At 75.1% G+C, this 57,671-nt stretch carries 42 protein-coding genes and 1 tRNA gene (2 of these 43 cut by a window edge); 26 read left to right on the top strand and 17 right to left on the bottom strand.

The features are described from left to right. The 6 genes from AC2TEW_RS04610 to AC2TEW_RS04585 form a co-directional block, all read right to left on the bottom strand. Positions 1 to 1,057, bottom strand: partial view of a glycoside hydrolase family 15 protein gene (locus AC2TEW_RS04610; protein WP_484622054.1) — the 5' portion only. The gene continues 782 nt to the left of window position 1, outside the view; only the first 1,057 of its 1,839 coding nucleotides appear in the window; its start codon is at positions 1,055 to 1,057; its stop codon lies beyond the left edge, outside the window. A 141-nt stretch (positions 1,058 to 1,198) separates the two neighbouring features. Then, positions 1,199 to 1,639 carry a VOC family protein gene (locus tag AC2TEW_RS04605; protein WP_484621985.1) on the bottom strand — a complete coding sequence of 147 codons (441 nt, stop codon included), beginning with the start codon at positions 1,637 to 1,639 and terminating at the stop codon, positions 1,199 to 1,201. A 75-nt stretch (positions 1,640 to 1,714) separates the two neighbouring features. Then, positions 1,715 to 2,770: a DUF2804 domain-containing protein gene (locus tag AC2TEW_RS04600; RefSeq protein WP_484621984.1), complete on the bottom strand. Its 1,056-nt coding sequence runs from the start codon at positions 2,768 to 2,770 to the stop codon at positions 1,715 to 1,717. A 59-nt stretch (positions 2,771 to 2,829) separates the two neighbouring features. After that, a complete protein-coding gene (locus AC2TEW_RS04595) occupies positions 2,830 to 3,243 on the bottom strand; it encodes a hypothetical protein (RefSeq protein ID WP_484621983.1) in 414 nt (137 codons plus the stop codon). Between the two features lie 259 nt (positions 3,244 to 3,502). Further along, positions 3,503 to 4,663: a carboxylate-amine ligase gene (locus AC2TEW_RS04590; protein WP_484621982.1), complete on the bottom strand. Its 1,161-nt coding sequence runs from the start codon at positions 4,661 to 4,663 to the stop codon at positions 3,503 to 3,505. Positions 4,664 to 4,776: 113 nt separating this feature from the next. Beyond that, a complete protein-coding gene (locus AC2TEW_RS04585; RefSeq protein WP_484621981.1) occupies positions 4,777 to 5,421 on the bottom strand; it encodes a GAP family protein in 645 nt (214 codons plus the stop codon). 372 nt (positions 5,422 to 5,793) lie between these two features. Here AC2TEW_RS04585 and AC2TEW_RS04580 point away from each other — a divergent pair, with 372 nt between their 5' ends. The 3 genes from AC2TEW_RS04580 to AC2TEW_RS04570 all read left to right on the top strand — a co-directional run bounded on the left by AC2TEW_RS04580 (position 5,794) and on the right by AC2TEW_RS04570 (position 6,604). Then, entirely contained in the window at positions 5,794 to 5,964 is a 171-nt protein-coding gene (locus AC2TEW_RS04580; protein WP_484621980.1) for a hypothetical protein, read from the top strand. Positions 5,965 to 6,014: 50 nt separating this feature from the next. Continuing rightward, positions 6,015 to 6,170, top strand: a complete 156-nt coding sequence (locus tag AC2TEW_RS04575) for a DUF6131 family protein (RefSeq protein ID WP_484621979.1) — start codon at positions 6,015 to 6,017, stop codon at positions 6,168 to 6,170. A 245-nt stretch (positions 6,171 to 6,415) separates the two neighbouring features. Beyond that, positions 6,416 to 6,604, top strand: coding sequence for a hypothetical protein (locus tag AC2TEW_RS04570; protein ID WP_484621978.1), 189 nt, complete (start codon positions 6,416 to 6,418; stop codon positions 6,602 to 6,604). Here the strand turns inward: AC2TEW_RS04570 and AC2TEW_RS04565 are convergent. Continuing rightward, positions 6,573 to 6,695 (bottom strand): hypothetical protein, encoded by a 123-nt coding sequence (locus tag AC2TEW_RS04565; RefSeq protein ID WP_484621977.1) that lies wholly within the window; start codon positions 6,693 to 6,695, stop codon positions 6,573 to 6,575. The two genes, AC2TEW_RS04570 and AC2TEW_RS04565, sit on opposite strands and share 32 nt — an antisense overlap. A 274-nt stretch (positions 6,696 to 6,969) precedes the next feature. On the opposite strand from AC2TEW_RS04565, the gene AC2TEW_RS04560 reads away from it, so the two are divergent. After that, entirely contained in the window at positions 6,970 to 7,404 is a 435-nt protein-coding gene (locus AC2TEW_RS04560; RefSeq protein WP_484621976.1) for an ATP-binding protein, read from the top strand. A gap of 20 nt (positions 7,405 to 7,424) precedes the next feature. On the opposite strand, the gene AC2TEW_RS04555 is transcribed toward AC2TEW_RS04560, so the two are convergent. Further along, positions 7,425 to 8,075, bottom strand: coding sequence for a Fic family protein (locus tag AC2TEW_RS04555; RefSeq protein WP_484621975.1), 651 nt, complete (start codon positions 8,073 to 8,075; stop codon positions 7,425 to 7,427). Positions 8,076 to 8,078: 3 nt separating this feature from the next. Further along, positions 8,079 to 8,819, bottom strand: a complete 741-nt coding sequence (locus tag AC2TEW_RS04550) for a hypothetical protein (RefSeq protein WP_484621974.1) — start codon at positions 8,817 to 8,819, stop codon at positions 8,079 to 8,081. 402 nt (positions 8,820 to 9,221) lie between these two features. Between AC2TEW_RS04550 and eccCa the strand changes: the two genes are divergently transcribed. The 18 genes from eccCa to AC2TEW_RS04460 all read left to right on the top strand — a co-directional run bounded on the left by eccCa (position 9,222) and on the right by AC2TEW_RS04460 (position 45,118). Then, positions 9,222 to 13,214 (top strand): type VII secretion protein EccCa, encoded by a 3,993-nt coding sequence (gene eccCa, locus AC2TEW_RS04545; protein WP_484621973.1) that lies wholly within the window; start codon positions 9,222 to 9,224, stop codon positions 13,212 to 13,214. Next, entirely contained in the window at positions 13,211 to 14,605 is a 1,395-nt protein-coding gene (eccD, locus tag AC2TEW_RS04540; RefSeq protein ID WP_484621972.1) for a type VII secretion integral membrane protein EccD, read from the top strand. Before eccCa ends, eccD begins: the two co-directional genes overlap by 4 nt. A gap of 13 nt (positions 14,606 to 14,618) precedes the next feature. Continuing rightward, positions 14,619 to 15,959, top strand: a complete 1,341-nt coding sequence (eccB, locus tag AC2TEW_RS04535) for a type VII secretion protein EccB (protein ID WP_484621971.1) — start codon at positions 14,619 to 14,621, stop codon at positions 15,957 to 15,959. 2 nt (positions 15,960 to 15,961) lie between these two features. Further along, positions 15,962 to 19,201 (top strand): amino acid adenylation domain-containing protein, encoded by a 3,240-nt coding sequence (locus AC2TEW_RS04530; protein WP_484621970.1) that lies wholly within the window; start codon positions 15,962 to 15,964, stop codon positions 19,199 to 19,201. Continuing rightward, complete coding sequence (locus AC2TEW_RS04525; RefSeq protein ID WP_484621969.1) at positions 19,198 to 22,563, top strand: right-handed parallel beta-helix repeat-containing protein; 3,366 nt, start codon at positions 19,198 to 19,200, stop codon at positions 22,561 to 22,563. Before AC2TEW_RS04530 ends, AC2TEW_RS04525 begins: the two co-directional genes overlap by 4 nt. Before the next feature lie 11 nt (positions 22,564 to 22,574). Further along, positions 22,575 to 22,919, top strand: a complete 345-nt coding sequence (locus AC2TEW_RS04520) for a WXG100 family type VII secretion target (RefSeq protein WP_484621968.1) — start codon at positions 22,575 to 22,577, stop codon at positions 22,917 to 22,919. Positions 22,920 to 22,959: 40 nt separating this feature from the next. Beyond that, positions 22,960 to 23,247 carry a WXG100 family type VII secretion target gene (locus tag AC2TEW_RS04515; RefSeq protein WP_484621967.1) on the top strand — a complete coding sequence of 96 codons (288 nt, stop codon included), beginning with the start codon at positions 22,960 to 22,962 and terminating at the stop codon, positions 23,245 to 23,247. 7 nt (positions 23,248 to 23,254) lie between these two features. After that, the gene (locus AC2TEW_RS04510; protein WP_484621966.1) at positions 23,255 to 23,971 is read left to right on the top strand and encodes a hypothetical protein; all 717 of its coding nucleotides are present in this window, start codon (positions 23,255 to 23,257) and stop codon (positions 23,969 to 23,971) included. 78 nt (positions 23,972 to 24,049) lie between these two features. Then, on the top strand, positions 24,050 to 27,043 hold the full coding sequence (locus AC2TEW_RS04505; protein WP_484621965.1) for a WXG100 family type VII secretion target: 2,994 nt from the start codon (positions 24,050 to 24,052) through the stop codon (positions 27,041 to 27,043). A 20-nt stretch (positions 27,044 to 27,063) separates the two neighbouring features. Beyond that, positions 27,064 to 27,498 (top strand): YbaB/EbfC family nucleoid-associated protein, encoded by a 435-nt coding sequence (locus tag AC2TEW_RS04500; RefSeq protein ID WP_484621964.1) that lies wholly within the window; start codon positions 27,064 to 27,066, stop codon positions 27,496 to 27,498. Further along, positions 27,491 to 27,883 carry a WXG100 family type VII secretion target gene (locus AC2TEW_RS04495; RefSeq protein ID WP_484621963.1) on the top strand — a complete coding sequence of 131 codons (393 nt, stop codon included), beginning with the start codon at positions 27,491 to 27,493 and terminating at the stop codon, positions 27,881 to 27,883. The genes AC2TEW_RS04500 and AC2TEW_RS04495 overlap by 8 nt, the downstream gene beginning before the upstream one ends. Then, positions 27,880 to 38,715: a WXG100-like domain-containing protein gene (locus AC2TEW_RS04490; RefSeq protein WP_484621962.1), complete on the top strand. Its 10,836-nt coding sequence runs from the start codon at positions 27,880 to 27,882 to the stop codon at positions 38,713 to 38,715. Before AC2TEW_RS04495 ends, AC2TEW_RS04490 begins: the two co-directional genes overlap by 4 nt. 247 nt (positions 38,716 to 38,962) lie before the next feature. Beyond that, positions 38,963 to 39,724 (top strand): DeoR/GlpR family DNA-binding transcription regulator, encoded by a 762-nt coding sequence (locus AC2TEW_RS04485; RefSeq protein ID WP_484621961.1) that lies wholly within the window; start codon positions 38,963 to 38,965, stop codon positions 39,722 to 39,724. Positions 39,725 to 39,887: 163 nt separating this feature from the next. Continuing rightward, a complete protein-coding gene (locus tag AC2TEW_RS04480; RefSeq protein WP_484621960.1) occupies positions 39,888 to 41,225 on the top strand; it encodes an ABC transporter substrate-binding protein in 1,338 nt (445 codons plus the stop codon). 80 nt (positions 41,226 to 41,305) lie between these two features. Next, on the top strand, positions 41,306 to 42,259 hold the full coding sequence (locus AC2TEW_RS04475; RefSeq protein ID WP_484621959.1) for a carbohydrate ABC transporter permease: 954 nt from the start codon (positions 41,306 to 41,308) through the stop codon (positions 42,257 to 42,259). Beyond that, positions 42,259 to 43,095, top strand: coding sequence for a carbohydrate ABC transporter permease (locus AC2TEW_RS04470; protein WP_484621958.1), 837 nt, complete (start codon positions 42,259 to 42,261; stop codon positions 43,093 to 43,095). Before AC2TEW_RS04475 ends, AC2TEW_RS04470 begins: the two co-directional genes overlap by 1 nt. Next, entirely contained in the window at positions 43,092 to 44,081 is a 990-nt protein-coding gene (locus AC2TEW_RS04465; RefSeq protein ID WP_484621957.1) for a zinc-dependent alcohol dehydrogenase family protein, read from the top strand. The genes AC2TEW_RS04470 and AC2TEW_RS04465 overlap by 4 nt, the downstream gene beginning before the upstream one ends. Continuing rightward, positions 44,078 to 45,118, top strand: a complete 1,041-nt coding sequence (locus tag AC2TEW_RS04460) for a carbohydrate kinase family protein (RefSeq protein WP_484621956.1) — start codon at positions 44,078 to 44,080, stop codon at positions 45,116 to 45,118. Before AC2TEW_RS04465 ends, AC2TEW_RS04460 begins: the two co-directional genes overlap by 4 nt. An 86-nt stretch (positions 45,119 to 45,204) precedes the next feature. Here AC2TEW_RS04460 and AC2TEW_RS04455 read toward each other — a convergent pair whose 3' ends face one another. The 3 genes from AC2TEW_RS04455 to AC2TEW_RS04445 all read right to left on the bottom strand — a co-directional run bounded on the left by AC2TEW_RS04455 (position 45,205) and on the right by AC2TEW_RS04445 (position 48,393). Beyond that, the gene (locus AC2TEW_RS04455; RefSeq protein ID WP_484621955.1) at positions 45,205 to 45,990 is read right to left on the bottom strand and encodes a hypothetical protein; all 786 of its coding nucleotides are present in this window, start codon (positions 45,988 to 45,990) and stop codon (positions 45,205 to 45,207) included. Positions 45,991 to 46,135: 145 nt separating this feature from the next. Next, complete coding sequence (locus tag AC2TEW_RS04450; RefSeq protein ID WP_484621954.1) at positions 46,136 to 47,467, bottom strand: branched-chain amino acid ABC transporter substrate-binding protein; 1,332 nt, start codon at positions 47,465 to 47,467, stop codon at positions 46,136 to 46,138. 377 nt (positions 47,468 to 47,844) lie between these two features. Continuing rightward, positions 47,845 to 48,393, bottom strand: a complete 549-nt coding sequence (locus tag AC2TEW_RS04445) for a hypothetical protein (RefSeq protein ID WP_484621953.1) — start codon at positions 48,391 to 48,393, stop codon at positions 47,845 to 47,847. Positions 48,394 to 48,660: 267 nt separating this feature from the next. On the opposite strand from AC2TEW_RS04445, the gene AC2TEW_RS04440 reads away from it, so the two are divergent. After that, positions 48,661 to 50,154, top strand: a complete 1,494-nt coding sequence (locus AC2TEW_RS04440; RefSeq protein WP_484621952.1) for an MFS transporter — start codon at positions 48,661 to 48,663, stop codon at positions 50,152 to 50,154. 27 nt (positions 50,155 to 50,181) lie between these two features. Here the strand turns inward: AC2TEW_RS04440 and AC2TEW_RS04435 are convergent. Next, positions 50,182 to 50,276 (bottom strand) — tRNA-Cys (locus AC2TEW_RS04435). Positions 50,277 to 50,652: 376 nt separating this feature from the next. Here AC2TEW_RS04435 and AC2TEW_RS04430 point away from each other — a divergent pair. Then, on the top strand, positions 50,653 to 52,842 hold the full coding sequence (locus AC2TEW_RS04430) for a DUF8189 domain-containing protein (protein ID WP_484621951.1): 2,190 nt from the start codon (positions 50,653 to 50,655) through the stop codon (positions 52,840 to 52,842). Positions 52,843 to 52,900: 58 nt separating this feature from the next. Here AC2TEW_RS04430 and AC2TEW_RS04425 read toward each other — a convergent pair whose 3' ends face one another. Next, on the bottom strand, positions 52,901 to 53,929 hold the full coding sequence (locus tag AC2TEW_RS04425; protein ID WP_484621950.1) for an AraC family transcriptional regulator: 1,029 nt from the start codon (positions 53,927 to 53,929) through the stop codon (positions 52,901 to 52,903). 191 nt (positions 53,930 to 54,120) lie between these two features. Here AC2TEW_RS04425 and AC2TEW_RS04420 point away from each other — a divergent pair, with 191 nt between their 5' ends. Further along, a complete protein-coding gene (locus AC2TEW_RS04420; protein WP_484621949.1) occupies positions 54,121 to 54,912 on the top strand; it encodes a type 1 glutamine amidotransferase domain-containing protein in 792 nt (263 codons plus the stop codon). 43 nt (positions 54,913 to 54,955) lie between these two features. Further along, a complete protein-coding gene (locus AC2TEW_RS04415; RefSeq protein ID WP_484621948.1) occupies positions 54,956 to 55,585 on the top strand; it encodes an AF_1327 family membrane protein in 630 nt (209 codons plus the stop codon). Here the strand turns inward: AC2TEW_RS04415 and AC2TEW_RS04410 are convergent. From AC2TEW_RS04410 to AC2TEW_RS04400, 3 genes are all read right to left on the bottom strand, one after another. Then, on the bottom strand, positions 55,515 to 56,606 hold the full coding sequence (locus AC2TEW_RS04410; protein WP_484621947.1) for a DUF6528 family protein: 1,092 nt from the start codon (positions 56,604 to 56,606) through the stop codon (positions 55,515 to 55,517). The two genes, AC2TEW_RS04415 and AC2TEW_RS04410, sit on opposite strands and share 71 nt — an antisense overlap. A 247-nt stretch (positions 56,607 to 56,853) precedes the next feature. Then, a complete protein-coding gene (locus AC2TEW_RS04405) occupies positions 56,854 to 57,396 on the bottom strand; it encodes a HEAT repeat domain-containing protein (RefSeq protein WP_484621946.1) in 543 nt (180 codons plus the stop codon). A 119-nt stretch (positions 57,397 to 57,515) separates the two neighbouring features. Then, a protein-coding gene (locus AC2TEW_RS04400) for a hypothetical protein (RefSeq protein ID WP_484621945.1) crosses the window boundary here: on the bottom strand, positions 57,516 to 57,671 show its end. It continues 477 nt past the right edge of the window; the window shows 156 of its 633 coding nt (coding positions 478–633); its start codon lies beyond the right edge, outside the window; the stop codon is at positions 57,516 to 57,518.

Genomic DNA, 57,671 nt, shown 5'->3' with positions numbered 1-57,671 from the left:
GCGCGGACCCGAGGTAGCCCTCGAAGTGGGGCAGCTCGTACTCGGGCAGGTCGCGGCGCCCGTCGATGCCGTACATGATCTGCAGCGGGCCGCGTTCCCGGGTGCCCCGCAGGATCCCGTGCTCCGAGATGAAACCCATGAACGCCTCGGCCTCCGTGGTGAAGCCCAGCCGGAGCATGGCGTAGACGCAGAAGGCCGCGTCGCGGACCCAGACGTAGCGGTAGTCCCAGTTGCGCTCGCCGCCGATCTGCTCGGGCAGACTCATCGTCGGCGCCGCGACGATCGCGCCGGTGGGCGCGTAGGTGAGCAGCTTCAGGACCAGGGCGGAGCGGTGCACCATCTCCCGCCAGCGGCCGTGGTACTGCGAGCGGGACAGCCAGTGGCGCCAGAACCGGACGGTCGCCTCGGCCTGCTCCTGCGCCTCGGCGCGCGGACACGCCCGGGGTGCGAGGTCGTCGCCGATCCGGTCGAGGGCGAACACGTGGGACTCGCCCTCCAGGAGCTTGAAGTGCGACCACACGTCGACGCCGTCGCTCTCCAGGGGCGCGGTGGTGGTCAGCGCGAGCGTCAGGGACGGGGAGCGGAACACCGCCTCGTGCCCGTCGAGGTGCACGGTGTGCGGCTCGGTGCCGTAGCCGAAGCGCGGCGCGACCTTCGCCCGGAACGGGAGCACCCCGCGGACGCAGAGCACCCGCCGGATCAGCCGGTGGCGGTCGGCCTCGCGGGACTCGTCGACGACGGGCATGAAGTCCTGGATCTCCGCGACCCCGTCGGCGGCGAAGAACCGCGTGATCAGGACGTTGGTGTCGGGGAAGTAGAACTGCCGGGTCCGGGCCGGCACGTCGGCGGCCAGTTCGAAGCTGCCGCCCCGGTCGGCGTCGAGGATGGCCGCGAACACGCTGGGTGCGTCGAAGCGCGGGCAGCAGTACCAGTCGATGGTGCCGTCGGTCGCGACGAGCGCCGCGGTACGGAGGTCGCCGATCAGGCCGTGCTCGGAGATCGGCGGATACCGGGAGCCGTCCGGTTCCCCGGGTCCGCCTCTGCCGTCCAGCGCCATGGCCGCCTCCTCACCGGTGGTGCGGGGCATCGAGCCGAATCTCGTCTCTCATGCTAGAGCGCGGCGTGCCGCGGCGCCGAAGGAGCCGGTCCGCCGCCGGCGGGCGCACCCGGCCCTGTACCGCGCAACACTCAGCTCAGCTCAGCTCAGCTCTTCGGCCAGCGCGAGGATGATGCCGCTCGGCCCGCGGAGGTAGCAGAGCAGGTAGCTGTCCTCGTAGCGCGTCACCTCGCCGACGAGTTCGGCGCCGTGCGGGCGGAGGCGGGCGAGGGTGTCCTCGAGGTCGTCGACGGCGAACATGACGCGGTGCAGGCCCAGCGTGTTCGCCGGGGTGGTCGCCGGTTCCGGGGTGATGGACTTCGGGGCGTGGTAGGTGGCCAGTTCGAGCCGGCCCGGGGCGCCCGGGATCCGCATCATCGCGATCTCGCTCCGCATGCCGTCGAGCCCGACGACCTTTCCCGCCCACCTGCCTTCGATCGGCATCCGGCCTTCCAGCTCCATGCCGAGTTCGGTGAAGAAGGCGACGGCGGCGTCGAGGTCGTCGACGACGATGCCGACGTTGTCCATGCGCTGAATGGTCATGGTCCCCAGGATAGGAAGCGGGTCCGACACCGGCGGGCCCGGCGTGCCGTGCCCCACGCCACGGGATTCCGGCCGCTACCACCGCATCCGGACGTCCTCCGCCCAGCCGAGCAGCCCGTCGACGGCGATGCGCGCGCCGTCGTCGGTGCGGACGGTCCCCGCGTAGTGGCCGAAGCACTGGTCGGTGCGGTTGGCGAGCAGGCCGAGGTCGGTGCGGGTGGCCCGGTTGTGGAAGGGCGTGAAGGTCAGCTCGATCTCGTGGGGTCCTCCGCCGCGGATGGTCCAGGGCCGCAGCGGGTCCCCGGGCGAGTACCGCCACTCCAGCTCCTGGCCGATCTTGGAGATCCGGCCGTCCACGCACAGCGCGTTCTCCGTCGAGCCGGTGCCGCGGGTCCACCGGCCGCCGAACTGCAGGCCCACGGTGTGCCCGTCCGTACGGCCGGACGCGGCGCCCCAGTTCCACGCCACCCGGTGCGGCCACCGTCCGCGCCCGTGGTCGAGGACGGCCCAGGCGTCCTCGCCGAAGCCGAGCACCTCGTCGCCGATGCGCAGCGTCCCCGAGGCCGGCCGGGCCGTGTGCTTGGAGGTGTACTGGAACCGGCGTTCGCCCCAGGGGACGACGACGGACAGCGTCTCGTGCCCGTCCGGGAGTTCGGCGAGCAGGTCGACCTCGACGGGCCGCCGGCCGGGGCCGACGCACCGCGCCCGCAGCCGGGTTCCGCCGTCCGCCTCGCCGATCTCCACCCACACCTGGCCCCGGACGGGCCGCTCGGGTCCGACGCGTACCGGCGGACAGCCCGCGGCGCCCGCGATGCCGTCGGGAAGGCGGACACCGAATCCGCCGGGCACGATCGCGGTGCGCTCGAACTCCCGTACCGGGCCGTCGTCGGCGCCGAACCGCAGGACGTAGAGGGAGTTCAGCGCCAGGTAGTCGAGATCGCTCACGGTGAGCGCGACCAGGTGGGTCGGCGTGGTGACGCACCAGTACTCCCAGCGCTTGGTGCGCCCCCAGCCGCGGATCGCGCTGCGGTGCAGCGGCCGCCGGGACCAGCCGACCGCCACCGGGTCCAGCCGCCCGTCGTCGAGGCAGAGGTCGACGGGACCGGTGATCTCGCGTTCGTGGGTGGCCATGGCGGGACCCTACGGCCTGCGCGGCGTGCCGGCGATACCGCGGCCCGGCGCGGGGGCGGTCAGGTGCCGAGCCGGGTGAGCATGGCGCCGAGCCGGCGTACCGCGGCCTCGGCGTCGCTGTACTGCCGCGGGGTCGGGAGCACGGTGTTGAAGGCGGGTCGGTCACCGGCGGGCAGGGCCCGCCAGTGCAGGACGGGTGAGAGTGCCGCGCTTCCCCCGGCGAGGAACCAGGCCAGCCGTCCGTGGGTGCGGGAGAGGGCGATGGCCAGCACGGCGAGGGCTTCGCGCAGGTGCTCCAGGCGGTCGATGTCCGCCGGACGTCCCGCGCCGCCGGGCCCGCCGACGGCGGCGTGCAGCTCGGCAGCGGCCTGGCGGGCCAGGGACCGGTCGCCCGGTGTCAGGTCCCATACCCCGTCGTTCAGTTGCTGCTCCGCCTCGTCGACCAGCAGTGCGACCTCGGCCCCCATGTCCATGCCCGAACGATAGCGGCAGCGTCCCACTCGCGGGTCACCGCGGACGGCTCCGGTCCGGGACGGGGCGGAGGCGGGGGGTGGAGTCCGGTCCTGTCGGTCCCGAGCCGGCTGCCGGGGACGTACCGCCCACCCCCCGTGGCCGCGAGTCCCTCACGATCTCCGTCCGGCCCGATACCCGGACCCTACGGGGGACCACCGACAACCGGGCACCGTGCGGCGGCCGCCGCCCCTCAGCCTGCCGCCCCTCAGCCTGCCGCGCTCAGGCCGCCGCGCTCTCCGCCGCGATCATCGCGACCAGCCCGGACCGTCCGTGGTCCGCGAGCTCGCGGCGCTGGCGTTCGGCGCCGTTGCCCTCCCGCAGCAGGCGTTCGACCAGCGGGGCCACCGCCCGGGTGTCGCCCAGTTCCTCCAGGACCGGCGCGAGCTGGGCCAGCATGTCGCCGGCCAGTTCGGCGGCCGGGCGGGCCATTCCGGTCGCCGGCTCGTGCAGCGTGCCGTCCATGCCGTACCGGGCGGCGTGCCAGGCGGCGCCCTCCAGGCTCTCCGGCGTCCGCTGCGGCGCGGGGCGGCCCGCGGCCGCGTCCCGCATCACGGTGACGACCAGCGCGCGGACCAGCCCCGCCAGCATCACCGCCTCGTCGGCGCGCAGCTGGACGTCCATCGCGCGCAGCTCGACGGTCGGGAACCGGGCCGAGAGCCGGGCCTGCCAGTACAGCTGTCCCCGGTCGCGGATCAGGCCGGCCGCCAGCAGGTGGTCGATCCGGTGGTCGTAGTCCTGCGCGTCCGCGAAGTGCGGCGGGATCCCGCTGATCGGCCAGCGTCCGAAGACCACGGTGCGCCAGCTCGCGAAGCCGGTGTCGGAGCCGTACCAGAGCGGCGAGTTGGCCGACAGTGCGGTCAGCACCGGCAGCCACGGGCGGAGCCGGTTCAGCACCTCGACGCCGGTGGCGGGGTCGGGTACCGCCACGTGCACGTGCATGCCGTTGATCAGCGCCTCGTCGGCCAGCCGGGAGACGTCGCGCCGGATGGAGTGGTAGCGCGGCGCGTCGGTGATCTCCGGGGGCGTGGTCGGCGCGTAGGGGGCCGTCCCGCTGGCGGCGAGCCGGCAGCCGGTCGCCTCGGCGGCGGCGGCGAGTGTGTGGCGCAGGCGCAGCAGGTGACCGCCGACCTCCGCGAGGTCCCGGCAGACCGGGGTGGCGATCTCGATCTGGGCCTGGAGGAGTTCGTTCTGCAGTTCCTCGTGGTGCACGGCGGGGTGCAGACCGGCCACCTTGCGTACCGGGTCGACCCGTGGCAGCAGCAGACCGCTGTCGGGGTCGATCAGCAGGTACTCCTCCTCGACGCCGATGGTCGGCCCCGCGCCCGTCCCCGGGCCGGTCCGGCCACCGCCCGGCACATCGGCGCCGGTGGCAGTGCTCATACCTCCGGGCTACCCGCCCACCCGGCGGCCACACCTGGCCGGCGGCTCCCGGAGCGGACTTCCGGTCCGGTACCGGCCGGGTCCGGCTCCGGCTCAGGCCACCGTGGCGCGGCTCAGGTCACCAGGTCGTAGATGCTCCTGGCCACCAGCCAGACGCCGACCACCAGCGAGAGCGTGATCACCAGCTGGCTCTGGTGGCCCTCCACCCAGGCCCGCAGTGCGTTGAGCCGCGCGGCGGCGGCCTGCGGTGCGCGGACGGCGTACAGCTGCATCGCGATCAGGCTGAGCGACGCCAGCAGGCAGTAGGCGGCCAGGGCGAGCCAGCCCGCCCAGGAGGACAGGTCCGCGTCGATGACCGTCGCCGCACCCGCGCCGACCAGCGCCCACGGCTGCAGGAGCCAGGCGAGTCCGGCGGCGCTGCCGGGCCTGGCCCGGTCGACCCGGGCGGCCCAGCGCGGCGGCCGGGGCGGACGGGGTGGCCGGCGGCGCAGGTACTCGCCGTAGAGCACCAGGCCGAGGCCGATGGCGAGTTTGGCCGCGACCGCCGCGACGGAGGGCTGGCTGTGGTGGGCGGGGGGTGTGCCGCCGGTCAGCAGCAGCACACAGGTGATCACTGCGGCGAGGTTGGCCAGCCAGGAGAGCAGGAAGGCCAGTCCGTTGCGGGTCCCGCGCCCGGAGGAGAGCAGCAGGATGAACGCGCTGTTGTGCAACGGCCCCAGGGTGATGGCCGTTCCGATCACCACCAGGTCGAGGACCACCGGCGTACCCGTCCGTCCTGCGCTCAGGGCCGCTTCCCGCCCGGGCGGGCGCACCGGCGGGCAGGGCCTCGCTGACTGTTCACGGACTGCGCCGCAGCTCCGACCCTGGGCGTTCGGGCCGGACGGGTCAAGCCAGCCACGCCCGGATCACCCGAAAAGCAGGCCCGCCGCTGGTCGGACCGGCCACGGCGGCCGGGAGCGCACCGCGGCCCTCCGCGGCCCGTTCCACCGCGGCCCCCGACGTCCGCCCCGGCGGCGGCGCGGGTCCGTCGGGTCGACCCGCACCGCCGCCGGAGGGTGTGGGATCCGGCGGCCCGGGCAGACGCGGAGTGTCCCACCCGAAGGGACCGGCCGCGCGGAGAGGACTGTGCCGTGCCCACTCCCGAGGAGAGCACCCCGCAGCCCGACGAGACGTCGCGCGGGCGGTCCGCCGAGGAACGGAACGTCGTGGCGCCCACCCCGGTGGAGGTCCGGGCCGAGGCGCGGGACGGCGACGAGGACGAGGGGCCCGAGGCACGGGCGGCCGGCACCCGCGCCCCGTGAGCACCGAGACCTGGACCAACTTTCGCAGGGGGCGGACAACGGAGGTCAGCATGATCGCCCTGGGAGTCATCCTTCTCGTCATCGGATTCGTCACCAGCATCTCCATCCTGTGGAGCATCGGCGTCGTCCTGGTCGTCGTCGGCCTGATCCTGTGGATCATGGGCGCGGTGGGGCACGAGGTCGGCGGCCGCCGCCACTACTACTGAGCCGACACCACCGATCCGGCACGACCGGGCCGGCCTCACCTATCCGGCACGACCGGGCCGCCCTCACCGGGCCGAATCGCGCCACCAGGCCCCGGCCGACCGCGGTCGGGGCCCCGTCGCGGGTGCTGCGCCACCCGGTGGAACTTGGGTGCGCGGCCGCCGTGGGGTACAGGCTCGGCCGGGGCCATGTCCGATCGGACCTCGCCGCTCGTGCTCGGCGAACAGCTGCTGGAGGAGTGCTCGGCGTGCAGCGCACCCAGGACCCGGCGGACGTGCCCTCGATCGCCCGGACGTACACCGAGGCCCTCGGTATCGGCACCGCCACGGTGTACCTCGCGGACCTCCAGCACCACCGGCTGTTCACCCTGAGCCCGCTTCGGGCCCGCCCGGGGCTACCCTCGGTCAGCGCCGGCGCGGGGGCGGCGACGCGGTGAACCAGCCGCTCAGCCCGACGGCGGCGACCGCCAGGCCGAGCCCGGCGCCGAAGAGCATGACCGCCAGCGCGAGGACACCCAGTATCGCCATCGTCCGCACCTCCCGTGGATCGCCGCCGGGCCCTCCCCGACCGGCCGGCGCTCGCCTGCCCCCGGGTCCGCCCGTCACACCACACCGGGGACTGTCGCGGAGCCCGGAACGTACGGATCGTGGGCACCGACCGCCCGGCGCCGAGGCTCGGTGCGCCATGCGGTCGGACACGGACGGGTGAGCACGAACGGGTGAGCACGGACGGGTGTGCCCGGGCCGGAGGCGGGCAGCCGTAGGGGTGGCGGAGGGGACAGAACCGGAAGGGAACGGGGACGTGAACGCTCAGGAGCCCGCGATGAAGGCCCTCGGCTGGGCCCGGATGCTGCCCGTCGCCAGTGGCGTACGGGCCGGGCGGGTGTGGGCCCGCCGGCATCTCGACGAACTCGGTTGGACCGTGCACGCCCCCGAGACCGCGGACGCGGTCGTCCTCACCGTCTCCGAACTGGTCACCAACGCCCACCTGCACGCGCGCAGCGACGCCGATCTCGTGCTCACCTGGGACGGCACCTGCCTCTACGTCAGCGTGCACGACAGCTCGGCCGTGGCGCCGCGACCGCGCGAGGCCGGGTCCGACGCGACCTCCGGCCGCGGACTGGCGTTGATCGACGCGCTCTCCGACGGCTGGCGCGCCCGGACCGACCGGTCCGGCAAGACCGTCACGGTCTGCTTCCGCCCGCCCGCCCGACCGGGCGGCCCGCGGAGCACGTGATCCGCGCGGCCGGACAGGCCCTACGGGACGAGCGGCAGGGGCGCCGGGGTGCCGCGGTGCCTGCTGGTGTCGGTCAGTACGGCCACCAGGTCCGCGAGGGCGAGGGCGCCCGCGGGGTCGTCGGCGCGGCGGGACAGCCGGCGGATCGGGCCGACCTGGTCGAGCACGACGCCGGCGCGGGCCAGCACGAAGGTGAGGGTCAGGAAGGCCGACCGGGCGTTGCCGTCGTCGAACGGGTGGAAGAAGCAGACGTCGAGGTAGGCGCGGGCGGCCCGGGCGGCGAGCGGGAGCCGGGTGTCGTCGCCCTGGGCCAGGCAGGCCTCGAACCGGCTGCGGGTGTCCGGTGCGATGCCGTACTGCTCGCGGCCCGCCTTGGCGTACGCCGGGCGGGTGCGAAACGCGACGTCCGGTGACCGGAGCAGGTGCCGCTGCCAGCCGGTGAGCAGCTCGCAGGTGAGCGGCGGGCCGCCGGCGGCGTCCGCCCGTACCCGGTGCAGGGCCTCGAGCAGGGCGTCCGCCCGTTCGGGGCTGCGGGCGTGGTCGAAAGAGCGGATGTCGTGGACGGCTCCGTCACGGGCCGGGGTGAACGGGCGGTCGCTCGCGGCGGCGCGGGTCCGGTGCCAGGGGACCGTCTCGCGGACGGTGAGCCAGGTCTGCAGGTGGTCGGGCACGGCTCAGGTGCCGTCGGTGTCGGCGTCGGCGTCGGCCTCGCCGATCGACTGTGCGAGGCGCTGCGCGACGTCGTCCAGCAGGTCGGGTCCGGGTCCGGTCCAGCTCTCGAACCGTCCGCCGATCGCCTCCGCGACCAGGGCCTGCGCCTCGCCCGCCGGCACGCCCCAGCGGGTGAGGAACCAGGTGAGTACCTGCTCGCAGTGCCCGTACCAGGCGTCGCCCGCGCCGGTGCGGTCGACGACCTGGGTGACCAGGTGGACGGCGGCGCGCTCCCACACCTCCTGCCGGTCCCCGGCCGGGACGGTGTCGAGCCGGTGGCGGTCGAACTGCTCCGCCAGCTCCTCCAGCCAGCCGCGCCACTCGCACAGCGCCGTCGCGACCCTGGTGAGGGTTGCGTCCGGGGAGGTGATCGAGTCCCGCGGGCAGCACCAGCTGCCCACCGGTCCGCCGCCGATGTCGCCCTCGTCGTGGGCCCACCGCCAGCCGAGGGCCCAGTCGCCGAAGTGGTCGGCGAGGGCTCCGGTCATGGTGTCCGTCCAGGCCCGGCCCTCGCCGTGGGACCAGCCGATCACGGCCGCGTCGGCGGCGGCTCCGGCGGGCCGGACCGGCACCGTCCGGGCGGGCCCGAGCGCGGCGACCGCGGCGCGGGCCGACGGGCCGTCGAAGGGGTGGGTGCGGGGGTCGACCTCGGCCCAGGTGAGGCCGGAGGGGGACCGGTGGTACGGCAGCGGGTTGGACGGCATCGGGCGAGTCTTCCACAGCGGGCCGCGGCACCCTCAAGGGTTTTCCGGACGGCCCGGGCACCCGTCGCGGGCGGTCCGGACCGGGCCGTCTGCCCGGTTCGCCCGGGCTGCCCGGCCGCCAGGTGCGGTTTCGGGGCCCGAAACCTCCCGATCATGCCCGAGTCCTGCCCGGATCGCTCGCGGCGAGGCCGCCCGGCGGTGCGCCGGACCGGCCTGACCTCAATCGCTTGAGGATTACCTGAGCTTTCACCAATTCGCTTTCCTGGGCCGTTCTGCCCGAACGGTCAAAAGCACTCCCGGGAAAGGGAATTCGCCGCCGGATCGCATTTACAGCGGCGGGTGGGCCGACCTAGAGTCCGTGATGCGAATTGTCGTGCCCACGCACGAAGGAAACGAACTCCCGTGAGCAATCTGCTGGTCAGGCGTGCCCCGCGCGCCGAAAGTCCCGCCATGCCGGACGACGAGGTCGAACTCGCCGAGCCCCCGGTGATGGGCGAGCCCGCCGGAATGGATTTCGGCTCCGCGCTGATGTACCTGCCGATGGGTCTCGGTGCGGGCGCGATGGTGCTGATGTTCTCCGTGCGTTCCGCCGGTGCGACCACCTACATGATGTCCGGAATGATGGGCGTCGCGATGGTGAGTATGACGCTCACCCAGCTCGGGCGCTCCGGCGGTGAGCGCCGGCGCCGCACCCGGGCCGAACGGCGCGACTACCTCCGGTACCTGGCGCAGAAACGGCGGCAGGCCCGGACCGCGGCCGACCGGCAGCGGGCCGCCCTGCTGTGGGACAACCCCGAGCCCGGCGAGCTGTGGGCGCTGGCCCGCGGCCCGCGGCTGTGGGAGCGGCGGCCGAGCCACGAGGACTTCGGGCAGGTCCGGATCGGACTCGGACTGCGCCGCGCGGCCCTGGAGTTCGTCCCGCCGCAGACCAAGCCGGTGGAGGACCTGGAGCCGCTGTCGGCGGTGTCGCTGCGGCGGTTCACCAAGGCGCACCAGACCGTGCGCCGGCTCCCCGTCCCGCTGGCGCTGCGCCGCTTCACCAGCGTGGAGCTGGCCGGGGACGGCGAACCCGCGCTCGACCTGCTGCGCGCCGTGGTGGCCCAACTGGCGGTGCTGCACTCGCCGGACGAGCTGCGGATCGCGCTGCTCGCCGACGAGGCGGGCCGCACGGAGTGGGACTGGCTCAAGTGGCTGCCGCACACCGCGCACCCGGCGCAGCAGGACGCGGCGGGCCCGGTCCGGCTGGCGGCCGGTGACCACGACGAGCTGATGGACCTGCTCGGCCCGGACGTCGCGGACCGGCCGGACCACGATCCGGCGGCGGGCCCCAGCATCGCCGAGCCGTTCGTGGTGGTCGTCGCCCAGGGCGTCCGGCTGCCGGAGTCCTCCCGGCTGCTCCACGGCGGGCTGCGCAACCTGGTGCTGCTGGACGCCACGGGGGCGATGACCGGCGGGCCCAAGGTGCTGCGGCTGAGCGTGCACGGCCGGCAGGTGGAGATCCCCTCCGGCGCCGACACCATCTCCGCGACCGCGGACGCCCTGCTGCCCGCCGAGGCCGAGACCCTGGCCCGCACCCTCGCCCCGCGGCGCACCGGCGGCGCCGTCGACCTGCTCGACCGCCCGCTGGAGCAGGACCTGGAGCTGACCACGCTGCTGGGCATCCGGGACCCGCACCGCTTCGACGTGCCGACGTTCTGGGGTCCGCGGCAGGCGCAGTCCGCCCGGCTGCGGGTGCCGCTCGGGGTGACCGAGGAGGGCGAGGTGGTGGAGCTGGACCTGAAGGAGTCCGCGCAGGGCGGCATGGGGCCGCACGGTCTGCTGATCGGGGCCACCGGGTCCGGGAAGAGCGAGCTGCTGCGCACCCTGGTGCTCGGCCTGGTCGCCACCCACTCCTCCGAGGTGCTCAACCTGGTGCTGGTGGACTTCAAGGGCGGCGCGACCTTCCTCAACCTCGACCGGCTGCCGCACACCTCCGCCGTGATCACCAACCTGGCCGACGAGATCCACCTGGTCGACCGGATGCGCGACTCCATCAACGGCGAGCTGATCCGCCGCCAGGAGCTACTGCGGGAGTCCGGTCACTCCTCGCTGTTCGACTACGAGAAGGCACGTGCCGCGGGGGCCGGGCTGACCCCGCTGCCCTCGCTGCTGATCATCGTCGACGAGTTCTCCGAACTCCTCACCAGCAAGCCCGAGTTCATCGATCTGTTCGTCTCGATCGGACGGCTGGGCCGCAGCCTCGGGGTGCACCTGCTGCTCGCCTCGCAGCGGCTCGACGAGAGCCGCATCCACAAGGTGGAGGGCCACCTGTCCTACCGGCTCGCGCTGCGCACCTTCTCCTCGATGGAGTCCCGCAGCGTGATCGGTGTCGCGGGCGCGTACGAGCTGCCGTCGGCGCCCGGGCACGGCTACCTCAAGGTGGACACCACCAACCTGGTGCGGTTCAAGGCCGCGTACGTGTCCGGACCGGCGCCCGAACCGGCCGGCCCGGACGAGGAGCCGGAGCTCGCCTCCCGGGTCCGCGACGAGGTGACCGCGTTCGGCCTCGACCGGCAGGGCCCGGTGCTGTCCGACCTGCCGGACCCGGCCGGGGAGTCGCTGCGGCCCGGTCCGCGCACCGACCCCGCAGGCGGCGAGCCGGGGGCGGCCGGGGAGTCGTCCGGCCGCGGGAGCCTGCTGGAGGTGCTGGTCGGGCGGCTGGAGGAGAGCGGCCCGCCGGCCCGCCAGGTCTGGCTGCCGCCGCTGACCGAACCGCCCAGCCTGGACCAGCTGCTGCCCGGTATCGTGCCCGACCCGGTGCGCGGGATGAGCGCCGCCGACCACCCGGGTGTGGGGCGCCTCACCGTCCCGCTCGGCACGGTGGACCGGCCGTTCGAGCAGTCCCGCGAACTGCTGGTGGCCGACCTGTCCGGGGCCGACGGCCACCTGGGCCTGGTCGGTGCGCCGCAGACCGGCAAGTCCACCCTGCTGCGCACCCTGGTCCTGTCGCTGGCGCTCACCCACACACCGGAGGAGGTCCAGTTCTACTGCCTGGACTTCGGCGGCGGCGGGCTGGTGTCGATCGCCGGCCTCCCGCACGTCGGGTCGGTCGCCACCCGGCTGGAACGCGACCGGGTGCTGCGCACCGTCGCCGAGCTGACCCAGCTCATGGAGCGCCGGGAGCGGGAGTTCACCGAGCGCGGCCTGGAGTCGATGGCGGCGTACCGGCGGCTGCGCGAGCGGCGCGAGGTGGACGACCCGTACGGCGACGTGTTCCTGGTGGTGGACGGCTGGTTCACGCTGCGTCAGGACTTCGACGACCTGGAGCCGCGGGTGATGGAACTCGCGGTGCGCGGCCTGTCGTTCGGCATCCACCTGGTCGCCTCGGCGGTGCGCTGGTCGGAGATCCGGCCGCGGCTGCGGGACATGCTGGGCACCAAGTTCGAACTGCGGCTCGGTGACGCGCTGGAGTCCGAGGTGGGCAGCCGAATCGCCGCGGCCGTCCCGCACCAGCCGGGCCGCGGCCTGACACCGTCCGGCTACCACTTCCTGGCCGCGCTGCCGCGGCTGGACAGCGACTCGGGAACCGCCGACCTCACCGAGGCGACCAAGGCCGCGGTCGCCGAGATCGGCACCTTCTGGACCGGCCCCAACGCGCCCGGCGTCCGGCTGCTGCCCTCGCGCCTGCCGGTCGAGCAACTCCCGTCCGCCGAGGGCGATCTGCGGATCTGTCTGGGCCTGGACGAACAGCGCCTCGAGCCGGTCTGGCACGACTTCTCGGCCACCGGGCACCTGATGGTGTTCGGCGACGACGAGACCGGCAAGACCAATGCCCTGCGCCTGGCGATCCGGGCCATCACCGACCGGTACACGCCCGAGCAGGCGCGGATCGCGCTGGCCGACCCCGGGCGCGGCCTGCTGGCGATGGTCCCGGAGGAGTACCGGGTCGGCTACGTGGTCGACCGGGAATCGCTCGGGCAGCTCGCCTCCAACACCGTGGTCTCGCTGGGCCGTCGGGTCCCCGGACCCGACATCACGCCCGAACGGCTCGCCCGGCGCGACTGGTGGAGCGGGCCGCTGCTCTTCCTGGTCGTCGACGACTACGACCTGCTGGCCGCGTCCGCGGGCCAGCCCGCGCCGCTGGCCCCGCTGGTGCCGCTGCTGCCGCACGGCCGCGCGATCGGCCTGCACCTGGTCGTCGCCCGCAGTACCTCCGGCGCCGCGCGCGCCATGATGGACCCGGTGCTGCGGCCCCTGTGGGAGCTCGGCAATCCGGCCCTGCTGCTCTCCTACCCCAAGGAGGAGGGCAAGTTCCTCGGCGAGGCGCGGCCGCGCACGCTGCCCGCCGGACGCGCCCAACTCGTCACCCGCCGGTCCGTCCGGCTCGTGCAGACCGGATTGGTGACCGCCCCGTGACCCCCGCACCCCGCACCGCACCCCTGCGCGAACCGTTCGCCGTCCCGGAGGTCTGCCGGATCACCGTGGCGGGCCCGGCCGGCCGCAGCGACCTCGCGATCCCCGTCACCCTCACCGTCTCCGCACTGCAGGCCCTGCTGCTGGACGCCCTGCCCGGCTCCGCCGCCGAACCCGGCTCCGCGTGGGTGCTGCAGCGGCTCGGCGAGGACCCGTTCGACCCGGCCGGTACCGCGCAGAGCCTGGGCCTGCGCGACGGCGACGTGCTGCACCTGCGGCCCGCCGAAGCCGCCCTGCCCGCCCTGCAGTTCGACGACCTCGCCGACGGGGTCGCGCAGGTGGTCACCGACCGGCCCGGCCGCTGGCAGCCGCGCTCCACCCGGCTGCTGGCACTCGCCCTGGCCGCCCTGGCCCTGCTCGCCCTGGCGGCCGCCCTGCTCGGCCGCGGCCCCGGCCCGGCCACCGCCGCGGCCGCGGGAGCCGTCGCGGTGCTCCTGGCCGCCGGCGCCGCGGCCGCCCGGAAGGCGGCCCGCGACCGCGCCGCCGCCCTGGTCACCGGCAGCGGCTCGCTGCTCTTCGGCGCGCTCGCCGGGCTGACGTCGGGCGGCCACCACCCGGACGCGCCGGGCGTGCTGATCGCCGCCGCCGGCGTGGCCGTGCTGTCCGCCCTGCTGCTCGGCCTGCGGGCGCTGCCGGTCGCGGCCGGCGCCGCCGCCCTGGTCGGCGCGGTCTCCGCGGGGGGCGCCGCGGCCCTCGTCCGGCTGACCCACTGGGACACCGGACAGGCGGTCGCGGTCACCGCCGGTGCGGTGTTCGTGCTCGGCCACTTCGGCCCGCGCCTGGCGCTGCGCGCCGCCCGGCTGCGCGCCCCGCAACTGCCCAACAACGCGGAGGAGTTGCAGCAGGACATCGAGCCCGAGCCGCAGGAGCGGGTGGAACGGCGGGTGGCCGTCGCGACCGCCTGCCTCGACGGGCTCGCCGTGGCCGGTGCCCTGGTCCACACCGCGGGCTTCTGGTACCTGGCGCAGCTGCCCGGGTGGACCGGCTGGCTGGTCCCGCTGGTCTTCGGCTCGGCCGTGCTGCTGCGCGCCCGGGGTCTGACCGGCACCGTGCAGCGGGTGGCGGCGGTCCTGTCCGGTACCGCCGGGCTGACCGTCCTGCTCCTGGTCCGGGTCGCCCCGGCCGGGGCGGGGGCGAGGTTCACCGTCCTGGTCCTGCTGCTCGCCGCCACCGCACTGCTGCTGACGGCCGCCCGGCGGCTGCCGGACAGCCGCCCGCTGCCGATCTGGGGCCACACCGGCGACATCCTCGAACTCCTCACCGCGCTGGCCCTGTTCCCACTGCTGCTGCAGACCGTCCACCTCTACGCCGCCGTCCGGGCGCTGTTCAGCTGAGGGGAGGAGACCCGTGCAGACCCGACGCGACCACGTCCAGGCCTACCAGTTCGCCATGGGCAGGCTGGCCACGGCCCTGGTGAGCGGTGACCCCGGGCGCGGCGAGAGCCCGACCAGGCGTGCCGCGCTCGGCACCTTCCTGGGCGCCGGGGTGACCGTCCTGCTGTGCGCCGGCTCCGGCGTGTACGGGCTGATCTCGCCGGTCCCCTCGGCCGGTTGGCGCACCCCCGGCTCCATCGTCCTGGAGCAGCAGACCGGCAACCGCTACCTGTACCTCGACGGCGAGCTGCGCCCGGTGCGCAACCGGGCCTCCGCGCTGCTGCTGGCCGGCAGCGCCACCCCGATGCAGACCGCCGACCGTGCCACGCTGGCCGGCGCCCCGCACGGCGCACCCGTCGGCATCCCCGGCGCGCCGGACGCCGTGCCCGACGCCGCCGGGCTGCTGACCGGCGGCTGGACCCGCTGCCTGCGCCCCGACCTGGCGACCGGCCAGGTCGTGGACTTCGCGCCGCAGGGGCACACCACCCCCGTACCGGCCGACCGGCAGGCCCTGCTGGCCGGGCCCGACGGCAGGCGCTACCTGCTGTTCGGGGGCGTCCGCTACCCGGTGCCCTCCGACAGCGCACTGATCGCCCTCGGCCTCGACGGCGAGCGGGCGGTGCCCGCCGGTCCCGGCTGGCTCGCCGCGCTGCCCGAGGGCGCGCCGCTGGCCGCCCCGGCGGTGCCCGGCGCGGGCGGCCCGGCCGGGCAGGTGGCGGGTGCCGCCGTCACCGTGGGCCAGCTGTTCCGCACCACCACGGGCGGCACCGAGCACCACTACGTGATGCGCTCCGACGGCATCGCCCCGGTCAGCGCCACCGAGGCCGCGCTGCTCGCCGCGGTGCCCGGCGCCCCGGCCGTCCGCCAGGTCGGCGCGGCGGACATGGCGAGCACCCCGCTGTCCACCGCTCCCCCGCCGCCCGACCGCCTGCCCGAGGTCCGCAACGCGCCGCCGGCCGCCGGCGGCGGCCAGGCGCTCTGCCTGGCCCAGACACCCGACGGCGCCGCCCTCGGCACCCAGGTGGTCCTGGAGGACGGCGCCGCGGCCACCGGCGGGCGGACGGTCCTGCTGCCGGCCGACCGCGGGGTCTACGCCGTCGACCAGACCCAGCTCGCGGCCCGGGCCGCGGCCCCGCGCAGCTATCTGATCGACGACCAGGGCACCGCCTACCCGATCGGTGACGGCCCGGCCGCCGCCCAGCTCGGCCTGGCCGGCCGGCCGAGGACCCCGGTACCGGCCGAGCTGCTGGCCGACCTCCCGCAGGGCCCGGCGCTGGACGTCGCGGCCGTCCGGGCCACGCTGGGAGGTCGGTGACCGTGCGGCTGAGGACCCGCCCCCGCCCGGCCCGCCCCGCCGCCTGGGCCCTGCAGTGCCGGGCCGTCGGGCCCGCCCTGCTCGTCCACCCGAAGGGCCGGCCGGACCGGCAGGCCGTGGAGTTCACCGCGGGGCTGGCACCGGACCCGCAGCACACCCCCGTCGTCCTCGACCTGCCGCACGGCGCGCCGCACAGCGTCTGGGACGCGGTGGCCCGGCTGCTGGCCGGGCGGCCCGGCAGCCTGCGGCTGGTCTTCGGGCGCGCCACCCCGGCGGAGGCCCGGTGGGCCGGGCAGCGGATCTCCGACCGGCTGCGGCGGGTCGTGCTGGTCCCCGACGGCCGGCCGGTACCCACCGCGGGCGGCGGCCTGTTCGTCCCGATCGACCACGGCGCCGGCTGGCTCCAGCTGCGCCCGGGCGCGCCCGCCCGGCCGGAGTCGCGCCGCTACCCGCGCCCGATGTGGGAGTTCACCACCCTCGACCGGCCGTGGGCCACCAGCCCGTACGGCGTGGTCGAGTCGGTGCCGTGCGGTGTCTGGCTGCGCGGCGCCCGGCCGACCGCCCTGCTCGACGGGTGGCGCAGGCTGGTGGCGACGCTGCCCACCGACCCGCAGGTGCTGACCGTGGTGCTCGGCAGCCCGGGCGGGCCCGCGGTGCCGCTGGCCGACGCGTTCGGCCTGTGGAACACCGTGCTGCCGTCGGCCCGCCGTCAGGTGCGGTTCGTCCCGTACGGGCCGGTCGCACTGCCCCCCGGGGCCGGTGCGCTCGGCCAGGAGCTGGCGGACGCCTTCGGCGAGCACGTGGTGGTGTGCGCCGGGCTGCCCGTCCTGCCGGCCGGGCACGACGCCCCGCCGGACGTGCGCGGCCTGCTGCCGGACGGCTCCCCGGGCTGGCAGCCGTTCGCCGCGCAGTACCGCTACGCGCCGCGCCGCCACCCGCTCGCCGAGACGGCTCCGCCGGAGCTGCTCGGAGTGCGCAGCCCGCTGCCGGACCTGCCGCAGGTCGGCGGCGGCGTCTTCGAACTGGCCCCCGACACGGTGCTGGAGATCGTGCAGTCCGGGCTGTGGGTGCGTCCGGCGCTGGAGCCGTACGGCGGCAACGACATCCGGCGGCGCCCCGCCCCGTGGGGCCACGCGGCGCTGCTGTACGACCGCAGCGAACCGGCGCGCGCCGAGCGGATGCACGCCTTCGCGCAGGACCTGCTGTGGCGGCTGCCGCCGGAAGCCCGGGACGCCTTCCGGATCGCGCCCGCCGACGCCCCGGGCCTCGCCGCGCCCGCCGACCAGGCCGGTCAGTGGTCGCTCGGCGAGCCGGTGGTGATGGACGACAACGCCCGCCCGGGCACAGCGCCCCGAACGGCTCCGCGGCGGCCCGCGCACCTCGCGTTCTGGGCGACGGCCGACTCCGCGACGGCGAGCGCGACCGACGCCGGACCGGCGGTGCCGGGGACCGCGGTGCCGGGGACTGCGGTGTCCCGGACGGTGGTGTCCGGGACGGCCGGCACCCCGGCGCGGCTCCTCTCGCTCGGTGGTTCGCGGACCCGCCGCCGTGCGGGCGTCCGGCCCGCCGGTGGCACGGTGGAGGACCTCGCGGTGACCGGCTCCCCCGGCACCCGGGCCACGGCACCCGCGGCCGCCGGGGGTACCGCGCCGGTCGTACCGGCCCTGCCCTCGGTCCCCTCCGCGTCGACCGCGCCGGGCCATCCCACGGTGCCCGCGCGGCCCTCCGGGGCCCTGCTCAGCTCCGCCGGGCCGGCGTCCGGCGCAGGCGGCATCCCCGGTACACCCGGCACGCAGGGCACGGCTTTGCCGCAGGTGACGTCGGCAGCGACGTCCGTGGCGGGCGGGCCGCCGGTCGCCCTGGCGGACGGGCGGTCGACCGTCCCCGCGCCGATCGCCCCCGCGGCGGCCGTCGGACCGACCGGGCCGACGCACCCGGAGGTCCAGGGACCGGCCGACCCGTTCGGCACCCGCATGGTGAACTCCGCCGACACCGACACCCAGACCGACGCCGGGTCCACCGGAAAGGCCGGGCCGGACCCGGCCGACCGGCGGGCCGCCCGCGAGGAGCCGACGCCCGCGGCCGCGGGCCCGGACAGCCCGGGGCCGGTCCCCGAGCCCGTCCCCGCACCGCCGGCGCCCCCGGCCGACCCTCCGGCCGACGCCCCGGCCCCCCTCCCCGCGGCCGAAGCGGCACCGCCGCTGCCGCCGACACCGGGACCCTCCGAGCCGTCCGAGCCGGCGGAGCCACCGGCGCCACCGGAGGCACCTGCACCGCCCGCGCCACCGCCCGCGCCACCGGCCGCCCGTCCGGCGCGCCTGCCCGGCATCCGGCTGGAGTCGCTCGCCCTGCCGGAGCCGGCCTCCGCCGCGCCGCGCGCCGTACCGGACCGGTCCCTGTCCCCGGCCGCCGTACCGGTCCCCGCCCCCGCTGCCGCCTCCGCGGTCCGGGTGCAACCGGTGCCCGCGGCGGACGCGAGCGCCGTACCGCACGAGCGCGGGATGGCCCGGGAACGGGAGTGGGTGTGGCGCACCTTCGCCCGGCAGTTCAACGCGGCCTCCGGCACGGTGTCCCGGGTGCTGTCCGAGTCACCGGGGCTGCGCGGCACCACCCGGGCGGAGGAGAGCGACGCCTTCACCGACCTCGCCGCCCTGCGGCTCTACCTCACGGGCGACGGACCGGCCCTCGACGCCGCCGTCCGGACGGCGACCGTCGGGCCGCACGTGCCGCTGGCCCGCTGCGTGGCGTCAGGTCTGCGGCGCCTGCCGTCCCACCGGGGCGCGACGCTGCTGCGCGCCGCCCTGCACCCGTCCGAACGGGCCTGGTACCGCGAGGGCGACGTGCTGACCGAGTGGGCCTTCTGCACCGCGTGGGCCCGCACCGCGGAGCCGGTGACCGGCGCGACCGACTTCCTGATCTGGTCGCTGACGGCCCGCCGGACCGCCCTGCTCGCCCCGGCCGCCCCGGACCGGGTGGTGTTCCCGCCCGGGACGAGGTTCCGGGTGCTGGGCTCCGACGACCAGGACCGACTGCTGCTGCGCGAACTCTCCGCCTCGGAGGGCTCGGAGAACAGGAAGACGAACGTGCCACTCGACGAGATCGCCCTCGACGGCCTGGCCCGGGCCGCCGACGGCCCCGCCTCGCCCGCCCGCACGGGCGGCGACGCCGGACCGACCCCGCTGCCGCCGGGCACCGCGCCCGGTCTGCTCCCCCGCACCGCGCCGAAGGCGGTGGCTGCATGAGCCGGCGGCTGCTGGTCTCCCGGGAACGCCCGGGTGCCTACCCCACCATCGCCGCGGCACTGGCCGACGCGGTCGACGGGGCCCTGATCACGGTGGCCGCGGGCCGGTACGAGGAGGCGCTCACCGTCACCAGGCCGGTGACGCTGGCCGCCGAGGACGGCGACGGCCCGGTGGTGCTGCACGCGGCCACCGGCAGCACCGTGGTGCTGGACGCCGAGGCGGTGCGCCTGTCCGGTCTCGAACTCTCCGGCGCCGACGCCGAGGCACCGGTGCTGGAGGTGCGGCGCGGTCAGGCGGCGCTGGACGGCTGCCGGCTGTCCGGTGAGTCCTGGGCCGCCGTCCTGGCCTGGCAGGACGGCGTCCTGGCGCTGCGGGCCTGCGAGGTGTCCAACGCCCGGGGCGCCGGCATCGTGGTGACCTCGGCCGGCGCGAACCTGGTGGAGCAGTGCGTCCTCACCGACATCGCCTCCTCCGCGTTCGTCATCGCCGAGCACGGCGAACTGACGGTCCGCGACTGCTCGTTGGTCCGGCCGCGGGGCAACGGGATCTGCGTCAACGGCCGTGGCGCCGTGGTGGTCGAGGGCGGCCGGATCGAGGGCAGCGGAAAGCCGGCCGTCGCGGTGGAACAGGATGGCCGGGCCAGCCTCAGCAACCTCACCGTCAGCGGCAGTTCGACGCTGGACGCCTATCTGACCGGCCAGGGCGCCACGGTCCTGACCGACTGCTCGTTCACCGGCTCCCGGGGCACCTCGGTGCACGTCGGCGCCGGGGCCAGGCCCGTGCTCCGCGGCTGTGGGATCGGCCCGGCCGCCGACGGCGGGATCCGGGTCGGCGAGGGGTCCGTGGCCCGGCTGGAGGGCTGCCGGATCGTCGGAACGCCGGTCGGCCTGCTGGTGGAGGGCGGCTCCGAGGCGGTCTGCGACAAGAGCTCCTTCACCGGGACGACCACCGCCGCGGTGTCCGTGACCGACGCCGGCCGGCTGTCGGCCCGCGAGACGGAGGTCGAACTCGAGCGCGGGTCCGGGCTCGTGCTGGCCGAGGGGGCCACCGCCGAACTGGACGGCGTGCGGGTGCTCGCCACCGGCGGGGACGCGGCCCTGTCCCTGGACACCGGTGCCCGCGCCGAGTTGAACTCCTCCCTGCTGCGCGGCAGTTCCGCGCTGGTCGGCGACGGCGCCCGACTGGACTGCCGGGACAGCGAGTTCACCGGATCCGGCGGGGACGGCATCCGGGTCGCCGAGGGCGGCTCGCTCACCGCGGTCGGCTGCCGGATCACCGGGGCCCGCCGCCACGGCGTCCAGCTGCAGCCCTCCGCGCGGGCGGAGCTGGACAACTGCGCGGTGTGCGACAACGGCGCCGACGGGGTGCGCTCCGCGACGGACGGTCCGGTGCGGATCCACGACTGCGAGATCCGCGGCAACGCCGGCGCGGCCGTCGGCCGGGCCCGCGGTGCCGGGGAGCCGGACGTCGCCCGGCTGGACACCGACGGCGGCGGCCCGCCGCCGGACGCGGCCGGCGACGGCCTGCCCGCCGCCCCGGCGGCCCCCGGTGCGGCGGAGGGGTCGGGCCTGGGCACCGGCCCGCTGGCCGACCTGGACGCCCTGGTCGGGCTGGAGAGCGTCAAGCGCGAGGTCACCGGCCTGATCAACGTCAACAAGCTGGCCCAGCGGCGGCAGGAGATGGGCCTGCCGATGCCGCCGATGAGCCGCCACCTGGTCTTCGCGGGCCCGCCGGGGACCGGCAAGACCACCGTGGCCCGGCTGTACGGGGCGGTGCTGGCCGAACTGGGCATCCTCAGCCAGGGCCACATCGTCGAGGTGGCGCGGGCCGACCTGGTGGCGCAGATCATCGGCGGCACCGCGATCAAGACCACCGAGGTCGTGAAGAAGGCCCTCGGCGGTGTGCTCTTCATCGACGAGGCCTACACCCTGACCAACCAGTCCCGCGGCACCGGGCCGGACTTCGGCCAGGAGGCCGTCGAGACGCTGATGAAGCTGATGGAGGACCACCGCGACGAGATCGTGGTCATCGTCGCCGGGTACTCGGCGCAGATGGAGCAGTTCCTCGCCTCCAACCCCGGCATGGCCTCGCGCTTCTCCCGGACCGTCGAGTTCCCCAACTACAGCTCCGACGAGCTGGTCACCATCGTCCAGGGCCTGTGCGGCAAGCACTACTACGAGCCCGACGAGGACGCGGTGGCGGCGCTGCACCGCTACTTCGAGGAGGTGCCGAAGAGCGCCACCTTCGGCAACGGCCGGGTCGCCCGGCAGGTCTTCGAGGAGATGATCAACCGGCAGGCCTCCCGGCTGGCCACGGAACCTCCGGACAGCGACCGGGAGTTGTCCCGCCTGACCGGCTCCGACGTGATCACCGTACCGTCCGCACAGGCCGACCCGGGGGCCCCGATCGAACCGACCGAACCGGTCGAACCGGCCGAACCGGAGGCGTCGGACGCGCCGGGCCGGCCGGTCGCACCGGTCGCACCCGTCTTGCCCGTCACACCCGCCGCACCCGCCTCACCCGCCTCACCCGTCGCACCGGAGCCGTCGACCGGGCCCGCCGCGGGCCGGTCCGCGCTGGACCGCCTCGCCGCCATGACCGGCGCCGACGAGGCCCGGGCCGCGCTGCGCGAACGGCTGCTGCTGATCGCGCAGGCCCGCCGGGCGGGCACCCCGACCGGCCCCACCCCGCACCTGGTGATCCAGGGTGCACCGGGCAGCGGACGCCGGGCCCTGGCCCGGGTGTACGCCCACGCCCTCACCGAACTCGGCCTGCTGGCCACCGGTTCGACCACCCACCTGGCGCTGTCGGCGGTGCCGGCCCGCTGGCCGGAGCAGCCGCTGCTGCGGCTGACGGCGGCGCTGGCCGACGCCGCGGGCGGGGTGCTGGTGGCCGAGGCGGACCCGGCGTTCACCGGGCGCCGGCCCGAGGAGTGCGACGCCGTCCTCGCGGCGCTGGCCACCGCGGCCAGGAGCGCCGAGGGCACCGTGCTGGTGCTGACCGGCAGCGCCCCGTACCTGATCGACACCCTGCGCGGCCGGGCCGAGCTGGCCGGGGCCTTCGCGCAGTACGTCGAGCTCGCCGACTGCACGGCCGGGCACGCGCTGGAGCTGACGCTCCGCCATCTGTCGTCCTACGGGATGCGCCTGGACGAGGAGGCGAGCGCCGCACTGGCCGCCGCCCTCGACGCACAGCCCGCGCAGCGCACCGCGTACGCGGCGCACCGGCTGGCCGAGCGGATCGCCGCCACCGCGCACGGACGCACGGTCACCCTGGCCGACCTCACACGTCCTCCGGCGGGCCCCGGCTCCCGCCCCGAGGCTGAACGACCCCAGCCGGAACCCGTACCCGCACACTCTTGAGAGGAAGCGCCATGGCACAGCAGCTCACCCAGGTCGAACTGGCGGGCATGACCGCCGCCCAGGGCACGTTCCAGCACGCGGTGGACGCCGCGACCAACTCGTACGCCAACGTCGAGGGCCAGGTGGAGGCGCTCGCCGCCAGCTGGACCGGCGAGGCCGCCAACATCTACCACCAGGCCATGCAGCAGTGGCTGGCCGACTTCCGGAACCTCAACCAGGCGCTCACCAGGATGCTGGAGACGCTGGCCGAGAACACCCACGTGTACGCCAACACGCACCAGAACACCGCGGACGTGGCCCACCAGGTCGCGCAGCAGGTCAGCGCGGGCTCGGGCCTCGTCGGCTTCCCGCTCTGACCACGCCACCACCCCACCCCCGAACCGAGGAGACATCAGCATGAGCACGTACCGGGTCCAGATGGAGCAGGTCGAGATCGTCGTCGGCGAGATGACCGCCATCACCCAGCGGATCAACCAGACGCTGGCCGACCTCGACAGCCAGTCCGCGGTGCACCTCGCCGAGTGGACCAGCGCCGCGCAGAGCACCTACGCGCAGGTCAAGGCCCAGTGGGACAGCGCCGCGGCGGACATGACCGAGAAGGCCGCCAACGCCGCCAACATGCTGGGCACCATCAACGAGTACTACTTCTACGGCGAGCGCTCCGGCGTCCAGCTCTGGTCGTGACCCGCGGATGGCCGACAGCAAGCAGGACATCGAGTACCTCAAGAACGGCGGCTCGTCCTCGGGCGGCGGTTCCTCGTCGGGCGGCGGCAGCGGCGGCACCCTGAAGCACCCCAACGCGTTCGGCGGCGACACCTCGGTCGCGGCCGGGCACGGTCACTACGACACCTCGTCGGGGTTCACCGCGCCGACCGTCCCGCCGCCGCCGGGGAAGACGGGCACCGGGACCACGGTGGACACGGCCTCGCTGGACAAGTTCGCCGACAACATCGCCACGCTCATCGCCCCGGTGGATGCGGCGAAGAAGGTGCTCCAGCCGATCGGTGTGCACCCGGGCAACTTCTACCACGCCGCGATGATCCGGCAGAAGGTCAACGGTCTGGACGAGGACGCCGGCCTCAAGGCCGAGTGCCTCACGGCGCTCACCGACCTCGGTCACGCACTCGGTGATCTGCGCGACGGCGTGAGGAAGTTGAGCGGCCAGTACAAGACCATCGAGGACGCCAACAAGATGACCGCCAAGGACCTCCACCAAGCCATGGCGGAGGCGAGCGGGAAGTTCAACACGTTCATCGACGACGCGGGCGGCGATCCCGCCAGCGGCCCGGCCGCCGGCCCCGCCGGTGGTGCTGGCGACGGCGCGGGCGACGGCGGCGGTCACGGGACGGGCGGCACCGGCGGCGGCAGCGCCGGCGGTGACGGCCGCACCACCGGAAAGCACGACTGATCGGCGCGCGGTCCGCCGCCGCCCCCGGGGTGCGGGGGCGGCGGCGGGCGGTGCGCACACAGGGACCAGGAGGGGTCAATGGGAGACAAGAGCACGGACACCGGCAGCAGCGACAACGACTTCACCACGGACGACAAGGGCGTCCTCTTCGGCAATCCCACCGGTGGCAGCTTCCACGTCCAGGACTACGAGACGTGGGACTGGCACCACATCCAGGCCGCGATCATCGGCATGAGCAACGGGGTGTCCGACGAGGCCAACCTCTCGCAGGCCAAGTCGGTGGCCGATCCCCAGTCGCTGCAGCACGCGGCCGACGCCTTCTACCAGGTCCAGCAGGTCTTCGAGGGTATCTCCCAGTCCCTGGCCGACCAGGGCAACGCGCTGGCGGGCAAGGACGGTGTGTGGGCCGGGGACGCCGCCGACAGCTTCCTGGACATGATCACGTTGTTCTCCCGGCAGGTCGGCGCGGTCGCCGAGAAGATCTCGGGCGGGGACTCCGGCGGGAACTCCGTCCCGCAGCAGCTGGCCGACAACGCGGTCAACCTGCGCAACGCCCAGAACAAGATCATCGAGATCGACAACTGGTACGCCAACCAGGCGGACCTGATGGGCTACCACGCGATGTCCAACGGCCTGGTACCGGTCAGCAAGGCACCCGGCGTGGTCGAGCTGATGAACCATGACATGCGGCAGGTCCTGAAGAGTCTCGCCTCCGAGTACCAGGTCACCATCGACAAGATCTCGTCGCCGAACCCCATCACCTCTCCGCTGGGCGGGGGTGGCGGCGGCTCCGGCCAGCCGAACCCCAGCGATCTGGCGAACCTCGCGAAGGCCGACGGCTCCAAGGGCGCCGACAAGGCGGCACTCGGGGCGGAGCCCTCCCCCACCAAGCTCGACGCGCTGAAGCTGCCGAACCCGGGTGCCGCCGGCAGCGGGCTCGGCGGCGGTCCGGGCGGGTCGAAGGCGGCCGTGACCCCCTTCGAAGGCGGCCTGGCCACCAAGGGCGCCGGCTCCCTCGGCGGCGCACCCTCGCTGTCCGGGGCCGGCGGCCCGCTCGATCTCGCCGGCCCCGCGGCGTTCCCCGACGGCACGGGCACCGGCGGGCCGGGCGCGCTCGACGGACTCGGCGGGCTCGACGGACTCGGCGGGCTCGGTGGGCTCGGCACGGGTGCGCTCCGGGCCGCGGACGCCGACCCGTTCGCCGGGGGGACCGGCACCGACGGCACCGGGAAGCTCGGCAGCGTCTCCCCCCTGCCGCCGTTCGGCACCGGCGGTACCGATGGCACCGGGGGCCTCGGCGGCCTCGGCTCCGGGGTGCCGCTGCCGGGCGCGTTCCCCGGCGGCACCGGCCTGGGCGGCACCGGCACCGTGGGCGCCGGGACGGGCGGCATCGGCACGGGCGGCATCGGCGACAGCCTCGGCACGGCCGACCCGGGCACCTGGTCGTCGCCGCCCCCCGTCGGCGCGTTCCCCGGCGGCACCGGCATCGGCGGTACCGGGAGCCTGGGCAGCGGCCTCACCGGCGGAAAGCCCGCCACCTTCCCCGGCGGCCTCGGCACCGGCGGTACCGGAGGGCTGGGCAGCGGGGCGGGCGCCGGAAAGCCCGCCGCGTTCCCCGGCGACCTCAGCACCTCCTCCGGGCTGCCCACCGCTCTCCCGGGCCTGTCCACGGGCTCCGAGTTCCCCGGCCTCGGGCAGGCGGGGGTGCCGTTCCCCGGGAGCCTGACCACCGGTGGCCTGGGCGGCGCGGGCATGCCGTTCCCGCCGGGCCTCGGCGGCGGTGCGCAGCCCGCCGCCGTCAACTCCGAACGCAGCGACGCCTCCGGCCTGCTCGACCACAACGCCGAACCCTGGGCCGGGTCCACCGACGTCGGCGACGACCTCGGCTCCCACCTCGGCACCGCCACCGGCGGCGAAGGCCTCACCCTGCCCACCGGCGCCGAAGGCCTCACCCTCCCGGCCGGTGGCGAAGGCCTCCACGAGCCCACCCTCTCCGGCGCGGGCATGCACTTCCCGCCGGGCCTCGGCGGTGGCGCCCAGCCCGCCGCCGCCAACACCGAACGCAGCGACGCCTCCGGCCTGCTCGACCACAACGCCGAACCCTGGGCCGGGTCCACCGACGTCGGCGACGACCTCGCCACCCACCTCGGCACCGCCACCGGCGGCGAAGGCCTCACCCTGCCCAGCGGCGCCGAAGGCCTCACCCTCCCGGCCGGTGGCGAAGGCCTCCACGAGCCCACCCTCTCCGGCGCGGGCATGCCCTTCCCGCCGGGCCTCGGCAGTGGCGCCCAGCCCGCCGCAACCAACACCGAACGCAGCGACGCCTCCGGCCTGTTGGAGCAGGACGCCGAGCCGTGGACCGCCGGGACCGAAGGTACCGCCGCCGAGGCGGGCACCGCGGCCGGCGGCGAGGGCCTGACCCTGCCCTTCCTCCCCGCCCAGGCCGCCGCGGCGCTCGAACGGGAGCGTGACGGTGACCGGGAGCGCCGCGAGGCGGCTGCCATCGCGCTCACCATCGGCGAGGCCGCCGCGCTCTGGGCCGGGAGCGGCTCCCGACCGGGGGCCGGTCCCGACGACGAGAACTCCGCGGAGTCCGGGCCCGCAGCCACCGCCGAGGACCCGGCGGAGGAAGGCGCCGGTGCCGGGCAGGCGACCGCTGCGGTCGCCCTGCCCGCGGCCGCCGCCGACGGGGAGCCGGACACGGGCTGGGACGTCGCCGGTGCCGCGTTCGCGCCGCTGCTCTGGGCGGCCTCCACCGAGGAGGAGGCGGAGGTCACCGCCGACGGCCCCGCCACCGCCGACGAGGGCACCTGGGGGGTGCCGGCCGCCGAGCCGTCGTTCGCCACCTGGCAGCCCAACCGCACCGGCGAGGCCGCCGCGACCCCCGCGGCAGCCGCCCTCGCCGGAGCCGCGCTGTCCTGCTCCACCGAGGACATCGCACCCGATCCCGAGGAGGAGCCCGCCGAGGCGGCGCAGGAGGAGGCCCCGGTACGCGGCGCCGCCGACCTGCTCGTCCAGGAGCGCGACCTGTGGGGCGCCTCGGACGCCCCGGGCCTCGGCGCCATCATCTGACCAGAGCCGGAAGAGGAACCATGAGCTCGACGTACGACCAGGAGATCGAGGAACTCCTCGCCCTGTACCAGCAGCAGCGCGCGGGCGCGGCCGAGACCCGGCGCCGGATCAACGGCACCACCGGGACGGCGACCGCGCCCCGGCAGACCGTCAAGGTGACGGCCAACGCCCAGGGCGAGGTGACCGCGATCGAGTTCCCCACGGGCGCCTTCCGGCGGCTCACCCCCAAGGAGCTCTCGGAGGCCCTGCTGACCACCATCGCCGAGGCCCGGCGCGACGCGCTGGAGCAGGTCACCCAACTGACCGACCTCCGCCTGCCGTCGGGGGCGAGCGCCGCCGCCCTGCTCCGGGGCACCGCCGACCCCGCCGACCTGCTCGCCGAGGAGCCCGGTATGCCGGACCGGGTGCGCGACTACATCGACAACGGACTCGACGCCGGGAGCAGCCGTGGCTGACCGCACCTTCGCCGTGGACCCCGAGGGCCTGCGCGAACCACTGACCCGGGTACGGGAGATCGCCTCCGAGTTCCACGGCATCGGCGCCGGCCTCACCGAACGGCTCGCCGCCATCGGCCCGTGCTGGGGCGACGACGAGTCCGGCCGCCAGTTCTCCGAGGTCTACCACGGGCCCCGGGACCAACTCCTGCTCGGGTTCTCGGCCATGGCCGACGTCGTCAACCAGACGGCCGACGGCATCGACACCATGGCCAAGAACTTCCGGAAGCTGGAAGACGACAACGCCGCGCACGCGAAGACCCTCAACGGCGGCGGCGACCACGCCCCTGCCATCGGCGGGCACGAGGGCGGCGGCCAGCACCCGACCAGGCCGGGGAAGCGGTGACGATCCAACTGCCCCCCGCACTGAGCTGGGTCGCGTCCCTGGCGGTCGGCTCGCGCTGGCCGAAGGGCGACGAGGACGCCATGGCCGTCCTGGGCCACGCCTGGGAGGACGCCGAACGGCGGCTGATCGGACTCGTGGACCGGCTCGGCACAGCGGGAAGCTCCGTACTCGAGCACGTCGGCGGCCAGGTGGCCGACCAGTTCCAGCACTTCGTCCAGAGCCTGCGCACCAGCATCCCCGAGGTCGCCAACGCCTCGGGGCAGCTGGGCCTCGCCGCGCGCAACACCGGGGTACAGCTCCAGCACGCCAAACTGATGATCCTCGCCCAGCTGGTGTGGCTGGCCAACGAGATCGTCGACCTGTCGTTCTGGGCCCCGGAGGCGATTCCGGCCGCCGTCACCTCGACACGGGTGGCGGTCATGATGATCCTGCGGCGGCTGATGCAGTCCATCGTCAGCGGCGCGGTCCTGATGGCCGGGATGGACCTCGGGATCCAGGCGATCCAGCGGCTCATGCACGACCGCACCTCGTGGGACTGGTCCTCGGTGGGTATGTCGGGTGCGAGCGGCGCGGTCGGCGGAGGGGTCGGCGGAGTGATCGGCGAAGGCGCGCGCGGCGTCTTCAAGGAGGCGGCCAACACGCTGGTCGGCAAGGGCGCCATCGGCGGGGTCAACGGCATCGCCGGCAGCACGGTGCTGTCCGCCACCTTCGGCGGCCCGAACGACCTCGCCATGGCGGGCGCCGGCGGCGCGGCCGGCGGGATGCTGTCCGGCGCCGGCCGGCGCGGCCGCGGCCGCGGCCCGGCCCCCAAGATCGACGGCGTCAACGTCCACGTCCCGCCCGCCGTCCACCTGCCCGACGCCGAGGGCGCCCACGGTCGCGGCCCTTCCGGAACGGAAGCGGCGACGGGGACGGGGACGCGGACGGGTGGCGCCGACCTGTCGTCGGCGGGCGGCCCGGGCGGGCACCGGGGCGTCGGCGACGACGGGCCGGGACTGCCGGCGGTCGCGCCTGCGGACGGTGCCGGCGCGACCGCCGGTGCAGGCTCCGGCCGCGCTCCGGATCCGGTCGCCGACGGCTCGGGCCTCCCTGCGGAGGCGTCGGCGCCACCGGCCGCGACCGGCGGCCTCGAGTCCTCACCTGCCAACGCCGCCGCCCAACTCCCGCCCGGCCAACTCCCCTCCGGCCAAACCGAGTCCGGCCAACTCGAATCCGGCCGGGAGACCGCCGGACCGCCCGAGGCCCCGGCCGCGGCCTCGGGGCTCCCCGGCTTCGAGACCACGCTCACCGCTACCGGACCCGCCGCCGGAGCCACCTCGGGCGGCACCCGACCGGCCGGAACCCGACCGGCCGACAGCCCGAGCTCGGCGACAGCCGGCGGCCCGACCGTACGGCAGCCCGCCCGCTCCGGGGCCGCCGGCCAGGGCTCCGGCGCGGCGCGCCTCGGCGCGGACGGCGTTGCCCCGCACGCCCCGCCGCGCCCGGCCAACGGAGTATCGGCACTCCCGGACATCACCCGCTCGGGGGCGCCGGCTGCCTCCCCGCACGACAACACCGCGCCACCTCGGACCAGTTCGTCCGAGCCCTCCCACCTCGCACCCCCGGCCACCTCACCCGAGTCCGCATCCGCTCCGCACGGCAGCTCGGCCGAACCCGGCCGGACCGCACCACCCGCACCTCACGACAGCGCGGCGGAGCACGCACGAACCGCACCACCAGCCGCCGCCGCGTCCGCCCACCCCCTCACCACCGAACCCCCGGCACCGCCCGCCGCAACACCCCACAACACCACCGCGCCCCGGACCGGTTCGGCCGAACCCGGCCGGACCGCACCACCCGCCACCACCCCTCAGGCACCGCCCCACCACACTTCTGCGCCCCAGAACACTTCGGCGGAGCCACCCCGCACCGCCACCCCCACCGCCACCGCTCCCGGCCAGGCACCCCCCGCCGCAGCACCCCACAACACCACTGCCCCTCACGACACTTCGGCGGAGCAGACCCGTACCGCACCACCCCCCACCACCGCCTCCCTCTCACCTCAGGCACCGTCCGCCCGCCCGGCCGAGGCCTCCGGCCAAGCCGCAGCGCAGGCGCCGCAACAGACACCACAACAGGCGCCGCAGCAGGCACCGCCGCAGACCCGCGAGGCCGGCCAGAGCGCGGATCGCGCCGTCGCGACCGCAACCGGCCGACCCAGCTCGGGCGATGCCGCCGCTGTCCGCACCGCCGCCGGACCGCCCGCACCACCGGTCCGTACGCAGGAGCCCGTCCAATCCGCCCCGGGCGTCTCCGGCCCTGGCCTGTCCACGTCCGGCCCCGCGGACCTGTCCGCCCGCCCACAGACCGGCAGCAGCACGCCCGGCGCATCCGAGGCTGGAACGCCGCCCGCCGCGGCCGCCGCGCAGAGCGCCGAGAGCGGCGCGTCCACCGCGGGGCCGGCGCAGCCGGCCGCTTCCGCGTCCCACCCGGCACCGGCCGGACCTTCCCGCGGCTCCACGGCCGCCGATCAGGTGGCCCCCGACCCCGGCGGGCAGTCCGACCTGCAGGACCCAGAGCACGCCCACCGCCCGCGCTTCATCGTCCGCTCCGGCTTCGACCAGCGCCGGTTCACGTACGAGGGGACCCCCTACACCGATCTGACGGTCCGCATCGCGTTCCGAGGCGGCAGCGCCGACGACACCACCAACACCGTCAACCTCCTCCAGCAGGGCGTCCAGCACCACTTCAACGACGGCGATCACGTGCTGCCCAACCGCGACCATCTGCACGTCACGGTCGAGCACGTCGGCCCGGACGGCGACCCGCACCTCACCGTGGACCTGGTCGGACCCGGCGGGCAGATGGACCAGCACAGGTGGCACATCGGTGCCCATCCGACCGAGTACGCGCACGAGTTCGCGCACCAGTTGGGCCTCCGGGACGAACATGGAGGCCCGTCGAGCCCGCACCGGGTAGTTATCCCGGGCAGTCTGCTCGGCGACATCCACCATCGGCCCACCGAGCCGGGTCTCGATCAGGCCGGTCTGCGGAACCGCTACCTGCACTTGATCGGCGCACTGACCGGTGGCGACGAAGGTATCTACCGCCCGCCCGCCGAAGCCCCGGGCGCCCGATCCGAGGCGGGCCGGGTACCGGTCCGCCCCACGCCGGGAGACACCACGGCCGGGACGCCCCCGCAGGGCCAGGCACCGACCCGCGAGGACGCGACTCGGACCGGCCGCCCCGATGCTCCGGCCGCGGCACCCGACCGGCCCACCACCTCGGTGCCGCCCGCCGCGCGCCCCACGGAGGGCGGCGCCGCCTCCGGCCAGCGGTCGTCCGATGGCAGCACCGTTCGGCGCCCCGCCAGCAGCGACCCCGGCTGGCAGCGCGCCCGAGCCTCCGCGCCTTGGGCGCCGCGCTCGCACACCTGGGTGAACCCGGTGTCCAAGCCCGCCCCCGCCGAGGCCGCGACCGCCACGGAGACCCCTGCCCCGACCGCCCGGCCTGCCAGCACCTCCCACTCCCCGGCCCAGGCCCCGGCCGCCCAGCAGCACCAACAGCCCGCCGCGGCCGAGCCCACCACCCGACCTGCCACCACCCAGGAGCCCGCCGCCAACCGGCCCGCACCCGAGCACCCCGTCACCCAGAATCCCGCGGCTCAGCCCTCGACCCCGCAGGAAGCCACCAGCCGGCCCGCCGCCCAGAATCCCTCGGAGCAGCCTGCCGAGCCCGCAGCCCCCCACCAGCCCGCACCCGAACAACCCACCGCCCAGAGGCCCACGGAACAGCCCGCCGCCCAACCCGCCGCCCCGCAGGAACCCACCCACCAACCCCCCGCCGAACACTCCACCCAGCGGCCCCCCGCCGAGGCCGCCGCCCAACCCCCCGAACCTGCAGCCCCCCACCAGCCCGCACCCGAACAACCCACCGCCCAGAGGCCCACGGAACAGCCCGCCACCCAACCCGCCGCCCCGCAGGAACCCGCCCACCAGCCCTCAGCCGAACAACCCGCCCAGCACCCCGCCCAGCACCCCGCCACCGAGACCGAGACCGCCACCACGCCGCCCACCGACCACCAGTCGTCCGACGCCCCGTCGGCTCCCGAGCAGGCGGCCGCCGCCCACCCCCAGTCCGCGCCGACTCCGCCCTCCCGCCCCGCTCCTGCCCCACCCGCGCCCGCCGTCGATCCACGCCACCGGGCCTCCTTCGCCGGACTCAAGATCACCGCCGATCCCGGGCCGGCAGCCGTCCGGGCCCAGATCGAGGACATCCTCGGCGGTCACCGCACCGACACGACGGTCGTCCAGGGGCTCGACTCCCAGCTCACGCCCGGCAATTTCCGCGACAACCACCCGCAGATGGTCGACGGCGGCTGGCGTTTCCCGGTCAGGGTCGGCGGGCGCTGGCACGAGGTGGTGGTCACCGCCAAGCCCGGCGACTGGCTGCCGGCCGACCACGTGCCCACCAAGGATCAGGCCGAGAAGGAGGGCAAGACCGACATCGAGACGGCCGCCAAGTCCAGCTACCAGCCGGAACCCCGCAAGACCCAGGCCGCGCACTCCGAGGCCGGGATCAATGTCGCGCCGTCCGTGACACGTCCGGTCAACGATCATCTGCTCGTGACCGGTTCGGCCTCCCTGACCTTCGGCGGGGCGAACCACGAGACGGAGACCACCGTCACGTCCACGGCGGAGACGTCCAACAAGCTGACGCTGACCGGACCGACCGCGCCGCACGTCAACGAACTCGACTACCACGTCTCCGTCCTGGACCACCAGGGGCGGCTGCTGGGCGACCGCGGGCCGATCGTGGACTCGGTGACCGCCGAGATCCCCCTCCGCGGGACGCCCGAGGGGAGCGAGCCGCAGGCCTGGAACGGCTGGGACCGGCCACCGCCGGGCGACGCGGAACACGCCGCCCCCGCACCGGGCCTGCATCCCGAAGGCCAGCCGCTCACCGTCACCGGGCTCGGCGACGCCCGGGACGCGGTGTTCGCCGCCTTCCCGGCGGAGCGACGCCCGGACGCCCCCGCGCACCAGGCGATCAACGACTTCTTCACCCTCGACAATGTCGTCAACGAGTTCGAGCACGCGGCGAGTTGGGGCATGACCTCGCCCCCGGTGCGGTTCTCCGACGGCAGTACGGGCCACCTGCACCTCACGCTGGAACCGCGTGGCTCCACCGTGCTGGACACCGTCGACCACAAGAGCGAACTGGGCTCGAACACCTCGACCGAGCACAAGGGGAGCCAGGTGACCAAGGCTTCCCGGAGCGCCGGGCTCAGCGCTGGTCCCACCGGGCAGGTCTGGAAGTCCAGCCGGCCGGGTGACCGCGAGTCGAAGTGGCTGGGCGGCTCGGCGGGCTACTCCTACACCTCGAACCACGACCACGAGGACAAGAGCAGCCACACCGTGAAGGTGGCGGACAGCCAGGAGCACAAGGGCAAGGCCGACCTCGTCTCCACGGACGTGCGCTTCAACGTCAGCGTGACCAAGCAGCACCTGTCCCCGCACGGTGACGGCCTGTACGTGACGGAGCGCCGCGTGGTCGACGTCCCGGCCGGACCGGGCCCGGCGCCCGCCGAGCACCACAGCGGCGACGTCGTGATCGACGTCGACGCCCCCGTCAAGCACCAGGCCTTCCGCGTGGTGCCGCACCCCATCACCAAGGACACCACGGCCGACACCCCCCACGACTCTGCCGCCACCTCCCACACCCCCACCGACGGCCCCTCCCGCACCCCGGCCGGCGCCCCCGGCCACGCCGGTGCGGACAGCGGCCCGTCCGGATCCGGCACCGCCGACGCCGTCACCCCGGTGGACCCGTCCGCCGCGCCCGCCGGGGCGGCGCCCCCTGCTCCCCCGGACGCCGCCGGGCTGCGCGACCCGTTGGGCGGCGGGCGGACCACGTACGTGAAGGTGCCCGGTTCGGCGGAGTTGGAGCGGCACATCGTCGGCCGGCTGCACGAGACGGCGCCGGGGCTGCTCCCGCCGCCGGCCGGCGCCGCGGGCACCGGTGCGGGTGCGGGCGGCGGGGGCGGCCACGCCCGGGTCACCCCGAAGGCGGTCGAGAACCTTGCCGATCTGCACCGGCAGATCACCCCGTCCGCACTCGCCCGCGGCGGTCCCGACCTCCTGGACGGCAGGTTCCGGATCACCCTGGACAGCTCGCACCTGCCGGGCCTCGGCGGGCACACGCACGAGATCCTGATCAAGGCCGACCCGGGTCCGGGTGAGCACCAGGGCTCGCAGAGCGTCACCACGAAGAACAGCGTCAGCCGTACCGCCGGCGGCGACCAGGTGGTCAGCGGCGGCGGCAAGCACACGGTCTCCGGCAACCTCAGCCTCCGGACCTCGCTGAACGATCCGGACACCACCCGGGCCTTCGTCAACGGGAACCTCGAAGGTTCCTCCAGCACCAGCCACCAGACCACCACGGCCGCGTCCACCGAGACCAAGCACGAGTTCAGCATCGAGTCGACGGCCGACCGCTTCGGCTATCCGGTCACCTACCACGTGATGACCGGACGCGAGGAAGCCGGCCACCCGACCACGGTGCTGGACACCGGTGCCGGGTCCGCGCACGCCGCGCAGACCCGGCAGGTCGCCGCCGGCGGGCAGTTGGTCGTGGAACAGCACCCGGCCGCGCCGCCGTCCGACAACCCGCCGCCGGCGCACCCCGTGATCGACCATCTGCCGCATGCGTCCTTCGTCCGGGACGTCGACAACGAACAGGCGTTCCGCGCGAGCGCCGAAAGGGCGCTGCGCAGCGCGTTCGACCAGGGGACGCTGCGGCACGGACCGTCCGACCTGTCCGAGGTGGTGGATGCGCTGGGCGGGCCGGGGCAGCTGCGCGGCTCCGTCACCGCGTCGCACAACGGCTGGGCGAACTCCGGCCACGAGCACGTGGGTGGTGGACTCAACCAGGGGACCGCCGGGCTGTCCACCCGCACCCGGCTGGGCAACTTCGAGTACCAGGAGACCCTGTCCGGTGAGGGCAAGCTCACCATCGAGAGCACCTCGAAGACCTCGACGGGCGTGGAGGACAAGTGGAGCCGGGCCGGAAAGGGCGGGGTCGGGCCGGACTTCGGCCGGTTCCCCGAGGCACCGACGGGCGTCCACGAATCCACCTACCAGGTCCGTGGCGGCTTCAAGGTGAAGGGCGGTTCCACCGTCAGTGGCGGTGACGCGGTCAAGCACGAGATGTCGACCGTCCGCAGCATCGCCACCCCCAAGGGCACCTGGCACGTCTACCGGGCCGACGCCGAGGTCACGACCGTCGGGCGGGTCACCGACAACAAGGGGGTCACCCGTTTCGGTGACCCGGAACGCAGCAATCACACCGTACACGTCCTGTTCTCCGACGCCGACGTCCGCGCGCTGGGCGGCGACGCCGCGGCACCGGGTCCCGCCGACCCGCGGACCGCGCCGCTGCTCGACCGGGGCATCAGCGGCGGCGCGTTCGCGCACGTGAAGGGCAGCGACGAGATCCTCGGGGAGATCGACCGGCAGGTGAACGGCCCACGCCCGGCGGGCGCCCCGCCGACGGCGGCGCTTCCGTTCGCCGACGTCTACTCCCCGCACAACCTCGACGCGAACTTCGACGAGCTGATGACCAAGGGCATCCGCTCCCAGCACGTCGACGAGAACCGCTTCGGCCAGGTGACCACCACCGTCCTGGTCCGCGGGATGCCGGGAGCCGGTTGGCACGACGAGCACCAGCAGTCGGAGAACGAGATCAGCCGGAAGGTGACGGTCTCGCAGACCGTCACCGGCAGCGCGGGCGGTGCGGGAGCGCTGGGTGCGGAGGGCAACGTGCGTGCCTCGGTCCGGCCGCCGGCTGCCGTCCGGCACCTCAGCAATGCGAGCTACAACCCGGGCGCGGGCGCCGAGGGCTCCCTCACCACCAGCGCGAAGTCGGGGATCACCACCGAGGTCGGCCACAAGACCTCCGGCTTCGGCAGCAACCACAAGTTCTCCAACGACATCGGTTTCGACGTGTCGGTCAGCCAGCAGAACCACCAGGGGCGGTTCATCAACCTGCACGCCCCCGCGCCGGTCAACCCGCCCTGGCGGACCGAGGCCTGGGTGCCCGAGCCGTTCACGGAGCGGCCCGCGGCGCCGCACGGCCCGGCGGCCGTCCAGCCGCCGCCCGGCCACCCCGCGGGCGCGGCAGCGCCGCAGGCCGGATCCGCGGGCGCAGCGGCGCCACCCGCCCAACCCCCGCACGTGGCACCGCCGCAGGCGCCGCACCCGGCCGGCAGCGCGTCCGCACCCCCGGCGGCCGCAGCCCCGGTGGCCGCGGGCCCGGGAGCGGGCCCGGCCGGCGGTGGGATCGCCCTCGGGCCGATCGGTCCGCACGGGGCCGATCGCAACGCCTGGCGCCAGCAGTTGGCCGCCGGACACGACATGGCCGGCTTCGACAACTCCGGCCAGCTGATGGACAACGCCTCCCGCACCCTCGCCACGCCCCGCCCGTGGGGCGACGGCATCGTCGGCCGGACCGGCTCGGCACTCGCCACGGGTGCCGGGGCGGTCGGGTCGGCGATGAGCACGGCGGCGCACGCGGTGACCCCGCAGGGCGTCCTCGACATGGGCAAGCGGGTCGTCGAGTCCTTCATCAGCGACCCGCGGCTGCCCGACGGCAACGCGCTGAAGCACGAACAGCAGCAGCACCTGCCGCCCGACGTGCAGCAGGGGTTGCGCCAGGTGTTCTCCCCGCAGTCCACACCGGCGATCTTCCATGAGCTCAACAGCCCCGGTTCCTCGTACCGGACCGTCCCGCTCGGCGAGGACGGTCGGACCAGCCTGGTGGTCAGGATGGAACCGACCGGCCCGGCCGAGGAGTTCAACACCCGCGAGAATGGCAAGGACGAGCTGACCAGCAGTGCGAAGGACGCCTCCAGCACAGCAGCGACCAAGGGGTACACCTGGAGTGCCAACCCGGCGGACTTCTCCGTGCTGACGGCCGACCCGCTGGTGAACATTCCCATCAGCCTCGTCAACCTGGCCGGGCAGGGCACCGGGGACCGCACCGTCCCGGTGACGCACGCGCCCGGCGTGCCCAGCCGCGCCCTGCCGCTACCCGACATTCCGCACGGCAAGGACCCGACCGAGGCGGGCAAGGCGGAGCTCAAGGGCCCGCAGGCACTGATGCGCCAACCGGTCAGGATCACCACGCAGAAGGCGGACCACAACGGCCCGTACGGTGAGGCCGTCCCGACCGACGGCAACCTGTACTACTGGTCGCAGAAGCCCCCGGCCGCCGACAACGCCCCGGCCGCGGCCGCACCCGCACCTGCCGCGCCCGCCCCTGCCGAACCACCAGCGGGCGCTCCCACGAACACCGCCTCCAACGGCAGCAGTTCCAACCGCCCCGCCACCCCGCCCAGCGCACCCGCGCCCGGTTCCAACACCCCGGCCGAAGCACCGGCAAGCAATCCCACGAACACCGCCGCCAACGGCAGCAGTTCCAACCGCCCCGCCACCCCGCCGAGCGCACCCGCGTCCGATTCCAGGCCCGCGAACGCGCCCACGACCACGCCCAGTCCCTCGTCCACGTCCGCATCGCTGAAGCCCCCGGCCGGAGCACCGGCGGGCGCTCCCACGAACACCGCCTCCAACGGCAGCGGCGCCGACCGACCCGCCACCCCGGCCAGCGCACCCGCGTCCGGTTCCACCTCCACGTCCACATCCACGTCCCCGTCGCAGGACCCGCCGGCACCCGCCGAGGGCACCGGCGGTCCCGTGACCGTCCCGCCCTCCACCGGGAGCTCGAGCGGCAGCCCGGGCGTCCAGGGGCCGCCTGCCGCCGCGGCCCCACCGGCCGGCACCGGTTCACGGCCCGTCATCTCCCTCGACACCGCGGTCGACTCCTCCGCGCATCCCGGCCCGGCGCCCATCGCTCCCGTCGCCCCGCGTCCCGCGTCCGATGCCGCCTCCGAGGTGTCCAGCCTGCACGGATCCGTGTTGTCCGACCTCGCCGGGCTGTCGCCGGTGTCACCGGTGGCCCCGGGGTCCCCGGCCGCTTCCCACCACTCCGCCCCCGGCGGCTCCGTGCTGGACGACCTCGCAGCGCGGCCGGCCCCTCCTGCGTCCCCAGTCGCCGCCGAGCCTCCCGTGCCCGCCGCCGCCCAACCCGGGGCCCAGCCCGCATCCCGGCCCGCAACTCCCGTCCCCAGACCGGCAGCCCACCCTGTCGTCCCTCAACCCGCATCCCCTTCCCCCTCGCAGCCCGCAACCCCGTCGGCGGCCCAGCCCGCAGCCCAGCCCGTCCCCGAACTCACACCCTCGCCCGCAGCCCAGCCCACAACCCCGCCCGCGTCGCAGCCGGTCGCCCAGTCCACGACCGCCCCCGCCCCTCAACCCACGTCCCAGCCTCCGGCCGCGCCGAACCCCCCATCCCCAACGACGAGTTCCGCCGCCTCCAGGCCGGGCCCGCCCACCCCGGCCACCAGCTCCCCGGCCACCGGTTCCCCGGCCGCCGGGCGGCCTCCGCAGCAGCCCGGCTCCGCCCGGCCGCAGGCGGACACGGGCACACCGATCACCACCACGGCGGATGTCGGCCCGGCGGATCCGTCGGCGGGTGAGCCGATCCTGTCGGCTGGCGGCGGCCTGACCCTCGCGCCGGTCCCGCTCACGGGTGGTCCCTCCGGCGCCGTGCCGGACGACGGCGCGCCCCTGATCGCCCCGGCAGCCCTCCCGTCCCCGCCCCCGGCCACCCTGCCGTCCCCGTCCGCCCTGCCGTCCCCGTCCCCGGCCCCCGCGGCCCTCCCCTCCCCCGTCCCGGCGGCTCCCCCGTCCCCCGTACCGGAGCTCCCCGACCCCTCTGCCCCGAAGGGGAGTTAGCGGGCGACGCCCGGCCCGCCACCAGGCCGCCCGGACACCACCCGGGCGGCCGCCGGGCCCGTTCGGGCATCACCTGACCCGTCCAGTGGGCCGATCGTTCCACTGGCAGTCAAATACCGGTAAGGATCTCGAAAGATTCGGGCACTCCATACACACCGCCTGGCCGGTATAAATCTCAAAAAGACCGCAAACGGACCGTCAGCTGCCCGAACGGTCCACTTCGGAAAACGAATTGAGGTGGTACTTGATGCGCGGGGAAGAGCGGAAGCACCGGATCCTCGCCCTGGCACGCCATCAGGGCCGGATCGAGGTCACCCGCGTCGCCGAGGACCTCGGGGTCGCTCAGGAGACCGTCCGCCGCGACCTGCGCGTCCTGGAGGACCGGGGCCTGCTCCACCGTACTCACGGTGGCGCATACCCGGTCGAGAGCGCGGGGTTCGAGACCGACCTGGCCCGCCGCACCACGCTCAACGTCGACCGCAAGCGCCGGATCGCCGCCACCGCGGCCACCATGCTGGGCGAGGCGGAGACGGTGTTCATCGACGAGGGCTACACCCCGCAGTTGCTGGCGTCGCTGTTGCCGACCGACCGGCCGCTGACCGTGGTGACGGCCTCGCTGACCACCGCCGCCGCGGTGGCGGACTCCGGCAATCTGACGGTCCTGCTGCTCGGGGGCCGGGTCCGCTCCCGCACGCTCGCCACGGTCGGCTCGTGGACCTGCACCATGCTGAGCGGCTTCGTCATCGATCTGGCGTTCATCGGCGCGAACGGCATCTCCCGCGAGATGGGGCTGACCACGCCCGATCCGGTGGTGGCGGACGTCAAGGCAAAGGCTCTCCAGGTCTCCCGCAGAAGGGTGTTCATGGGCGTGCACACCAAGTTCGGCGCGAGCAGCTTCTGCCGGTTCGCCGAGGTCGGCGACTTCGAGGCGATCATCACCGACACCGGCCTGTCCGCCGTCGAGGCCAACCGCTACGCCCTGCTCGGCCCGAAGGTCATCCGGGTCTGACAACCCCTTCGAAGCCTTCCGCCCACCCGCAGTCCCTCCCCCGGTCCCCCACCTCCCGCCGGTCCCTCTCCTCCCCCAGTCCCCCACCTCCCGCACTCTCCCACCGCCGCGCGCACCCGCCGCCGGCCGGTCGATCCCGCACGCACTCGAACAGGAGCACCCCATGATCCCCAAACGCGCCCTCGCCCTCGGCGCCGCCCTGCTCACCACCCTCGGCCTCACCTCCTGCAGCGGGGCCGGCGGCGGCGCCACCGCGCACTCGATCAACGTGCTGATGGTGAACAACCCGCAGATGGCGGACCTGCAGAAGCTGACGGCGGAGAACTTCACCAAGTCCACCGGTATCACCGTCAACTTCACGGTGCTGCCCGAGAACGACGTCCGCAGCAAGATCACCCAGGACTTCTCCGCCCAGTCCGCCCAGTACGACGTGGCGACCATCAGCAATTACGAGACCCCGATCTTCGCCAAGAACGGCTGGCTCGCGCCGCTGACCCCGCGCGCGGACGCCGACCCGGCGTTCGACCAGAACGACGTCCTGCCCGCCATCCGCACCTCGCTCACGGTCGACGGCCAGCTGTACGCCGAACCCTTCTACGGCGAGTCCTCGTTCCTCATGTACCGCAAGGACGTGTTCGCCGCCAAGCAGCTCGCCATGCCCGACCGGCCGACCTGGCAGCAGGTCGCCGCGCTGGCCGCGCAGGTGGACGGCGCCGAGCCGGGGATGAAGGGCATCTGTCTGCGGGGCCAGCCGGGCTGGGGCGAGCTCACCGCCCCGCTGACCACGGTGGTGAACACCATGGGCGGCACCTGGTTCGACCAGGACTGGCACGCCCAGCTGACCAGCCCCGCCTTCAAGCAGGCCACCTCCTTCTACGTCGGCCTGGTCCGCGACCACGGCGAGGCCGGCGCACCCCAGGCCGGCTTCACCGAGTGCCTGACCAACATGGAGCAGGGCAAGACCGCCATGTGGTACGACGCCACCTCGGCCGCCGGGGCGCTGGAGTCCGCCGGCTCGCCCGTCGCCGGGAGGATCGGCTACGTACCGGCGCCGGTCGAGCAGACCACCGGTTCGGGCTGGCTGTTCACCTGGGCCTGGGGTCTGCAGAAGGCGAGCCACCACCAGGACGACGCCTGGAAGTTCATCTCCTGGGCCTCCGGCAAGGGGTACGAGCAGCTGGTCGGCTCCCAGCTGGGGTGGTCCCGGGTGCCGGCCGGCAAGCGGACCTCCACCTACGCCACCCCGCAGTACCTGGCGTCGGCCTCGGCCTTCGCCGAGCCGACCCTGAAGGCCCTGCAGGCCGCCGACCCGGCCAACCCCGGGGTCCAGCCCCGTCCCGCTCCCGGCATCCAGTTCGTCGGCATCCCCGAGTTCGAGGACCTGGGCACCCAGGTGTCGCAGCAGATCAGCTCCGCCATCGCGGGTCGGATCACGGTCGACCAGGCGCTGAGCGCCGGACAGGCCCTCGCCGAGAAGACCGCAGCCGCCCACGCCAAGTAGCGGACCCCAGCCCACCGTCCGGCGGTCCCGGCCGGCGCAGAGCCGCCCGGCCGGGGACCGCCCGCACCTCAGGAACCCACATGAGCACAGCCTCCCTGCCCGATTCCCTCGAGGCCCGCGCGTTACGCCGCGGCCGTACGGCACCCGCCGAGCCCCGCCCCCGCGGCGCCTGGGCGCGCCGCGCGCCGCTGCTCCCCGCCCTGGTCTTCATGATCGTGGTCACCCAGCTGCCGTTCCTCGGCACCCTGGCGTTCTCCTTCATGCACTGGAACGCCCTCGACCCGGCCGGCCGCGGCTTCGGCGGCCTCACCAACTACGGCCACGCGCTGGGCGACCCCGCCCTGCGCACGTCCATCCTGACGACCGTCGAACTGACCGCCGCGGTCGTCGCCGTCAGCCTCCTGCTGGGCCTCGGCACGGCGCTGCTGCTGGACCGCCGCTTCCTCGGCCGCGGCCTGGTGCGGACGATGATGATCACCCCGTTCCTGGTGGTGCCGGTGGCCTCGGCGCTGCTGTGGAAGCACGCGCTGTACAACGCCTCGTACGGGCTCTTCGACGGCCTGCTCACCGCGGTCGGCGGCACCGGCGCCCCGCAGCCGGACTGGCTCTCCGCCGTGCCGCTGCTGGCCGTGGAGGCCTCGCTGGTGTGGCAGTGGACCCCGTTCATGATGCTGATCCTGCTCGCCGGGCTGCAGAGCCGGCCGGCGGACGCCGTCGAGGCGGCCCGCGTCGACGGCGCGAACTCCTGGCAGATCTTCCGCCACCTCACCCTGCCCCATCTGCGCCCCTACCTGGAGCTGGCCGCGCTGCTCGGCAGCATCTACGTGGTCCAGAACTTCGACGCCGTCTTCACCCTGACCTCCGGCGGCCTCGGCACCGCCAACCTCCCCTACACCGTCTACCGGACCTTCTACGAGGGGCACGACTACGGTCTGGCGTCGGCGGAGGGCGTGATCGTGGTCGCCCTGACCACCGTCATCGCGACGCTCGCGCTGCGCACCGTGCTCTCCCTGTTCCGAGCGGAGACCCGCTGATGACCGGTACCCGCGTGCGCCGTACCGGCGCCCTGCTCGGCCTGGCCGCCTGGCTGGTCGGCCTGCTCTTCCTGCTCCCGTTCGCCTGGATGGTGCTCACCTCGCTGCACAGTGAGGCCGACGCCGCGACCAACCCGCCGAGCGTGGCGGCCCCGCTGACCCTCCAGGGGTACCGCGAGTTCTTCGGCGCCGGCACCGGGGTGAGCCCGTGGCCGCCCCTGGTCAACTCGCTGACCGCCAGCGTGCTGTCCACCCTGCTGGTGCTGGCCCTGGCCACGCCGGCCGCGTACGCGCTGTCGGTGCGGCCGGTCCGCAGGTGGACCGACACGCTGTTCTTCTTCCTGAGCACCAAGATGCTGCCGGCGGTGGCCGGCCTGCTGCCGCTCTACCTGATCGCGCAGAACACCGGTCTGCTGGACAACATCTGGCTGCTCGTCATCCTCTACACCTCGATGAACCTGCCGATCGCGGTCTGGATGATGCGGTCGTTCCTGGCCGAGGTGCCGAAGGAGATCCTGGAGGCGGCGGCCATCGACGGCGCCGGCCTCCCGACGGTCCTGCTGCGCGTCCTGGCACCGGTGGCCGCGCCCGGCCTCGCCGCGACCGCGCTCATCTCGTTCATCTTCAGCTGGAACGAGCTGCTGTTCGCCCGGGTGCTGACCGGCGTGGTCGCCGGCACCGCACCCGTCTTCCTCACCGGTTTCGTGACCAGCCAGGGGCTCTTCCTGGCGAAGGTCTGCGCGGCCGCGGTCTGTGTCTCCCTGCCGGTGCTCGTCGCCGGTTTCGCCGCCCAGGACAAGCTGGTCCAGGGCCTCTCCCTCGGAGCCGTCAAGTGAAGGCAGTCGTCATCAGCTCCCCCGGCGTGCTCGGCATCGAGAGCGTCGACGACCCGACGCCGGGCCCCGGCGAGGTGGTGGTCGAGGTCGCGGCATGCGGCCTGTGCGGTACCGATCTGCACATCCTGGAGGGCGAGTTCGCGCCCAGCCTGCCGCTGGTCCCTGGCCACGAGTTCGCCGGCACGGTCGCCGCGCTCGGCGCGGGGGTGAGCGGTCTCGCGGTCGGCGACCGGGTCGCCGTCGACCCCTCGCTGTACTGCCACGAGTGCCACTACTGCCGCCTCGGCCGGGACAACCTGTGCGAGCGGTACGCCGCCATCGGCGTCACCACCGCGGGCGCCGCGGCCGAGTACGCGCTCGCACCCGCCGCCAACTGCGTCCGGCTGCCCGAGCACATCGACGTCCGGGACGCGGCGCTGATCGAGCCGCTCTCCTGCGCGGTGCGCGGCTACGACGTGCTGCGTGCCCGGGTCGGGAGCAGCGTGCTGGTCTACGGTTCCGGCACGATGGGCCTGATGATGCTGGAGCTGGCCAAGCGCACGGGGGCGGCTTCGGTCGACGTCGTGGACCTCAACGCCGAACGGCTGGCCACGGCCGGCCTGCTCGGGTGCAGCCGGACGGCCGCCACCGCCGAGGAGTTCGACCAGCCGCGGGGCTGGGACGTGGTCATCGACGCGACCGGCAACGAGCACGCGATCCAGGACGCGCTGGGCCGGGTCGGGCGCGGCGGGACCTTCCTGCAGTTCGGTGTCGCCGCGTACGCGGCCCGGGCGGTGATCGAGCCGTACAAGATCTACAACCAGGAGATCACCATCACCGGGTCGATGGCCGTGCTGCACAGCTTCGAGCGGGCGGCCGCGCTCTTCGCCGCCGGGGTGCTGGACCCGGGGGTCTTCATCAGCGACCGTTTCCCGCTCACCGAGTACGCCACCGCGCTCGGGCGCTTCCAGGCCGGCCTGGGCCGGAAGATCCTGGTCACCCCGTGACCGCGGGCACCATGACCGGGGACACCGTGACCGCGGGCACCATGGCTGAGGACACCATGGCCGGGGACACCGGGACCGGGGACACTCTGCCCGGACCGGCCGAGGTCCTGGTGGTGGGCGAGGCGCTCGCCGACGTGGTCGACGCCCGGGACCACCGGCGCGTCCACCCGGGCGGCAGCCCCGCCAACACCGCCCTGGGCCTGGCCCGGCTCGGCCACCGGGTCCGGCTCGCCACCCGTCTGGGCGAGGACGAGTACGGCGTGGTGATCCGTGACCACCTGGCGGCCGGCGGGGTGGCGCTCGCCCCGGGCTCGGTCGGCGCCTGGCGGACCTCCTCCGCCACGGCGGTCCTCGATCGCGAGGGCCGGGCGACCTACACCTTCGACGTCCACTGGGACCTCTGTCCGCGGAGCGCCGGGCTCCCCGCCGGGCGGGACTTCGGCCATCTGCACGCCGGGTCGGTCGCCGCGCTGCTCGACCCCGGCGCCGAGCGGGTGCTGGCGATGGTCCGCGGCGCCCCGGCGGACGTCACCGTCTCCTACGATCCCAACCTGCGGCCGGCCCTGCTGGGCAGCCCGGAGCAGGAACGGCCGCGGGTCGAGGGGCTGGTGGCGCTCAGCGACGTGGTGAAGGTCAGCGACGAGGACCTGGGGTGGCTGTACCCGGGGAAGGACCCGGCCCGGGTCGCCGCGGACTGGGTCCGCCAGGGGCCGTCCCTGGTGGTGCTGACGCGCGGCGCGCTGGGGGCACGGGCCTACTGGCGGCACGGCCGGCTCGACGTGGACGCGGTCCCGGTCGAGGTCGCCGACACCATCGGCGCGGGCGACGCCTTCATGGCCGGGCTGGTCAGCGGGCTGCTGGCGGGCGGGCTGCTGGGCGCCGGGCAGTTGCGGCTGGTGCGGGCGACGTTCGGGGCGCAGCCGGCCCCGGCGCTGGTGACCGCGCTGGAGCGGGCCGCCCGCGCGGCCGCCCTCACCTGTGCCCGGTTCGGCGCGGACCCGCCGACCCTGGCCGAACTGGCGGCGTTCGCGCCCTGACGGCGGCCGCGCCGGGGTGACCGCGGCGGGGCCGGCCGCGCCGGGGTGACCGCGGCGGGGCCGGCCGCGCCGGGGTGGCCGCCCTGCTAGCGCCCCGGGACCCGGACGACGTCGACCTCGTACTGGTCGACGGCGCCCTCCCAGCGGACCACCAGGCCGGCGTCCTCCTCGTCCCAGGCGTCCGGGTCGTGGTCGCAGAAGGCCAGGTCGTGCGATTCGGGATCGGCGTACCCGGCGAGGTGGGCGCGCAGGCCGGGGTCCTCGATGCCGGCGACCCGCTCCCAGGCCTCCGGCGCCACCTCGTCACCGGCCTCACCCGGCTGCGTCGCCCGGCCGCGGGCGTCGGTGCGGGTGAGGCCGGTGGCGGCCCGCAGTGCGTCCAGCAGGGTGCCGTCCGAGGCGACCTTGCCCTGCCGCAGCCGCCAGGAGGTCCCGGGCAGGTCCGCGGGAGCCAGCCCGTGGGCCTCCATCAGCCGGGCGAGGTCGGCGCCGCGGACCAGCCCGCGGTCCGGATCGGCGGCCGCCGCGACCCCGCTCGCGAACGCGGCGGGCAGGCCGTCGGGGTCCACCTCGAACAGCGAGCCGCGCGCGTCGAAGACCAGCGCGGGGTGGTCCAGGTCGCCGGGCGGGGTGAGCGCCAGGTGCTCCAGGACCACCGGCCGCCCGTCCACCAGGGCCTCCCGCGCGATCCAGACCGGCTCCCGGTCCAGTCCGCTCTCGTACAGGTAGTTGCCGCCGAACAGCACCTCGTAGACCCCGGGGGCGTCCGGCGGGTCGAAGGAGGTGAGCGGGCGGCCGAGCAGTTCACCGAACGCCTGGGCCAGGCCCGGCTCCCAGGCGGCGGGGGTGGTGCGGTCGGTCTCGAGGGACATCCAACGGGCTCCGTCATCCGGTCGTACGGTCAGCGGCGGCGGGCCCCGACAGCCCGGCGGGGAAGGCCGGATCGCGAACCCGCCACCGCAAGTCAACCGCCTCCCACCGACAACCCCGCCCCCGGGGACCGCCCCTGGGAGCGGGTCAGAGGTCGCGGAGGCGGCCGATGGGGACGATGGCGACCCAATTGCCCTTCTGGATCTGGTAGATCGAGGCCACCTGGTTGCGGGTGTCGCCGAACTCGTCGAAGGAGACGTCGCCGGTGACGCCGAAGAAGTCCACGTCCGGTACGGCCTCGGTGACGGCTTTGCGGATCTCCGTGCCGGAGCCCGACTTGCCGTGCGCCTGGCGGGCGCGGCCGACCGCCTCGATCAGGGCCCAGGTGGAGTCGTAGGCGTACGGGCCGAACGGGCCGGGGGCCTGGGGGTGGGCGGCCTTCTGGTACTCGTCCAGGAAGGTGAACGCGGAGGCGAGCCCCTCGACCGAGATGCCGGGGTTGCTGGCCAGGTCGCCGTCGGAGGCCTGGCCGGCGGCCTTGAGGTACCCGTCGGTGTGCAGGCCGTCGCCGCCCGCCACCGGCGCCTTGACGCCCGCGGCCTTCAACTGGGCGGACAGCGGGCCGCCCTCGGGGTGCTCGCCGCCGTAGTAGACGATGTCCGGGCGGGCGGCGGCGATCTGCCGGACCAGCTTGGAGAAGTCGGTGGTGCCGGGCTCGATGGTGGCCCGCAGCTGTACCGTGCCGCCGTCCTCCTCGAAGGCCGTCGCGAACTCCGCGGCCAGGTTGCTGCCGTAGGCCTTGGTGTCGCTGACCACGACGGCCTTCTCGGCCTTCAGCTGGCTGCGCGCGTACCGGGCGAGCAGCGGGCCCTGCACGGCATCGGTGGTGACGGTGCGGAAGTACGTGGGGTAGGGGCGCTTCTTGCCCTTGGTGCGGTAGTCCGCGCCCCAGGTCAGGGAGGGTGCGGTGTTGGAGGGGGAGATCTCGGCGAGGTCGGCCTCGGCCAGCACCGGGGCCATGGTGAGTGCGCTGCCGGAGGTGAGCGGGCCGACCACGCCCACAACTTCGGGGTCGGCCACGAACGCCTCGCCGTTGGCGCGGGCCAGTTTCTCGTCCCCCTGGTCGTCCTTGGCGTCCAGGACGAACCGCACGCCCGGCACGGTGTTCTTGGCGTTGGCCTTGGCGATGGCCAGTTCGGCCGAGTACTTGATGCCGAGCCCCAGGTCGGCGAGGTTGCCGCTGAGCGGGGCGTCCAGGCCGATGGTGAAGGTCTTGGTGGGTGCCGCGTCCGCGCCGACCAGTGAGCAGCCCGACAGCAGGAGGACGCACGCCATGCCCAGGTACGGGGCCCGGCCCGGTGCGCGGCGGGCGGGGTGGGGCGGCACCGGGGCGGTGCCCCCGCCGGAGGTGGGTATGAGGTCCGACGGTGTGGCGCCCGGCGGCGTGGCGTCCGCCGCGGGCGAGGTGGATCTGGTCAACGGCACATCCCTTGCGGAGGGTTCTGTGTGCGTGTCGAGCCGCACCTGACCGAGGCCGACGACGCACGGAGGGTACCGGCGGCCGAGTGGCGACTGGGCCGACGGGGTGAGCAGTTGTCCGCGGGGTGGAGCGAGCGGCGGGTCCCGCGCCGGAGGGAACGGGCGGGCACCGGGCTGGGCGGCGCGGGCCGGTCCGAGGAACATCACCGGTGCGGGTCGATGGGGCGTGACCTTATCCGCCCCCTCGCGGAGCGTCAACGCATCCGCCGGCCCCCTCACGGCCGGGCCGCCCGCCACCTCCTGTGATCCAACTTCCGTTGCACACACGAGATCGAGTAGTGCCACGGCCGCGATCTCGACGGCCCGTGCTTGCCTGGTCACGGCCACAGCCGGCGGACGGCGGCCCGCGCCTCGGTGACGGCGCCGGCCGGCACCTCGAAGGACTTGTCGACCCCTCGCACGGGCCACCGCAGCAGCAGACGCCCGCCGTCGACGGGCAGCAGCCGCAGCCAGTAGCCGAGCCGCCAGTACGGGCCGTGCGAGCCGGCCCGGAGCAGCAGCACGGGGGCCGACTCCGCGGGCGGCTCGGCCGGTTCGGGGTGGGGGCGGTTGTTCCGGAAGACCCGGCCGTCCGGCAGGTGCAGGGCCAGGTGGAGGCGGTCGGCGCCGCCGTGCCGGGCCTCGCGCATGAGGTTCTCGAGCTCGGAGTGGGCCGTCGGCGGCGTGCGGGTGGCGTTGAACCGGACCTCCAGCGCGATCTCCAGGCCGCTGCTGTACGCGACGAGCCCGGACACCGTGACGGCGACCTCACCGGTCGCGGCCGTGAACGGCGGCCCGGGCAGCGGGGCACCGACCTCCGCGGGCGGCGGCTCGTGGTCCGGGGTGTCGCCGCTGCCCGCGATCAGGGCTCCCAGGTTCTCCTCCACTACCGGGCCTTCCCGACGGCAGGTCCGGTGAACTGGGCCACGGGGTGGGCGAGTTCCGGTCCCGGCGGGACCGGCGGGGCGTGGCCGCCGGGGTCCGGTCCGGCGGGCGGCCGCGCGCACCGCATCCGTCGCACGGGTGTACCATCCCTGCATCGGAGTAGAAACGTGCGGTCACTGCGGGTCGTCGACACCCGTCGGTCGGGCAGGGCCCCACGCGTGCACGCGGTTCGGACGGGCCGCCACTTCTTCCCAGTGAAGGAGTGCGCCATGGATGTCCGCCGCGATCCGGTCCTCGAGGACACCGATGACCCGACCGGAGTCCCCGGTCCACCGAAGTCCCTGCGGGAAGCGGGGGTTGCGCTCGCCGGGCTGTCGGCGGTGTTCCTGTTCGAGATGCTCGACAACTCGATCCTCAATGTCGCGCTGCCGACCATCGGCCGTGAGCTGTCCGCGTCGGCGGCGGCGCTGCAGTGGGTGACGGGCGGGTACGCCGTGGCGTTCGGCGGGCTCATGCTGGCGTTCGGCGCGCTGGCCGACCGGGTCGGCCGCCGGAGGATCATGCTGGTCGGGCTGGTGCTGCTGGGTGCGGCGAGTCTGGCCACCGCGTTCGTCGGCACGGCGGAGCAGCTCATCGCGGTCCGCGCGGCGACGGGTGTCGCGGCCGCGATGACGACGCCGGGCTCCCTCGCGCTGGCGTTCCGGCTGTTCGACGCGGACGGGCTCCGGGTCCGGGCGACGACGCTGATCTCGACGGTGGGCCTGGCCGGGCTCGCGGTCGGCCCGACCCTGGGTGGTCTCGTGCTCGCCGTCGCGCCGTGGCAGGCGCTGCTGCTGGTGAACGTGCCGATCGCCGCACTGGCGTTCCTGGGCATCCGCCACGGCATCCCCGCCGACCGCCCGGACGAGCTGCACCGCGCCCCGGTCGACGCCGCCGGCGCGCTGCTCGCCACGGCCACGATCGGGCTGGCGCTGGTGGCGCCGACGCTGTTCGTCGGTCCGGGTCCCGCCTCGCCCGTGCCGTGGCTGGTCACGGCGGCGGCCGTCGTGACGGCGGTGCTGTTCGTGGTCCGTGAGCGCGCCGCCCGCCATCCGCTGCTCGATCTCGCGCTGGTGGCCCGCCCGCTGGTGTCGAGCGGTCTGGCGTTCAAGGCCGCCGCGAGCCTGGCGACGGCCGGCCTGGGGTACCTCGTCACGCTGCAGTTGCAGCTGGACTGGGGCTGGACGCCCGCCCGGGCGGCCGTCGGCATGCTGCCGCAGGTCGTCGTGCTGATCGCCGGCGGTGCGGTGATCGGGCCGCTGGTCTCCCGCGTCGGCCTCGACCGGGCCGCCCGGTTCGGCGCGGGCGCCGTGGTCTGCGGGCTGGCCGTCCATGCGCTGCTGGGCCGCCTGGGGTACGGGTGGGTCGCCCTGGCGCTGGTGCTGGTCGCGGCCGGGATGCGGGTCGTCGGTGTCGTCGCCGGGACCAACGTCATGCGCGGCCTGCCGGCCGACCGCACCACGGTCGGGGCGGCGCTGGTGGACACCGCCGGTGAGGTCAGCACCGGCGTCGGCGTCTGCGTCGGCGGCACCATCCTTGCGGCGCTCCTCTCGGGCGGCATCGCCACCTCGGCCTGGGGTCCGGAGCGCGTGGCGCGGTTCGACCAGGCGGTGACCTGGGCCGGTCTCACCCTGACGGTCCTGGCGGCGGCGCTGGTGGGGTGGGGCGTCCTCCGGGGCCGCGGCGCCGCACCGGCGTCCGCGGCGCAGCCGGAACGCGGGTAACCCGGGCCGGGCCGGGCCCGCGCTGGGCGGAGAGGGCAGGATTCGAACCTGCGCGGGCCCCGGAGGACCCTGCTCGGCCGTTGCCGGCCAGGCACCCGATGAACCGCTCCGGGCACCTCTCCCAATCCCGGGAGGCCGTCTCCGGCGCTCCCTCGATCTGCCCTCAGCATGCCCGGGCGGCCTGACCGGACGCTGACCCCGTGCTGACCCGGCCGCCTCGGCTCCGGCGGGCCGTGGGCCTGGTCCGGCCGTGCCCGCCGCGCGACGCTCCCCGGCCTCCCGGCGGGCGCCCGACGCCGCGCGGTGGTACGACGCGAACTGTCGGACCCGGCCTCGGGATCAAAGAGTCGGCCGCCCGCGTCAATGACGGTCCTCGCGCCGCGGCCTACCTTCTGTGCGGGCCCGTGCAGGAGCCGCCCGTGCCCGGGGTCCGGGCGGCGGCCGGGGTCCCGGCCCGGCGCAGCGCCGGGCCGCCGACACCACCTCAGGAGGATGTGCATGGCCGTCATGGCGCGTGGGAAGGTCACCGGGTTCTGTTGCCGGTTGGGGGTCGGCGTCCTGGCCGTCGGTCTGTCGGGTGTCGGGACGCCGCCCGCGCAGGCCTCCGGGATCACCGTTCCGGCCGCCTTCGCCGCACCGGCCGGTGCGGCCTCCGCGGTGCAGGACATCCGGCTCGGCTCGTGGATGGAGCAGCTGCAGGGGACGATCGGGGACCGGCCGCTCGACCGGATCGCGATGCCGGGCAGCCACGACGCCGGGACCGCGGGGATCACGGCGGGCAGCGGCATCTGCGAGCTGGGCGACACCGCGAGCACCGCCAAGATCAACCGTTCGATCGCCGCGGGCATGTCCCGGTCCCAGAGCGGTTCGCTCGCACAGCAGTTGGAGGCCGGTTCCCGGTATCTGGACCTGCGGCTGTGCAAGCAGGACGGCAAGTGGTTCATGTACCACGGCGGCCCGATGGGCCGCCTGTTCTTCGACGCGCCGGACGGCCGCGGCGGCACCGCGAAGGGTGAGGTGGGCGAGCTCGCCGACTGGATCGCCCGGCACCCGAAGGAGATCGTGATCGTCCGGCTGCAGACCGCCGTACCGGCGGCCACCGCCCGGGAGGACAACCGTGCGGCCGTCGCGGCGCTGGGCGCGGCGATCGGCGGCGGGGCACCGGACAATCCGGCGATCGCCGACGGTTCGCTGGGGCCGGACTCGACGTACGACCAGTTCATGGCCGCCGGCAAGCACGTGGTCCTCATCGACGACACGGCCAGTACGGCGTACCCGTGGGCGTGGGGCCCTTCCGCGCAGTCCTTCCGCGGCAGCTACGTCCAGGTCAGCCATGACTGGCAGGACATCGCGAAGAGCATGCTCGACCCGCGTCAGGAGCAGAAGAACCGCGACGCGGTCCTGAACCGCATGGACACGGTGCTGGGCCGGGCACCGGGGGCGGACGCCGGGAAGTTCTTCGTCCTGCAGGGGATCGTCGACCCGACCAACTCCATCCCGAACGCGTCCGTGGACTGGTTCCTCGCCCTGTTCAAGCTCGTCCCCTCCAGCCGGTCGGACACCTTCCTGCTGACCATGGAACACAAGCTGAACGCCCAGATGCTGGCCAGGTTCCGCACCACCTGGAACAACTCCAACATCACGGACAACCTGAACATCGTCATGACCGACGACGTCAACCAGGCCTCCGACGGCGTGGGCGCGGGGGAACTCCAGCGGGAGATCGTCTCCAAGAACCTCCCGCAGACCGTCACCCCGGACACCTTCTACAGCACCACCCGTGCCCCGGACGGCTCGTGGACCGCTCCGAGCGCACTGTCCGGAGCCGGGGACGCGTACCGGTTCGCGGGCCCGCGCCAGGCGGTGGCGGGGATGCCGGACGGGAGCGTCCAGGTGATCGGCATCGGCCTCGACGGCAACATCTGGCACAACATCGCTCGGTCCGACGGCAGTTGGCAAGGCTGGAACATCCTTCCGGCGGCCGACGGCAGGAGCGCCGGGTTCGCCGCCGCCGACCTCGCCATCACCGCGATGCCCGACGGGAGCGCGCAGCTCGTCGCCGTCGGCCGGAACGGCTACGCCTACCACAACATCCGCCGCGCGGACGGCTCCTGGCAGGGCTGGGCCGCCATGGCCGGTACCGACGGCGGCCTGGTCAAGGCGACGAAGGTGGCGGCCGCGGGCATGCCGAACGGCTCCACCCAGGTGCTGGTGTTCGGCGCGGACGGCCGGATGCGCCTGGGCACCCGCGCCGCCGACGGGTCCTGGAGCCCGTGGAGCGTGGTGGCCGGGGTCGGCGCCCCCGACTTCGCCGGGCGTTCGCTGGCCGTCGCCGCGCTGCCGGACGGTGACGCGCAGCTCGCAGCCGTCGGCACCGACGGCAACGTCTGGCACAACGTCCACCGCGCCGACGGCAGTTGGCAGGGCTGGCGGGCGCCGGCCGGGGTCGGCAGCCCGATGATGGGCGCGACCGAGGTGGCCATCACCGGGCTGCCGGACGGCTCCAGCCAGCTGCTGGCCGTCGGGCTCGACGGGAACGTCCACCACACCACCCGTGACCGGAACGGCGTGTGGGAGCCGTTCCGGCCACTGGCCGGTCTGCGGGGCGCGGGCTCCTTCGCCGGCGGCCAGGTCGCCATCGCCGGCCTGCCCGACGGATCCAGCCGGTCCGTCCTGACCACCCGCTGAACCACCCCTCGGCGCCCCGCCCGACCCCGCGGGCGGGGCGCCGCCGCGGGCCAGCGGCTCAGCAGGCCGGTTCCCCGCCCACCGAGCCCGTGCGCCGGGTGCGGCGGTACGCACCGGGGCTGACGCCCTGCCACCGGACGAAGGCGTGTCCCAGCGCCGCCGCGCCGCTCAGCCCCACCGCGCGGGCGACCCGGTCGGTGGTCAGGTCCGTGGTCTCCAGCAGCAGCCTCGCCCGGGTGTGCCGGGCCTCGTCCAGCAGCACCCGCCAGGAGGTGCCGTGTTCGCGCAGCACCCGGCGCAGCGCCCGCCCGCCCAGCTGCGAGGCGGTCTGGGCGTCGGCGAACCCCACCCCTTCCAGCGGCACCCCGGCCAGCCACCGCCGCAGCCGCTGCGGGACGGCGGCGGGAGCGGTCAGGTCGGCCAGCAGCCGGTCCGCGTAGGCGCGTTGCAGCGAGGCCAGGCCTTGGTCCACCACCACCCGGCGCCGGTCCAGGTCGGCGGTCGGCACGGTCAGCGCGTTGTCCGCCGCCCCGAACGCGACGGGGCAGCCCAGCACCCGTTCGTAGCCGATCCGCTCACTCTGGCACGGATGGGTGAAGGTGACCCCGGCGGGCGTCCAGGCCGGCCCGGCCAGCCAGCGCGCGGCGCTCACCATCCCCACCACCACGGCCTCCACCTGCTGCGGGCGCATGGCGCCGGGCGCGACGGTGGGCCGGTACACCACCCGCGACAGGGTCGTGCCGCGCACCAGCGCGACCTCGCCGGCCTCGCTGACCAGCCGGTGGTAGCGCACCGCGGCCTCGGCGGCCTCACCCAGCGTGGCGCAGCCGAGCACGACATGGCCCAGGACGTCCAGGGCCGCCGGCCGCAGGTCCGCCCCCACCCGCAGCCCGGCCGCGGGATCCCCGGACGCGCCGATCACCTGGTCCCACAGCCCGCGCACCTCCTCGAACGGCAGGCGCCGGTCCCCGGCCGCCAGCAGATCGGGGCCCGCGCCGCCCGCGTCCGCGACCGCCGAGGCGTAGCCCAGCGAGACCGAGACGCCGGGGGCGGGAACGGCGCCGGGGCCGGAGGTGGGAATGTCCATGGCCGCCAGTCAAGACAGCCGCCGCCACGGCGTCAACGCCCGGGGGCCGTGATCACGCGCACCTGCGGTCAACAACCGGTCCGCGCGGATCAACGACACCGCGCCCGGGTTCCCCTACGGTCGGTGCCACCCTGCCCGCGGCCGGGCCGCCGCGAGCGCGCCCCGGCGCGCCCGTACCCCGGAGAACCCCTGTGATCCTCTTCCTGCTGCCCGAGGCCGACTACGATCCCACCGAGGCCGCGCTCCCGTGGGCGGCGCTGCACGACGCGGGGTTCGACGTGCGCTTCGCGACGCCCGACGGCCGCCCCGCGCACGCCGACCGGCGGCTCACCGAGCAGGGGTTCTCCTGGCTCTCGCCGTGGCTGATGACCCGTGGCGGTCCGCTGGCCGCGTACCGGCGGATGACCCGCGACCCGCGTTTCGGCGCGCCGCTGTCGTACGGTGAGGTGGACCCCTCGGCGCTCACCGCGCTGTTCGTCCCGGGCGGCCACGCGCCCCGGGTCCGCAGTCTCCTCGAGAGCAGCCTCGCCCAGCGGATCGCCGCCGACGCGATGAGCCGGGCGATCCCGGTCGGCGCGGTCTGCCACGGCGTGCTGCTGCTGGCCCGCGCCGTCGACCCGGGCACCGGCCGCTCCGTCCTGCACGGCCGGCGCACCACCGCGCTGACGTCCCGGATGGAACTGACGGCCTGGCAGCTGACCCGGCTGCGCCTCGGCGACTACTACCGCACCTATCCCACCACCGTGCAGGACGAGGTCACCGCGGCGCTCGCCGACCCCGCCGACTTCGCCCCCGGGCCGGTCCTGCCGCTGCGCGACGGCCCCCGCCGGCTGCGCCGCGGATTCACCGTGCGGGACGGCGCCTACCTCTCCGCCCGCTGGCCCGGCGACTGCCACCGTCTGGCGCAGCAGTACCTCGCCCTCGTCACGGCCGGCACGGGAGGCCCCGCGGCCGCCGGGCAGGACCGCGGCCGGTCGTGCTGAACCCCGTGCCGTCCCCCCACCCACCCCGCCCACGGAGACCGCGATGACCGACCACGCCCGCCAGGCCCTCGAACACCTCAGGGATCCGTCCCAGTTCCAGTGGTACGTCATACCGCTGCTGCTCCTGGTCCTGTACGTGTACGCCGCCGAGGTCCAGCGGCGGGACTGGAGCACCGTCCTGGCCGGGCTCGCGCTGTGGGGCATGGACTGGTTCAACGAGATCTGGAACGCCCTGGTCCTGCACGCCACGGGCCGGGCGCCGGTCTGGGGCGCCGGCGGCGCCAGCGCCTACCGGATCCTGGTCGGCCTCAACATCGAGATCTGCCTGATGTTCGCGATCATGGGTGTGGTCGCCGTCAAACTCCTGCCGTCCGACCCGGCCCTGCGCATCGCGGGCATCCCCAACCGCTGGCTCCTGGCCGGGCTGAACTCGGCGCTCGCGGTCGGCGTGGAGCTCTTCCTGCACCGGGCCGGTCTGCTGACCTGGGACTGGCCCTGGTGGCAGGCCGGCTGCCCGGTGCTCATCTGGCTGGTCGGCTACCTGCCGTTCTTCCTGGTCTGCTTCCGCGTCCACGACCTGCCCCGGCTGCGCACCAAGGCCGTCACGGTCGGGGCCCTGTTCGCCCTCGACGCCGCCGCGCTGGCCGTCTTCGGCTCCCTCGGCTGGCTCTGACCTCCCCGGGTCGGCACTCCGTCCACCAGCGGGCCTTGTACAGGTGGGTGCCTTCCAGCCGCCGGACGCCGTCCGGGCGGTGGAAGGTGAGGACGGAGGTGCACCAGGTGCAGGGCCCGGCGTGGTCGGGTGCCGTGGTCAGCAGGCGTCCCGTCCCTGGCTCGTCACCCACGCTCTTCACGTCGCGGGCCGAGTCCTGCGGGGTGACGGGAACGGCTTCGAACCGGTCGCGGGACGGGTCGAACCGCCACAGGTGGCCGGCGGTACTGATCCAGAGCTGCCCGGGCGCGGCGAGCACCGGGGCGAGGTCGTGACCTCCGGGTTCGGGGAGTGCCAGGGTCCGTTCGGGGGTGAGGACCGGGGCGGCGGCGGTGCCGCCGACCCGCAGGGCGGTCAGGGTGTCGTCCCCCACGGTCCACAGCAGGCCGGTCCCGGCGTCGCGGTGCACCCCGTGCGCCCCCGGCAGCGGGTACTCGGCATGGGCGGTGCTGCGCGGGCCCTGGGAGGCGGTGTACACCCGTACCCAGCCGCCAGTGCTGGCCGCGACGGCCACATTGCCGTCCGGGAGGAGTTCGGCAGTGTGCGGGTTCGCGACGGGGCCGGTGTCGACGGCCCAGACCGGGGTGCCGGTGGCAAGGTCGACGACGGCCGCCAGGCCGCCCGAGGCGGTGGTCAGCAGGTAGCGGCGGCCGCCGCGGACGCGGCTCTTGGCCTCGGTGGGCGAGGACCAGCTGCGGGCCGGTGACAGGTCGGCGAGCCGGGTGTCGCGGTCGGCGGTCCACGACCACACCACCGGGAGGTGATCGGGGCCGTGGTAGGCCATCAGTTCGTCGGCGCTGTGCAGGACCAGCACCCGGCGGGACGCCTGGTCCACCACCGCCACCGGCGCACCCGGCCGCCCGCTTCCGCCACCCGGCCCCGCGGCGGCCGGCGGCCCGGCGGCCGTACCGATCACCAGCAGCACCAGCCCGCCCGACACCACGGCCGCCGCCCGCCGTCCTCGGCCAGTTCCCCTGCGCACCTCGTCCGTCCCTCCGCCGCCGCCCCGACCCCCGACCCACCCTCCGCCACGGCGGGGCGAACCGCGAGCGCTCCGCCACCCGGTGCGGCCGCGCGAGTCGCCCCGGCGGAGGCGGCCGCTGACGACGGGTCCCCTGGGGGTGCGTCACGGTCCGTGGTGTCCCGGCGCCGGACGGCGGTGCTGGTGCTGGTGCCGGTGCCGGTGCTGGTGCCGGTGCCCTGGGCGGCTCCCCGAAGCCGCCGTCCGGCTACCGGGGTGGGCGGAGGGCGGTCCGTTCGTAGATGGCCCCTCCCGGGATGAACCAGCCCGCCTTCTTCCGGACGGCCGGGCTCGGGTCCTGCACGCTGGACGCCCGCAGGGCGGCGAGGGCCCGGGCATCGGTATGGGCGAACTTGCCAACGAGTTCGGCTGCCATGGCCCGCGCCCGCGGGTGGGGGTCGGCGGCCAGGTGCCGCAGTGCGGGTTCGAGGACCCGGTCGGCGCCGGGTGCGCAGGTGTCCCCCTTGCACCGGTCGCAGGCCAGGGCGTGGAACGCGGCGATCCTGACCTGCGCGTCGGGATCGTCGGCCATGGCGACGAGCAGGCCCATGGACTCGGTGTCGACCAGGTGGTCCAGGAGTCGGCAGCAGCCTTCTCGTACGGCCGCGCCGCTGTGGGACAGGCCGGCGCGGATGGCGCCGCGCGCGTCCTCCCCGCGCCGCAGCAGCTCCCGGTAGGCCGCTACGGCGCGCTGCGGGTCGCCCAGGCATGCGACGAGGGCTTCGTTGTCGGTCCTGACGAATCCGAGCATGGGCCCAGTGTCGGACCGCACGGGACGGCCGGGCAAAGGGATTTCGCCCCGGCGGGGTCCACCGGGCGCGGCCGCTCGGGCTTTCGCGCAAGCCGTGGCACGAAGGCTCGACGCGGCGGCTACCCGGCGACCGTCATCGCGTCGCGGATCCGGCGGGTCCGGTCGGCGGCCCCGGCCCGGTCGATCGCGGCCGGTTGCCCTTCGACCGAGGCGGGGAAGGCCACCGAACCCGCGGTGTACCGGTCGGCCCACAGGCACACGGAGATCACGAGGAA

This window comes from Kitasatospora sp. NEAU-CNBT7, assembly GCF_057220535.1.
Note: the sequence above shows the minus strand (reverse complement) of the source record. Positions and strands in the feature narration are given on the sequence as shown.

What these genes read in the sequence shown, in the direction of transcription:
- AC2TEW_RS04505 (WP_484621965.1), top strand. Translation starts at nt 24,050, where the DNA reads ATGGGAGACAAGAGCACGGACACCGGCAGCAGCGACAACGACTTCACC.
- AC2TEW_RS04480 (WP_484621960.1), top strand. Translation starts at nt 39,888, where the DNA reads ATGATCCCCAAACGCGCCCTCGCCCTCGGCGCCGCCCTGCTCACCACC.
- AC2TEW_RS04500 (WP_484621964.1), top strand. Translation starts at nt 27,064, where the DNA reads ATGAGCTCGACGTACGACCAGGAGATCGAGGAACTCCTCGCCCTGTAC.
- AC2TEW_RS04605 (WP_484621985.1), bottom strand. Translation starts at nt 1,639, where the DNA reads ATGACCATTCAGCGCATGGACAACGTCGGCATCGTCGTCGACGACCTC.
- AC2TEW_RS04430 (WP_484621951.1), top strand. Translation starts at nt 50,653, where the DNA reads ATGGCCGTCATGGCGCGTGGGAAGGTCACCGGGTTCTGTTGCCGGTTG.
- AC2TEW_RS04520 (WP_484621968.1), top strand. Translation starts at nt 22,575, where the DNA reads ATGGCACAGCAGCTCACCCAGGTCGAACTGGCGGGCATGACCGCCGCC.
- AC2TEW_RS04470 (WP_484621958.1), top strand. Translation starts at nt 42,259, where the DNA reads ATGACCGGTACCCGCGTGCGCCGTACCGGCGCCCTGCTCGGCCTGGCC.
- AC2TEW_RS04525 (WP_484621969.1), top strand. Translation starts at nt 19,198, where the DNA reads ATGAGCCGGCGGCTGCTGGTCTCCCGGGAACGCCCGGGTGCCTACCCC.
- AC2TEW_RS04565 (WP_484621977.1), bottom strand. Translation starts at nt 6,695, where the DNA reads ATGGCGATACTGGGTGTCCTCGCGCTGGCGGTCATGCTCTTCGGCGCC.
- AC2TEW_RS04455 (WP_484621955.1), bottom strand. Translation starts at nt 45,990, where the DNA reads ATGTCCCTCGAGACCGACCGCACCACCCCCGCCGCCTGGGAGCCGGGC.
- AC2TEW_RS04550 (WP_484621974.1), bottom strand. Translation starts at nt 8,819, where the DNA reads ATGCCGTCCAACCCGCTGCCGTACCACCGGTCCCCCTCCGGCCTCACC.
- AC2TEW_RS04575 (WP_484621979.1), top strand. Translation starts at nt 6,015, where the DNA reads ATGATCGCCCTGGGAGTCATCCTTCTCGTCATCGGATTCGTCACCAGC.
- AC2TEW_RS04405 (WP_484621946.1), bottom strand. Translation starts at nt 57,396, where the DNA reads ATGCTCGGATTCGTCAGGACCGACAACGAAGCCCTCGTCGCATGCCTG.
- AC2TEW_RS04510 (WP_484621966.1), top strand. Translation starts at nt 23,255, where the DNA reads ATGGCCGACAGCAAGCAGGACATCGAGTACCTCAAGAACGGCGGCTCG.
- AC2TEW_RS04415 (WP_484621948.1), top strand. Translation starts at nt 54,956, where the DNA reads ATGACCGACCACGCCCGCCAGGCCCTCGAACACCTCAGGGATCCGTCC.
- AC2TEW_RS04590 (WP_484621982.1), bottom strand. Translation starts at nt 4,663, where the DNA reads ATGAGCACTGCCACCGGCGCCGATGTGCCGGGCGGTGGCCGGACCGGC.
- AC2TEW_RS04600 (WP_484621984.1), bottom strand. Translation starts at nt 2,770, where the DNA reads ATGGCCACCCACGAACGCGAGATCACCGGTCCCGTCGACCTCTGCCTC.
- AC2TEW_RS04440 (WP_484621952.1), top strand. Translation starts at nt 48,661, where the DNA reads ATGGATGTCCGCCGCGATCCGGTCCTCGAGGACACCGATGACCCGACC.
- AC2TEW_RS04485 (WP_484621961.1), top strand. Translation starts at nt 38,963, where the DNA reads ATGCGCGGGGAAGAGCGGAAGCACCGGATCCTCGCCCTGGCACGCCAT.
- AC2TEW_RS04595 (WP_484621983.1), bottom strand. Translation starts at nt 3,243, where the DNA reads ATGGACATGGGGGCCGAGGTCGCACTGCTGGTCGACGAGGCGGAGCAG.
- AC2TEW_RS04425 (WP_484621950.1), bottom strand. Translation starts at nt 53,929, where the DNA reads ATGGACATTCCCACCTCCGGCCCCGGCGCCGTTCCCGCCCCCGGCGTC.
- AC2TEW_RS04515 (WP_484621967.1), top strand. Translation starts at nt 22,960, where the DNA reads ATGAGCACGTACCGGGTCCAGATGGAGCAGGTCGAGATCGTCGTCGGC.
- AC2TEW_RS04475 (WP_484621959.1), top strand. Translation starts at nt 41,306, where the DNA reads ATGAGCACAGCCTCCCTGCCCGATTCCCTCGAGGCCCGCGCGTTACGC.